54 protein-coding genes and 2 tRNA genes (2 of these 56 running past the window's edge) are annotated in these 57,671 nt (G+C 38.6%); 34 read left to right on the top strand and 22 right to left on the bottom strand.

Features of this window, described 5'->3' with window-relative positions:
- On the bottom strand, nt 1-557 hold the 5' portion of the coding sequence (locus MED134_RS14125) for an ABC transporter ATP-binding protein (RefSeq protein ID WP_038600433.1). The gene continues 337 nt to the left of window position 1, outside the view; the window shows 557 of its 894 coding nt (coding positions 1-557); its start codon is at nt 555-557; its stop codon lies beyond the left edge, outside the window.
- A 95-nt stretch (nt 558-652) separates the two neighbouring features.
- Between MED134_RS14125 and MED134_RS14120 the strand changes: the two genes are divergently transcribed.
- Entirely contained in the window at nt 653-1,723 is a 1,071-nt protein-coding gene (locus MED134_RS14120) for a hypothetical protein (protein ID WP_038600429.1), read from the top strand.
- Nucleotides 1,724-1,779: 56 nt separating this feature from the next.
- Here MED134_RS14120 and MED134_RS14115 read toward each other — a convergent pair whose 3' ends face one another.
- From MED134_RS14115 to MED134_RS14105, 3 genes are all read right to left on the bottom strand, one after another.
- Nucleotides 1,780-2,835, bottom strand: coding sequence for a nucleoid-associated protein (locus MED134_RS14115; RefSeq protein WP_038600427.1), 1,056 nt, complete (start codon nt 2,833-2,835; stop codon nt 1,780-1,782).
- 66 nt (nt 2,836-2,901) lie between these two features.
- On the bottom strand, nt 2,902-3,417 hold the full coding sequence (locus tag MED134_RS14110; RefSeq protein WP_035328315.1) for an IS1096 element passenger TnpR family protein: 516 nt from the start codon (nt 3,415-3,417) through the stop codon (nt 2,902-2,904).
- A 39-nt stretch (nt 3,418-3,456) separates the two neighbouring features.
- A complete protein-coding gene (locus MED134_RS14105) occupies nt 3,457-4,509 on the bottom strand; it encodes a COX15/CtaA family protein (RefSeq protein ID WP_038600424.1) in 1,053 nt (350 codons plus the stop codon).
- Nucleotides 4,510-4,753: 244 nt separating this feature from the next.
- On the opposite strand from MED134_RS14105, the gene MED134_RS14100 reads away from it, so the two are divergent.
- Together MED134_RS14100 and MED134_RS14095 are read left to right on the top strand one after the other, a co-directional pair.
- Entirely contained in the window at nt 4,754-5,341 is a 588-nt protein-coding gene (locus tag MED134_RS14100; protein ID WP_038600421.1) for a TPM domain-containing protein, read from the top strand.
- 39 nt (nt 5,342-5,380) lie between these two features.
- Nucleotides 5,381-5,953: a hypothetical protein gene (locus MED134_RS14095; protein WP_035328308.1), complete on the top strand. Its 573-nt coding sequence runs from the start codon at nt 5,381-5,383 to the stop codon at nt 5,951-5,953.
- 103 nt (nt 5,954-6,056) lie between these two features.
- Here the strand turns inward: MED134_RS14095 and lpdA are convergent, their stop codons facing one another.
- Together lpdA and MED134_RS14085 are read right to left on the bottom strand one after the other, a co-directional pair.
- Nucleotides 6,057-7,457 (bottom strand): dihydrolipoyl dehydrogenase, encoded by a 1,401-nt coding sequence (gene lpdA, locus MED134_RS14090; protein WP_038600419.1) that lies wholly within the window; start codon nt 7,455-7,457, stop codon nt 6,057-6,059.
- A gap of 166 nt (nt 7,458-7,623) precedes the next feature.
- Nucleotides 7,624-8,469, bottom strand: a complete 846-nt coding sequence (locus tag MED134_RS14085) for a DUF2911 domain-containing protein (RefSeq protein WP_038600415.1) — start codon at nt 8,467-8,469, stop codon at nt 7,624-7,626.
- A gap of 112 nt (nt 8,470-8,581) precedes the next feature.
- On the opposite strand from MED134_RS14085, the gene MED134_RS14080 reads away from it, so the two are divergent.
- Nucleotides 8,582-9,265: an MIP/aquaporin family protein gene (locus MED134_RS14080; protein ID WP_410470304.1), complete on the top strand. Its 684-nt coding sequence runs from the start codon at nt 8,582-8,584 to the stop codon at nt 9,263-9,265.
- Here the strand turns inward: MED134_RS14080 and MED134_RS14075 are convergent.
- Entirely contained in the window at nt 9,262-9,702 is a 441-nt protein-coding gene (locus tag MED134_RS14075) for a DUF1801 domain-containing protein (RefSeq protein WP_038600410.1), read from the bottom strand. The genes MED134_RS14080 and MED134_RS14075 overlap by 4 nt on opposite strands.
- A gap of 174 nt (nt 9,703-9,876) precedes the next feature.
- On the opposite strand from MED134_RS14075, the gene MED134_RS14070 reads away from it, so the two are divergent.
- From MED134_RS14070 to MED134_RS14040, 7 genes are all read left to right on the top strand, one after another.
- Nucleotides 9,877-10,386 carry an SRPBCC family protein gene (locus tag MED134_RS14070; RefSeq protein ID WP_038600408.1) on the top strand — a complete coding sequence of 170 codons (510 nt, stop codon included), beginning with the start codon at nt 9,877-9,879 and terminating at the stop codon, nt 10,384-10,386.
- Nucleotides 10,387-10,405: 19 nt separating this feature from the next.
- Nucleotides 10,406-11,104, top strand: a complete 699-nt coding sequence (locus MED134_RS14065) for an SDR family NAD(P)-dependent oxidoreductase (RefSeq protein WP_035328292.1) — start codon at nt 10,406-10,408, stop codon at nt 11,102-11,104.
- Between the two features lie 101 nt (nt 11,105-11,205).
- A complete protein-coding gene (locus tag MED134_RS14060) occupies nt 11,206-12,516 on the top strand; it encodes a cryptochrome/photolyase family protein (RefSeq protein WP_038600405.1) in 1,311 nt (436 codons plus the stop codon).
- Between the two features lie 60 nt (nt 12,517-12,576).
- Complete coding sequence (locus MED134_RS14055; RefSeq protein WP_038600401.1) at nt 12,577-12,933, top strand: hypothetical protein; 357 nt, start codon at nt 12,577-12,579, stop codon at nt 12,931-12,933.
- A 96-nt stretch (nt 12,934-13,029) separates the two neighbouring features.
- Entirely contained in the window at nt 13,030-14,463 is a 1,434-nt protein-coding gene (locus MED134_RS14050; protein WP_038600398.1) for an amidohydrolase, read from the top strand.
- Nucleotide 14,464: 1 nt separating this feature from the next.
- Nucleotides 14,465-14,959, top strand: coding sequence for a VOC family protein (locus MED134_RS14045; RefSeq protein ID WP_052084260.1), 495 nt, complete (start codon nt 14,465-14,467; stop codon nt 14,957-14,959).
- Nucleotides 14,960-14,973: 14 nt separating this feature from the next.
- Nucleotides 14,974-15,354, top strand: coding sequence for an ester cyclase (locus MED134_RS14040; RefSeq protein WP_038600395.1), 381 nt, complete (start codon nt 14,974-14,976; stop codon nt 15,352-15,354).
- On the opposite strand, the gene MED134_RS14035 is transcribed toward MED134_RS14040, so the two are convergent.
- The 3 genes from MED134_RS14035 to zwf all read right to left on the bottom strand — a co-directional run bounded on the left by MED134_RS14035 (nt 15,351) and on the right by zwf (nt 19,355).
- The gene (locus MED134_RS14035) at nt 15,351-16,991 is read right to left on the bottom strand and encodes an ABC-F family ATP-binding cassette domain-containing protein (protein ID WP_038600393.1); all 1,641 of its coding nucleotides are present in this window, start codon (nt 16,989-16,991) and stop codon (nt 15,351-15,353) included. The genes MED134_RS14040 and MED134_RS14035 overlap by 4 nt on opposite strands.
- 128 nt (nt 16,992-17,119) lie before the next feature.
- Nucleotides 17,120-17,827: a 6-phosphogluconolactonase gene (gene pgl, locus MED134_RS14030; protein WP_038600390.1), complete on the bottom strand. Its 708-nt coding sequence runs from the start codon at nt 17,825-17,827 to the stop codon at nt 17,120-17,122.
- 13 nt (nt 17,828-17,840) lie between these two features.
- The gene (zwf, locus tag MED134_RS14025; RefSeq protein WP_038600387.1) at nt 17,841-19,355 is read right to left on the bottom strand and encodes a glucose-6-phosphate dehydrogenase; all 1,515 of its coding nucleotides are present in this window, start codon (nt 19,353-19,355) and stop codon (nt 17,841-17,843) included.
- Between the two features lie 188 nt (nt 19,356-19,543).
- Between zwf and gndA the strand changes: the two genes are divergently transcribed.
- Nucleotides 19,544-20,953: an NADP-dependent phosphogluconate dehydrogenase gene (gene gndA / locus MED134_RS14020; RefSeq protein WP_038600384.1), complete on the top strand. Its 1,410-nt coding sequence runs from the start codon at nt 19,544-19,546 to the stop codon at nt 20,951-20,953.
- Nucleotide 20,954: 1 nt separating this feature from the next.
- Here the strand turns inward: gndA and MED134_RS14015 are convergent, their stop codons facing one another.
- The 4 genes from MED134_RS14015 to MED134_RS14000 form a co-directional block, all read right to left on the bottom strand.
- Nucleotides 20,955-21,992: a glycerophosphodiester phosphodiesterase gene (locus MED134_RS14015; RefSeq protein ID WP_237747133.1), complete on the bottom strand. Its 1,038-nt coding sequence runs from the start codon at nt 21,990-21,992 to the stop codon at nt 20,955-20,957.
- A 105-nt stretch (nt 21,993-22,097) separates the two neighbouring features.
- Nucleotides 22,098-23,411 carry a UDP-N-acetylglucosamine 1-carboxyvinyltransferase gene (murA, locus tag MED134_RS14010; protein ID WP_038600381.1) on the bottom strand — a complete coding sequence of 438 codons (1,314 nt, stop codon included), beginning with the start codon at nt 23,409-23,411 and terminating at the stop codon, nt 22,098-22,100.
- 20 nt (nt 23,412-23,431) lie between these two features.
- Nucleotides 23,432-24,082 carry a DUF4290 domain-containing protein gene (locus tag MED134_RS14005; protein WP_035328269.1) on the bottom strand — a complete coding sequence of 217 codons (651 nt, stop codon included), beginning with the start codon at nt 24,080-24,082 and terminating at the stop codon, nt 23,432-23,434.
- Nucleotides 24,083-24,220: 138 nt separating this feature from the next.
- Entirely contained in the window at nt 24,221-24,511 is a 291-nt protein-coding gene (locus MED134_RS14000; protein ID WP_038600378.1) for a DUF493 family protein, read from the bottom strand.
- Nucleotides 24,512-24,591: 80 nt separating this feature from the next.
- Between MED134_RS14000 and MED134_RS13995 the strand changes: the two genes are divergently transcribed.
- From MED134_RS13995 to MED134_RS13980, 4 genes are all read left to right on the top strand, one after another.
- Nucleotides 24,592-25,128, top strand: a complete 537-nt coding sequence (locus MED134_RS13995) for an AAA family ATPase (protein WP_038601322.1) — start codon at nt 24,592-24,594, stop codon at nt 25,126-25,128.
- On the top strand, nt 25,125-27,014 hold the full coding sequence (locus tag MED134_RS13990; protein WP_084811677.1) for an ATP-dependent DNA helicase RecQ: 1,890 nt from the start codon (nt 25,125-25,127) through the stop codon (nt 27,012-27,014). Before MED134_RS13995 ends, MED134_RS13990 begins: the two co-directional genes overlap by 4 nt.
- The gene (fmt, locus tag MED134_RS13985; protein WP_038600376.1) at nt 27,011-27,961 is read left to right on the top strand and encodes a methionyl-tRNA formyltransferase; all 951 of its coding nucleotides are present in this window, start codon (nt 27,011-27,013) and stop codon (nt 27,959-27,961) included. Before MED134_RS13990 ends, fmt begins: the two co-directional genes overlap by 4 nt.
- A 186-nt stretch (nt 27,962-28,147) precedes the next feature.
- Nucleotides 28,148-28,420: an HU family DNA-binding protein gene (locus MED134_RS13980; RefSeq protein ID WP_038600373.1), complete on the top strand. Its 273-nt coding sequence runs from the start codon at nt 28,148-28,150 to the stop codon at nt 28,418-28,420.
- A 121-nt stretch (nt 28,421-28,541) separates the two neighbouring features.
- Here MED134_RS13980 and menA read toward each other — a convergent pair whose 3' ends face one another.
- Nucleotides 28,542-29,444, bottom strand: a complete 903-nt coding sequence (menA, locus tag MED134_RS13975) for a 1,4-dihydroxy-2-naphthoate octaprenyltransferase (RefSeq protein ID WP_038601319.1) — start codon at nt 29,442-29,444, stop codon at nt 28,542-28,544.
- Between the two features lie 103 nt (nt 29,445-29,547).
- On the opposite strand from menA, the gene MED134_RS13970 reads away from it, so the two are divergent.
- Nucleotides 29,548-31,221: an alpha-amylase family glycosyl hydrolase gene (locus MED134_RS13970; protein ID WP_038600370.1), complete on the top strand. Its 1,674-nt coding sequence runs from the start codon at nt 29,548-29,550 to the stop codon at nt 31,219-31,221.
- Here MED134_RS13970 and MED134_RS13965 read toward each other — a convergent pair.
- The 3 genes from MED134_RS13965 to MED134_RS13955 form a co-directional block, all read right to left on the bottom strand.
- Nucleotides 31,218-31,757: an NADPH-dependent FMN reductase gene (locus tag MED134_RS13965; protein ID WP_038600367.1), complete on the bottom strand. Its 540-nt coding sequence runs from the start codon at nt 31,755-31,757 to the stop codon at nt 31,218-31,220. The two genes, MED134_RS13970 and MED134_RS13965, sit on opposite strands and share 4 nt — an antisense overlap.
- Before the next feature lie 62 nt (nt 31,758-31,819).
- Nucleotides 31,820-33,343 carry an OmpP1/FadL family transporter gene (locus tag MED134_RS13960; RefSeq protein ID WP_038600364.1) on the bottom strand — a complete coding sequence of 508 codons (1,524 nt, stop codon included), beginning with the start codon at nt 33,341-33,343 and terminating at the stop codon, nt 31,820-31,822.
- Nucleotides 33,344-33,377: 34 nt separating this feature from the next.
- Nucleotides 33,378-34,502, bottom strand: coding sequence for a hypothetical protein (locus tag MED134_RS13955; RefSeq protein WP_052084258.1), 1,125 nt, complete (start codon nt 34,500-34,502; stop codon nt 33,378-33,380).
- 101 nt (nt 34,503-34,603) lie between these two features.
- Between MED134_RS13955 and proS the strand changes: the two genes are divergently transcribed.
- The 10 genes from proS (at nt 34,604) to MED134_RS13905 (ending at nt 47,708) form a co-directional block, all read left to right on the top strand.
- Nucleotides 34,604-36,082 carry a proline--tRNA ligase gene (gene proS / locus MED134_RS13950; RefSeq protein WP_038600360.1) on the top strand — a complete coding sequence of 493 codons (1,479 nt, stop codon included), beginning with the start codon at nt 34,604-34,606 and terminating at the stop codon, nt 36,080-36,082.
- Between the two features lie 85 nt (nt 36,083-36,167).
- Nucleotides 36,168-36,239, top strand: a tRNA-Glu gene (locus MED134_RS13945).
- Nucleotides 36,240-36,296: 57 nt separating this feature from the next.
- Nucleotides 36,297-36,368 (top strand) — tRNA-Glu (locus MED134_RS13940).
- Between the two features lie 31 nt (nt 36,369-36,399).
- Nucleotides 36,400-36,651 (top strand): 30S ribosomal protein S20, encoded by a 252-nt coding sequence (gene rpsT, locus MED134_RS13935; RefSeq protein WP_038600357.1) that lies wholly within the window; start codon nt 36,400-36,402, stop codon nt 36,649-36,651.
- Between the two features lie 223 nt (nt 36,652-36,874).
- Complete coding sequence (gene rplS, locus MED134_RS13930) at nt 36,875-37,225, top strand: 50S ribosomal protein L19 (protein ID WP_035328245.1); 351 nt, start codon at nt 36,875-36,877, stop codon at nt 37,223-37,225.
- Between the two features lie 613 nt (nt 37,226-37,838).
- Nucleotides 37,839-40,061: an NADP-dependent isocitrate dehydrogenase gene (locus tag MED134_RS13925; RefSeq protein ID WP_038600354.1), complete on the top strand. Its 2,223-nt coding sequence runs from the start codon at nt 37,839-37,841 to the stop codon at nt 40,059-40,061.
- A 123-nt stretch (nt 40,062-40,184) separates the two neighbouring features.
- Entirely contained in the window at nt 40,185-42,563 is a 2,379-nt protein-coding gene (locus MED134_RS13920; RefSeq protein ID WP_038601315.1) for a TonB-dependent receptor, read from the top strand.
- A 6-nt stretch (nt 42,564-42,569) separates the two neighbouring features.
- Nucleotides 42,570-43,463, top strand: coding sequence for a DUF4249 family protein (locus tag MED134_RS13915; RefSeq protein WP_038600351.1), 894 nt, complete (start codon nt 42,570-42,572; stop codon nt 43,461-43,463).
- A gap of 77 nt (nt 43,464-43,540) precedes the next feature.
- On the top strand, nt 43,541-45,250 hold the full coding sequence (locus MED134_RS13910; RefSeq protein ID WP_038601313.1) for a M23 family metallopeptidase: 1,710 nt from the start codon (nt 43,541-43,543) through the stop codon (nt 45,248-45,250).
- Nucleotides 45,240-47,708 carry a carboxypeptidase-like regulatory domain-containing protein gene (locus MED134_RS13905; RefSeq protein ID WP_038600350.1) on the top strand — a complete coding sequence of 823 codons (2,469 nt, stop codon included), beginning with the start codon at nt 45,240-45,242 and terminating at the stop codon, nt 47,706-47,708. The genes MED134_RS13910 and MED134_RS13905 overlap by 11 nt, the downstream gene beginning before the upstream one ends.
- Nucleotides 47,709-47,710: 2 nt before the next feature.
- Here MED134_RS13905 and MED134_RS13900 read toward each other — a convergent pair whose 3' ends face one another.
- On the bottom strand, nt 47,711-48,868 hold the full coding sequence (locus MED134_RS13900; protein WP_038600347.1) for a cysteine desulfurase family protein: 1,158 nt from the start codon (nt 48,866-48,868) through the stop codon (nt 47,711-47,713).
- A gap of 210 nt (nt 48,869-49,078) precedes the next feature.
- Between MED134_RS13900 and MED134_RS14825 the strand changes: the two genes are divergently transcribed.
- Complete coding sequence (locus MED134_RS14825; protein ID WP_052084257.1) at nt 49,079-50,011, top strand: hypothetical protein; 933 nt, start codon at nt 49,079-49,081, stop codon at nt 50,009-50,011.
- Here MED134_RS14825 and MED134_RS13890 read toward each other — a convergent pair.
- The gene (locus MED134_RS13890) at nt 50,001-50,549 is read right to left on the bottom strand and encodes a Smr/MutS family protein (RefSeq protein ID WP_035328232.1); all 549 of its coding nucleotides are present in this window, start codon (nt 50,547-50,549) and stop codon (nt 50,001-50,003) included. The two genes, MED134_RS14825 and MED134_RS13890, sit on opposite strands and share 11 nt — an antisense overlap.
- A gap of 201 nt (nt 50,550-50,750) precedes the next feature.
- Between MED134_RS13890 and MED134_RS13885 the strand changes: the two genes are divergently transcribed.
- Together MED134_RS13885 and MED134_RS13880 are read left to right on the top strand one after the other, a co-directional pair.
- A complete protein-coding gene (locus tag MED134_RS13885) occupies nt 50,751-51,029 on the top strand; it encodes a DUF2752 domain-containing protein (protein WP_038600344.1) in 279 nt (92 codons plus the stop codon).
- A 15-nt stretch (nt 51,030-51,044) separates the two neighbouring features.
- Nucleotides 51,045-51,380: a CCC motif membrane protein gene (locus tag MED134_RS13880; RefSeq protein WP_035328227.1), complete on the top strand. Its 336-nt coding sequence runs from the start codon at nt 51,045-51,047 to the stop codon at nt 51,378-51,380.
- A gap of 75 nt (nt 51,381-51,455) precedes the next feature.
- Here MED134_RS13880 and rocD read toward each other — a convergent pair whose 3' ends face one another.
- Nucleotides 51,456-52,736: an ornithine--oxo-acid transaminase gene (gene rocD / locus MED134_RS13875; protein ID WP_038600341.1), complete on the bottom strand. Its 1,281-nt coding sequence runs from the start codon at nt 52,734-52,736 to the stop codon at nt 51,456-51,458.
- A gap of 211 nt (nt 52,737-52,947) precedes the next feature.
- On the opposite strand from rocD, the gene MED134_RS13870 reads away from it, so the two are divergent.
- From MED134_RS13870 to MED134_RS13855, 4 genes are all read left to right on the top strand, one after another.
- Entirely contained in the window at nt 52,948-54,114 is a 1,167-nt protein-coding gene (locus tag MED134_RS13870; protein WP_038600338.1) for a mechanosensitive ion channel, read from the top strand.
- A gap of 167 nt (nt 54,115-54,281) precedes the next feature.
- Nucleotides 54,282-55,697 (top strand): 23S rRNA (uracil(1939)-C(5))-methyltransferase RlmD, encoded by a 1,416-nt coding sequence (gene rlmD, locus MED134_RS13865; protein WP_038600337.1) that lies wholly within the window; start codon nt 54,282-54,284, stop codon nt 55,695-55,697.
- Entirely contained in the window at nt 55,697-56,203 is a 507-nt protein-coding gene (locus MED134_RS13860; RefSeq protein ID WP_038600334.1) for a DUF6452 family protein, read from the top strand. The genes rlmD and MED134_RS13860 overlap by 1 nt, the downstream gene beginning before the upstream one ends.
- On the top strand, nt 56,166-56,891 hold the full coding sequence (locus MED134_RS13855) for a DUF6048 family protein (RefSeq protein ID WP_038600331.1): 726 nt from the start codon (nt 56,166-56,168) through the stop codon (nt 56,889-56,891). Before MED134_RS13860 ends, MED134_RS13855 begins: the two co-directional genes overlap by 38 nt.
- Nucleotides 56,892-56,923: 32 nt before the next feature.
- On the opposite strand, the gene MED134_RS13850 is transcribed toward MED134_RS13855, so the two are convergent.
- Nucleotides 56,924-57,671: the 3' portion of a class I SAM-dependent RNA methyltransferase gene (locus MED134_RS13850; protein ID WP_038601310.1), read on the bottom strand. Its footprint extends 401 nt past the window's final position; only the last 748 of its 1,149 coding nucleotides appear in the window; its start codon lies off the right edge, out of view; it ends in the stop codon at nt 56,924-56,926.

Raw genomic sequence — 57,671 nt, 5'->3', positions numbered from 1 at the left:
GAGGCAAGTAGTATGGTAGTACCCCCTGCGGCAATTTTCTTTATAATCTCACGTATCTGGTGTATACCTTGTGGGTCAAGACCATTTGTAGGCTCATCTAGTATAAGTATCTCTGGATCGTTAAGAAGTGCAGAGGCAATGGCTAGACGTTGTTTCATACCTAGTGAGTAGGTACTAAACTTGCTATGCATACGATCTAGAAGTCCTACAATCTCAAGTTTTTCTTGAATCTTATCTGACGGGACATCTTTTATCTTACAGACTAACTGTAAGTTTTGTGCCGCAGTCATATATGGGTAAAAGTTAGGTCGCTCTATAATAGCTCCCACCTTTTTTAAAGCATTATGTGTAGTGTCTGACCCATCAAACCAGTGAAAGTTTCCTGAAGTAGGGTTTACCACATTAAGCACCATACCTAGGGTGGTAGATTTACCACTACCGTTAGGGCCTAGTATGCCATATACGTTTCCTTTTTCTATCGTAAACGAGAGGTCATTTACAGCCTTTACAAGGCCGTAATGTTTCGTTAGATTATTAATCGTTAGGATTGTTTCCAATATGAAGTATGTTTTTTGATTGCTAGTGTTTACAAGACGGCTATGTAGACCTTTTGTTACACGCCTTTAGTATCTTTACATAAAAACACCCCGCAATGGAAAACAAACTGATGTCTAAAAAGAAACCCTCATTCCCCGTAAATGAGAAGCTTCTTTCCTATCTAGACACCTACGCAAGGACATCTGAGGTTACGATCTCTTATGAAGATCTGCTTAGGTTTTCTGGTGGTGTGAGTGTTTTTGATAAAGAAGATAATGACACGCTCTGGATACGTGTTTACTATCCCGAGTTTGAACAAGATGAGATAGAGTATAATCTCAAACGTATTTATACCCAGCTGCACTCAGATGGTAATGAGAATATCTTTGATTACCTACGCATTGCGGGTATAGACTTTTGCACTTTTGGTAACTCTAAGCCCTTTCGTATTAAGGTGCTTAATATTTATAATAATAACTACGTATACTTTTATGTAAAGCAGGCAGATGCTAGTAGAGTTTATGGACTTGAGCTTGAGCACATCTTATCGCCTAACCGTATTAACTTTCTGGTATATGAAGACACGCTTATAGAAGAGCACATCTCCGGTATACCAGGTGATGAGTTTATAAAAAATCACCTCAGCGAGTGTGACGACCTAGGTCTTACACAAATCGCAAAGGAGTTTGTAAAGTTTAACGAGCGCTGTATGATTACCCTACTGGGTGATATGAGAGCTTATAACTACGTTATCATCCCTACCCACGATTTTGACACGGTACGTTATAAAATACGCGCAATAGATTTTGACCAACAGTGTTTTGAAGGTAATTTTAAAGTATATCAGCCTGCTATTTTCAAAGAAAACATAAGACTGGTACAACTAGTTGCAAAGCGACTAGACAACCGTTCTATCGAGCAATACCGTAATGAAGAGAGAGCACTTCTTGCAAGGAGAATTCTCAATGGTAAAAAGAGACTCACGAGATTACTACGTGTAATGGCTACAGATAATATCTCTCCTCGTGAGAATGTGCGCCAGCTACGAGCAGATATTTTTGACTTTACAAGTGATCTCAAATTTAAACGTGCTGCAAATATGGGAGCCGTACTACGTGCAGCGCTAGAGTTTGTAAAACGTAATTATGAAGACATCAGTCTTAAACGTCTCATAAAAGAGATTTAAAGCATAAAAAAAGCGTAGCTATCTAGCTACGCTTTTTTTATGTAATATGGAAAGGCTTAGTTCTGCTCCTTGTTAAAGTACACAAGGTAGTAGTACATCTGCTTTTCTTCATCCCATCCTTTTTCTACAAATTTCTCTGCGCTTTCTGGGTTAATAAAGTCCATTTTAATCTGGATATTGGTATCAAGATTAATCACACTTTTTATTTTCTTACGCTGTGCTGTAACCGCTTTATTGCTTATCGAGAAGTCTGTAAGGTCTTCTATTTTATACTTAGGCGACTGCTCTGTTTTATAATGGCGAAACTCTGGAATAAGATCCGGATTATCTATCACGTCATTCATAAAAGCCGTTTCCTCAAAGGTGTCATTTTTTGCAAAGTGATTTACAGCGCGGTTCATAAACAGCACTTCTTCCTTTTTATCTTCGGCAGGGAGTACTACGTCTTTTGCAAAGTCTTGACAAAACTTAAGATACTTCTTTGTGTAGAAGTTATCATCTTCAAAGGTCTCTACACCCATAAAATTCTCTAGCCAGTACTTTGTGTCATAACGGTTAGAATCTACAGAGAGTACCTTATACCCTTCGTCCTCCTCATGGTTAAAGATAAGACAGCCTTTATCTAGTTTATTAAGATTAATACCTTGCTCAAGTATCATCTCTAGGTTTGTCCCGCTTTCGCGAAACTGCAAGAAATCCTGCTTTAACTCACTCTTAAAAATACCTAAAGCATCTGTCTTGATATTATCTATCTGCACGCCTTCTAGGTGTGCGATATACAACTCACCAGCCTTAATGTGCGGGTGATCACTTTGTTCATATAAGTGTTTTGCAATATCCTCGGAGAGTAAATGCGTCCCGTGCGGATTATCAAAAATCTTCTTTGCTAACGTAAAAAGCGTGTTGAACTCTAAATCTTGATCGTGAAAAAACTTATAGTAGTTCTCTTCCTTTTCTCTAAAAGGCTTAAAGAAAAACTCCTTAATAAGCGGAGTAAGCTCATCACTTAAAGGATACGGGTCTTGAGATACAAAAAGTCCTTCTGCCTTTCCTTTATTACCTATACGGTGTATAGATAGTGACTCTATCTGAGCGCTATATAAATTTATCATAGTCGTATGTATGTGTTGTGATGTATGCGATGCACACAGGTTAGGTTATAAAGAGATACAAGAATACTAATTCCAGTTCTCATCAAAACTTAAATCGTCAAAATCGTCGATGTTGTAATCATCATTAAACTCATCATCATCCTCATCTTCCTCGTCTTGTGGCTCCATCTCAAACTCTGGCGCTTGGTCTGGCACTTGCCCTTGTACAAACATAAGGTTAGGATACGTCACACCATCTTCTGGCTCTGTAATCTCTGCAAGCTCTACAAGAAAACGCCACATATTTAAGAAGTCATATACATATATAAGACGCGTCTGGTGTTCTCCCAGAAGCCCGTCTAGTGACGTCTCATTCATAAGTCGCAACTGGCTCTCACCCTCACCCATTTCAAACTGGGCAAACTCCTCGCCCTGCATCCAGGTATCATCACTTAGGTAAAAAGCAGCAACCTCTGCCCCATCAAACCCAAAAGACTGGTTTATAGCATTATGCAAGTCTTCAAGCGTAGCCGCAGCTTCGATCTCAAGATCGCGAAAAACATCTTCTTCTGTGTCTAGAATTGCTCTAAAACGGTAAATCATTGTACAAATTTTAAGATGGTAAAGATACTTGGTTTATCCCTATATCGTAGGTGTGATAGCCTCCCTTTTTGGGAAACTTTCTAACAAAATATAAAACTGAACCCCAAAAAGTAATGACGCTAAGACTAAATGTAATGGCTGACTCCCAAACGGGAAATCTATATAATACATCGCGATACCTGTCACCACCTCTAAAGCAATGAGTATGAGCGTCCAGTTAAGTAACTTAGAATGCCCTAGCAGTAAGTTTTTATTACGCCAGAATATATATAGGTTTAATAATGTCACGAGTATAGAAAAAGATCTATGTACATAAAACCATACCGTAGCTGGGTTAAGCCATAACTCCTTTGCCTCATAGCCTACTTCTGCCACGCGCTCATCTACATACTGTCGTACTTGTGTGCCTAGTGCAATTTGCACAAGCGTGAGTATACTAGCGATCACAATGAGGTTTTTAAAAACAGGGTCATAAGTACGCTTTCGCGAAAGCGTAATCCCCATCTCTTTATGCTGTGATTTATACCACAAGAACAAGAGTAGCGCTACGATAAAGAGTGCCGCAATCATATGGATGGTGATTTTTACCGGTAGTAAGTTTGAGTCTACTACTTGCTTACCCAGCCACGCCTGAAAAAGCATTAAAGGCAACACCATAAAGGTGGCAAAAATGAGCCCCTTGCGCCCCTTCCAGTACCAGAAAGCGAGTACCACCATAAGTAACATAGGGATACCGGCTAGTGCCGTTACAAGCCTGTTTATATACTCTATCCAGGTGTGCCATACGTTAAAGCTGGCATAGTCGTGCGTGTCATAAGTGTCCCAGTTTTGCTCATTATAGGTGGCTCCAGAAGTAAAATCTGCTGGGGCAACGCGCAGAGACTCATTACGTATAATGACCTGTCCATCTTCATAACTATGGTTAGGCTCCCATTGCAGCTCGCTCTCTTCTGTAGGAGGTACTAAGTACCCAAAACACTGCGGCCAGTCTGGGCAACCCATACCGCTTCCCGTCATACGTACCACCGCCCCTGCGATGATAATGAGGTATAAGAAAATGATTGATATTTTAAGCGCGCGTCTGTACCACATATGTACTCTTTTTAAGAGCTGCAAAAATACAAAACGACCTTATTTTATTTCTCCTTTGGTGTTCAAAATAGTTGAAAATTGGGAGGATATAGTAAGAGAAACTATAATGTTAATAACCCATAAAAACTAAAGTAAAAACATAGTGACTTCAGACTTTTATAGCTTGTATATTTAGACAATCACTTAAAATTGAGCATAATAAGACTTAATGTCTCTTTTAGTTTAAATCATTATAAAATCAAAAATGAGAAAGGTCGTAACTGTAATTGGAATCATTAGTTTCCTATTTTTCTTTGCGTCGTACATTCTTCCTAATCTTATAGGCGTACCACTAGCAGCCTATAATTCATATCGAGTATGGAATGATAGCAATGAGAGTTCAAGCAAGAAAGTAGGTACCCCTAGCAAAGAAAACTTACTTCGTTTTCCGACACCTTTAGGTGTGGTATCAGACTATGAAGGTATCTTCAGTGAAGAGCAAAACTCAAGTTTAACTAAGATTTTAAATGATTACGAAGAAGCTACTTCAAGAGAAATTGTGATTGTTACTATTGATTCAATTACACCTTATCATAACCTAAAAGATTATTCGACAGATCTAGGAAATGAATGGCGAATCGGAAAAGTAAAATCTAACAATGGATTACTCATAGTGATGAGTAAAAACTTAAGAAAAATTAGGATTACAACAGGATATGGAACTGAAAAAATTCTAACAGATAAAATCTGTAAAAAAATTATTGACTCCACAATCATTCCAGAATTTAGACGAGGTGACTATTACGTCGGAGTAGAAAAGGGAGTACAAGCCTTAAAAAGTAAGTGGTTATGAATTATCAGAAAATGAATATTAAGCTTATTACATCTTCATATGAACAGAAATAGTTTTCTTAATCAAGAAAAAGAGACAAAGCTTTTATCACTAATTATTATTACCTTATTAGTTGATATTATTTTATTAAATATTAATTTCTATTATCGAGATCCTGTTTTAAGCATAATATATGACCTTATTTATGCGAGATCCTTGTTATTTATCGCAACACTAATTCTCTTTGTTTACGCCTTAATTTTCTTACTAAAGAAAAGCTTCAAAACTTTCCTATTGTTTCCAGCAGCAGCTTTTCTTGTATTGTCATTATTTTGTAATATTCGACTTGCAAAGACCAATTTTGATCGAGTACAATGCAATAAAAGTATAATTGAGTACTATGAATTTCTTGGGTTTGATTCGTGTGTGAAAATCACAAAGAAATTTAAGCAAGATGTAATAAACAAACAGATAAAGTATTTTCAAGAAGAATACAACCCAGATAAGAAGTTTGAAGAAAGAATCAGAGATCAATATGGCATAGAACTAATAGGAGAAAGCTGCACACAATTTACTTCTATGAGGTGCTACAACGACCTTGTTAGAGATTATATCGCTAAAAAAGAGAAGTAATATAAGCCACTAATAATTTTCGCGAAAGCGTAATAACCCATAAACCCAAAAAAAACCTGCTATCTCTAGCAGGTTTTTTTATGGTATATCATTCTAGTAGTGACTAGATGTGTATAGGTCTATCTTCGGTTGCAGCGAGGGCAGCTTCTTTTACAGCTTCTGCATACGTAGGGTGTGCGTGGCTCATACGTGCAATATCTTCTGCACTTGCTCTAAACTCCATTGCGGTTACTCCTTCGGCTATAAGGTCTGCTACACGAGCTCCTACCATATGTACGCCTAGTACCTCATCTGTTTCCTTATCTGCAAGTATTTTTACAAATCCGTCTGTATCACCACTCGCGCGGCTACGTCCTAATGCACGCATAGGGAACTGTCCAGACTTGTAGGCTACTCCAGTTTCTTTAAGTTGCTCTTCGGTTTTACCTACAGAGGCAACTTCTGGCCAAGTATATACTACACCTGGTATAAGGTTGTAATCTATATGTGGTTTTTGACCTGCAAGAATTTCGGCAACGAGTGTTCCTTCTTCTTCGGCTTTGTGAGCGAGCATTGCTCCTTTTATCACATCACCTATAGCATAAATGTTTGACACATTCGTTTGCAGGTGCTCGTTTACTTCTACTTTACCACGCTCATCTGTCTTGATACCTACGGCATCAAGGTTAAGACCGTCTGTATAGGCACGACGTCCCACAGCTACAAGTACGTAGTCTGCCTTAAACTCTACATCTACACCTTTCTTATTATTTGTCGCTTTTATGGTAATCTCATCTCCGTCACGCTCTACAGCAGTAACTCCGTGAGATAGGGCAAATTTTACTTTTTGCTTCTTAAAGACTTTAAGTAATTCTTTACTCTGAGCGCCATCCATCGTAGGGATGATACGATCCATATACTCTACTACGGTTACCTCTGCACCTAGACGCTTGTATACTTGACCAAGCTCAAGACCTATCACACCACCACCTATCACAACAAGGTGCTTAGGTACTTCTGGAAGTTTTAATGCTTCTGTAGAAGTGATGATACGTTCTTTATCTATGTTTATAAAAGGTAACGTGCTAGGCTTAGATCCTGTTGCTATAATGGTATTTTTTGCCTCTATAGTCAGGTTCTTTTCTCCTGCGATATCTATGTGTGTAGCATCTTTAAAAGATCCCACACCCTGGTAAACGTCTATCTCATTTTTACCCATTAAGAACTCAATACCCTTTGTAGTAACGTCTACTACGCTTTGCTTGCGGGCAATCATTTTCTCTAGGTTAAATTTTACATCACCTACCTCGATACCGTGCTCTTCAAAATGCTTGATGGCATCTTCATAGTGGTGTGATGAATCTAGAAGCGCCTTAGACGGGATACACCCTACGTTAAGACAAGTTCCTCCTAGTGTACTATATTTTTCTATTATTGCTGTTTTCATTCCTAGTTGTGCACAACGTATTGCTGCAACATATCCACCAGGACCAGAGCCTATAACGGCTACATCGTATGAACTCATAATTTGTTTTTAAAAGTTACACAAAGATACAAAGAGCTGCGAAGTTAAAAGCGCAATGAATGGCTCTTTTTTACACGCATCTGCTAGGTAATTTGTGACTACTAGACATAAAAAAAGCCCTCGTGTGAGGGCTCTTACTTTTTCGCGAAAGCGAACTAAACAATGATTACATCGCTCCCCACTCTTTTAGTGAGTCTGTGTTCATCTTTACGTAGTCTTGATTTTTTGCTTCTTTTGCTCCTTTAAGTGACGCCTGTGCCGCTTTTATAGCTCCTTTTTTGTCTCCTACCTTTGCAAGTAATAATGACTGCTGGCGTAGTTGCCAGAACTTAGGATCTTTGTTCATAGACATCGCTTTATCCATATACGTCTTTGCTTTATCTAGTGACTGCCCTGTGCTAGAGAGATATACTGCTGCAGCATAGTAATCACCCATACCTGGTCCTGCCATCATCTTATCTATACTCGCAAGTACTGTCTCGTTTGCCGGCACTGTAAATGGTACAGCTACATAGGTTTTATCCCATTGCATTGTAAGGTGTGCACCATCGTTAGACAGATGGTTGATTCCCATAGTAAAAGACTCTGCTGGCATATTGCTCATTTGTGCCTTTGCCGTTGCCTTTGCAGCAACCTTGCTATCATCCCACTTTTGAGGTGTACCCCAGTTATTTGTATCTGTGTAGAAGTAAACTTCCCAAGTAGATGCTGTAGGCTTTGTGTATACTGCATATTTTCCTGCCTTAAGCTCTGTACCTGCAACTGTTACTGGTGTAGAAAACTCAACGGTAGTATTTGCATTTGCTCCTGTACGCCACATTGCACCGTAAGGTACAAGGTCACCCATAATAGTACGTCCTCTCATTGCAGGTCTAGAGTACTCAAGAGTAACATCTGTAAGACCTACCGTTTGCATCACCTTTGCTGCTGGGCTAGGTGCTGGTGTTTCAATTTGTGCTGTAGCTCCTGCCGTCATAAGACCTAAGAAGGCTACAAAAAGTAATTTTTTCATAATGCTTGACTTTATTGGTTATGGAATTGTTTTACGCTTTCGCGAAAATTTCCTCACACAAAAATAAGATGTTAAAATGCGTCATATGTTAACAAAACCTTAATATAACGCTCTGTATCTTTACCGCAAAACAGCACATATGAAACGCTACATAGCCGAAATAATAGGAACATTTACAATGGTTTTTTGTGGTTGTGGCGCTATGACAGTAAACGAGATTACAGGCGGCGCCGTTACCCACCCCGGTGTTGCAATTACCTGGGGGCTTATTGTGATGGCTATGATCTATGCCTTTGGCGATATATCTGGTGCGCACTTTAACCCTGCGGTGACAGTAGCTTTTGCTTATGCAAAGAAATTTGCGTGGAGAGAGGTGCCTAAGTATATCATTGCACAACTACTAGGAGCTACACTTGCCGGTGCGATGTTGTGGTTCTTGTTTCCCGAGAGTGAATTTTTAGGAAGCACCGTTCCTTCTTTTGAACATTATAAGGCTTTTGTACTAGAGATACTCCTCACCTTTTTCTTAATGCTGGTCATCATAAACGTATCTACAGGTGCAAAAGAAATAGGCATCATCGCTGGAATAGCCATAGGTGGTGTCGTATTGCTAGAAGCAATGTTTGCGGGACCTATGACTAATGCGTCTATGAATCCTGCGCGATCTATAGGTCCTGCTATTTTTTCTGGGCAATGGGAACCTCTGTGGCTCTATGTTACCGCTCCATTTATAGGCGCAATACTAGCCGTAGCAAGTTGCAAGCTCGTAAAAGACGAGCAGTGTTGTGATGCTTAAATACTCTTTATTTTTGAAATAGTTTTACCATTTAATGCGCTACTAGCACCCGCATCTTCTATAGCAAGTTGATAAGCCTCATCTATGAGATGATAAACCGCTTCCTTATGGAAATCATCCAGATTCTTTATAGGTATATGGCGCATAAGCTTGCCAGTACCTTCTAGTAGCTGTAAACTATCATTTAATAGTACTCCCCGCTGAAAACCCAAGTTGAGATGTGCAGTATATATAGGGATAAGACAGAAACCATCACTCATCTTTTCTGACACTGTAAATACACTCGTTAACGCGTGTGTATGATACAATAGCTCATTTACACCCGGATAAGTTTTAAGGATGTACTCACGTATGGTATGATAGCGTGCGATAAGTGCTTCCTCCTTTTGCCATAGGACACGAGTAAATATCTCTGGAAGTGGACGTTCTGATTTCATAACTTAAAAGATAATCATTCTTAATTTTATATTACCTCTCTGCCATAAACAGGAAACTAGCGCTACTTCTTACCACGATTAAAAGGCTATTTCTAATAGATTTAATTTTTGTTTAACTAAATAGCTTGTATTGATAAACATTTTGATTGTATTTTTATAATCAGAAAAGAAACTATGAAAATCTACCAAATACATTCTAAGCAAAATCTACCTATAAGTGTAGATGAGGCTTGGCAGTTTTTATCAAACGCACGTAACCTAGGTACCATCACTCCAGATTATATGAATTTTAATATCATCTCTGGTGCAGATAGACCGGTGTATGCTGGCCAACTTATACAATACACCGTCACCCCTATTGCAAATATCAAGATGCAGTGGGTTACAGAAATCATAAGTGTAAAGGAAGGTGCCTATTTTGTAGATGAGCAAAAGTACGGTCCTTATGCCCTATGGCATCACAAGCACTTTATAAAAGAGATACCAGGTGGCGTGGAGATGGAAGATATTGTAGACTATAAAGTACCTGCAGGCTTTTTAGGAAGACTTGCACACCCTTATCTGGTAAAACCAAAACTAGAAGAGATTTTTGAATACAGAAAGAAAGCCCTCGAAGATAAATTTGGTGTTTATAAAAGCCCAGAACAAACAGCAACTACACTTAAACAAGATATACTAGCCTAACACGCATAAAAATAACACTATGAGCAAAAACATACTATTAATAGGAGGAAGCCACGGAATAGGTTTTGAAATCGCAAGCAAGCTATACCAAGACCACACGGTATATGTCGCTTCTCGTACTAATGAGAATCTAGGTAATCTAGATGTAAACTACATCGAGTATGACACAGAAAAGGATGAGCTAGACCTAAGCCAGTTGCCAGACCACCTAGATGGTTTTGTATTTTGCCCAGGTACTATAAACTTAAAGCCTTTTAAAATGCTCACGGTAGACACCTTCCGTAAAGATATGGAGCTTAATTTTTTGAGTATGGTAAACGTGGTACACCAGGTGATGGAGCACCTTAAGAAATCTGAGCAAGCAAGTCTCGTTTTCTTCAGTACGGTTGCTGTAAAGGTGGGAATGCCTTTTCACACAAGTGTTGCCGCTGCAAAGGGAGCTATAGAAGGATTTGCCAAAGCACTCGCAGCAGAGTATGCACCTAAGCTACGTGTAAATGTAATAGCACCATCACTTACAGACACACCACTTGCAAAGCGTCTCTTAAGCAACGACAAGAAAAAAGAAATGATGAACGAGCGCCACCCGCTTAAACGTGTAGGTACCTCAGAAGATATTGCAAATGCAGCAGCCTTTTTACTTGGTGATGACAGCACTTGGATCACTGGTCAAGTGATAGGTGTAGATGGTGGTATGAGTACACTTAATGTAAACTAAGTATTTAATAAAGAGGTTTAGAACGCTTTCGCGAAAGCGTACAAAAACCCAATCAAGGCTTTAAGAAACCCCCATTTCTTAAAGCCTTAAATTTGTAATCTATGAGCACAAAAAAAGTAACAATATTTTGGTTTCGTCGTGATTTACGACTGGATGATAATGTAGGTTTTCTAGAAGCACTAAAGGGAGACTACCCGGTCTTACCTATTTTTATCTTTGATAAAGAAATTCTTGATAAACTCCCAGAAGACGACGCCCGCGTTACTTTTATTTATAATGAATTACAAAAAATGCGTGACACACTGCAAGCAGAGCACGACAGCTCGCTGGCAATGTTTTACAGCACTCCAGAACAAATTTTTAAAGAGCTCATAGCGGATTATGATGTGCAGGCAGTGATCACAAATAGAGATTATGAGCCGTATGCCTTAGAGCGTGATAAAAAGATTGCATCACTACTAGAAGAAAATGATATCTCATTTACCACCTTTAAAGATCAAGTGATTTTTGAAAAGGATGAGATTGTAAAAGGAGATGGCGATCCTTATGTGGTCTACACACCTTTTAAAAATAAGTGGAAAGCGACTTTTGATGAAGATAAAGACCTCATCATACATTACACCTCGCAGTATCTTGACAATCTTATAGACCATAGTAGACTGCCTAATGTCACGCTGGTAGATATGGGTTTTAAAAAATCTAGCATTGAGGTGCCAGATTATGACGTAACCCCTACCCTTATAGAAAACTATGAGGACACCCGCAATTTTCCCGCACAAGATGGGACATCGCGATTGGGGCCGCACTTACGTTTTGGTACAGTTTCCGTACGTAAAATGGTAAAAAAAGCAATCGCTCAGACTAACGAGGTTTTCTGGAGCGAACTCATATGGCGTGAGTTTTTTATGCAAATTTTATATCACTTCCCGCATACTAAAGACAAAGCCTTTAGATCAAAATATGACCGTATAGACTGGCGTAATAATGAAGAAGAGTTTGAAAAATGGAAAAACGGCCAGACGGGCTATGCCCTAGTAGATGCTGGTATGCGCGAGCTCAATGCAACGGGTTATATGCACAACCGTGTGCGTATGCTCACAGCGAGCTTTTTATGCAAGCACCTACTTATAGACTGGCGCTGGGGAGAAACCTACTTTGCCGAAAAGCTACTCGATTATGATATGAGCTCAAACGTGGGTAACTGGCAGTGGGCAGCAGGCTCTGGAGTAGACGCTGCACCTTACTTTAGAATTTTTAACCCGATGACACAGGTTGATAAATTTGACAAGCAAAAGGAATATATCAATAAATGGGTGCCAGAGCTTCAAGAGCTTTCGTATCCAGATAAAATGGTAGATCACAAAGAGGCAAGAGAGCGCTGTCTTAAGACATACAAAGAAGCGGTTGCTTAGAACGCTTTCGCGAAAGCGTATATTACCTTACTTTTAGCATTCACACATAGACATCAACTTGTGCTCAAATACTGGAAGCCCTTATCATTTACCACGCGTTTTTCTATAATTGCCGCAATAGTCACCTGCGCATTGGGACTCTTAAGTATGGGGGCGCTAGGGGCTGCTCTATATTACACGGTATCTTTTTTATTTACTTCGTACCCAAGTTTTTCTAGCTGGACGGGAGACTGGGTCTGGCCAGCGGTTATAGGTGCTGGTATGTTCTGGTCGCTAGGCTTCATCTGGGCAGGACTGGCAGCTCACTTTATAAAAAAAATCATCGCTTCTACCCTATTACGTACCATTCTATATATCATAATATGCTGGTTATGGGCGGTGACGGTCTGGTACATTATACTCGCTGTACATTTTTAGAGAAGGTATAATAGATGTATATAGTAGCTATAATGGGTAAGAAATTTGTCTTATCCTTTTTTACTATCTTAGAAGCTACTATAAATCAACCATTTTATGAAGAAAAAAGTACTCCTCTACGCATTAGGACTTATGACGTTGAGCCTCTCTGCTCAAAAGATGTCTGTAAACAAGAAGGCCGTAATTGCCTCTGTCGAAAAACACGAAAAAGAACTCATACGCATCTCAGACGAGATTTGGGCACTGGCAGAAACTGCCTTTGAAGAAACACAATCGGCTAAAATTCTAGCAGACTATGCGGAGAAACAAGGGTTTACCGTAGAGCGCGGCGTTGCTGGTATGCCTACTGCCTTTGTTGCTACCTATGGATCTGGTAGCCCAGTGATAAGCGTACTAGGCGAGTTTGACGCATTACCAGGACTCTCTCAAAAAACAGAGCCTACTAAGAATCCGCTTAACGAAGGGCAGGCTGGTCACGGTTGTGGTCACAATATGTTTGGTGCGGCAAGCCTAGGGGCAGCAATTGCTATTAAAGAGCAAATAGAAGCAGGAAAAATAAAAGGAACTGTAAAATTTATGGGTACCCCATCTGAAGAAAAATTCTTTGGAAAAATATGGATGGTACGTGACGGCGTATGGGACGGTGTAGATGTAAATGTATCGTGGCACCCAGCTGCCGAAATTAAGGCAGATGTACAAAGCTCACTTGCCCTTGTAGATTTTAAAATAGAATTTTTTGGTCAAGCAGCACACGCCAGCGCAGACCCTTGGAATGGTCGCTCTGCCTCTGATGCATTAGAACTTTATACAACAGGTATAAACTACTACCGTGAGCACGTAAAACCTACGGTACGTATGCACTACCACATACAAGATGGTGGACAAGTAGTAAACGTGGTTCCAGATTACTCGAGATTATGGATGCGCGTGCGTGACACAGAACGCAAAGGAATGATGCCAGTATACAAGCGCGTACAAGAAATGGCAGAAGGTGCCGCCATACTTGCAAATGTAGATTATAAAGTATCTCTCATTTCTGGTATTTATGAAGTGCTAGTAAACAGAACCGGTGGTGCAGCAATGCAAAAAAACCTAGAGCTGCTAGGCCCTATCACATACACTCCAGAAGAAATCGCCTTTGGTAAAAAAATACAAGAGGTAACAGGAAAACCACAAGTAGGTATGGATAGCGCTATCAAGCCACTTGAAGAAACTAGAGAAAACCCAGGTGGCGGAAGCACAGATGTAGGAGATGTAAGCTGGAATGTAGCAAACATTAATCTAGGTGTAACTACAGCTCCTAAAGATACACCGTGGCACTCGTGGGCAGTTGTAGCCTGTGGCGGTATGTCTATAGGACATAAAGGAATGACCTATGCCAGCAAGGCAATGGGTATGACAATGCTAGACCTTTTTGAAAACCCAAAACTTGTAGAAGAGGTAAAAGCAGAGTATAAAGAGCGTAAAGGCGATGCTGTTTATGAAGCTATTGTACCACCAGGACCACCACCAGTAGATCAAGGTAAATAATATGAAAAATATACATATCAAAGCAGTAGCACTTGTTGCTACTGCTTTTTTCATCCAGAGTTGTAAGGAGCAAGCACAAATAGACACAAGTGAGGCTACAACACAACAAATAGAAGTGGCTATAGATCACTATGCAATAAATGTAAATGACCTAGAGAGAAGTGTTGCCTTCTACCAAAAGATATTTGGCTTACAAGAAATAGAAGATGGCACAGAGCAACCCCACATACGCTGGTTTAGACTAGGCAGCACACAAGAGTTACATATTATCGAGGTAGATAGCCTAGATAAACGTATTCCAAAAGGAGTACACCTGGCGCTTGCTGTGCGGGATTTTGACCGCTTTCGCGAAAGCATTATAAACTACAATCTAGACTATTACGACTGGCCAGGTACTAAAAACGAAATATCAACACGCCCAGATAAGGTGAGACAATTATATATACAAGACCCAGACGGTTACTGGGTAGAAGTAAATGATGGTAACCAATTTTAACTAAAGTAAAAGCTATGGACACACGTGCACAGATGAAAGAAAATGCTATTAACTTTTACAAAATGGCTTACGAAGGTAATCCTAAAAAGGCTGTTGAGCTCTATGTAGGAGATGAGTATATACAGCACAACCCAGATGTGGCAAATGGCACACAAGGGTTTATAGATTACTTTGAAAGAATGCAGGCTGAGTATCCAGAAAAGTCAATCAACTTTGTACGCGCCATTGCTCAAGATGACCTCGTTGCCTTACATACACATCAAGTATGGCCGGGTAATGATCAATACATCACGATGGACTTTTTTAGATTTGATAACAATCTAAAAATTGTAGAACACTGGGACTCTATACAACAGGTGCCAGAAAAAAGTGCAAATCCTAATACGATGTATTAAGACTTCATAAGATCTATCTCTTTTAAGTTTTCTATACGATTACGCTTTAAGAAAGCATCTATTGTTTCAAAATGTTCTATCACACGTTTTTCTTTAAATTCAAACACCTTTTTTGATAAGCCTTGCAAGAAGTCTCTATCGTGAGAAACGAGTATGAGGGTACCATCATAAGTTTGTAACGCCTCCTTAAGCACATCTTTTGACTTTATATCTAAGTGATTTGTAGGCTCATCAAGTATTAAGAGATTTACAGGCTCTAGTAATAGTTTTACCATCGCAAGGCGCGTCTTTTCTCCACCTGAGAGTACATTTACCTTTTTATCTATCGCATCACCAGAAAACATAAAACGCCCAAGGATATTTTTAATCTGTGTGCGCATATCTCCTTTTGCAACCTCATCTACCGTTTGGAAGATGGTGAGCTCTGGGTCTAAAAGTGCTGCTTGATTTTGAGCAAAATACCCCACTTTTACATTATGACCTAGCTCACAGTCGCCTTCTACTTCTATCTCGCCCAGAATGGCTTTAATCATTGTAGATTTTCCCTCGCCATTTCTACCTACAAAACTCACCTTTTCGCCTCGAGCGATATCCATACTTGCGTTGCTAAAAACGGTATGATCATCATATTTTTTTGTGAGCTCTTTTACCTTTACTGGAAAGTCTCCAGAGCGTGGTGCCGGCGGAAACTTAAGTGCCAGCGCAGAGTTATCTACCTCATCTATCTCTATAATCTCAAGCTTCTCAAGCATACGTTCTCTAGATGAGACTTGATTAGTCTTACTGTAAGTTCCTTTAAACCTGTCGATAAAGGCTTGGTTATCTGCAATAAATTTTTGCTGCTCTTGGTACGCTTTTATTTGATGTGAGCGACGGTCTGCACGCAACTCAAGATAGTGAGAGTAGTTTGCTTTATAATCATAAATGCGCCCCATTGTAACCTCTATGGTGCGGTTTGTAATATTATCTATAAACGCCTTATCGTGAGAGATCACAATAACGGCTTTTGCCTTGTTAAGTAAGAAATCTTCTAGCCAAATTACCGACTCAATATCTACGTGATTAGTAGGCTCATCTAGTAGTATAAGATCAGGCTTTTTGAGTAAAATTTTGGCAAGCTCAATACGCATACGCCACCCTCCAGAAAACTCACTGGTAGGCCTATTAAAATCTGATCTTTTGAAGCCCAAACCTCTTAGCGCCTTCTCTACCTCTTCTTCTATATTTACCTCCTCAATGGCATAAAATTTCTCACCGATATCTGTCACCTTAGTAATGATATCCATATACTCTTGAGACTCATAATCTGTGCGTGTCTCGAGCTCTTTATTGAGACGATCCATCTCTGCCTTCATATCTAGCACGGTAGAAAACGCCTTTGAAGCCTCCTCCATAACTGTACAATCATCATCTGTAAGGAGGTGTTGCGGTAGGTATGCAATGACAGCATCCTTAGGCGTACGCACGTTACCACGTGTCGCTTTCTGTACACCAGCAATAATCTTCACCATAGTAGACTTACCCGCACCATTTTTACCCATAAGGGCAATTTTGTCATTTTCATTTATGGTGAAAGAAACGTTACTAAAAAGCGTATCTCCGCTAAACTCTACTGCAAGATTATCTACTGCTATCATTGTATTAATTTAAGTGTGCAAAAGTAATTAAATCAAGAGGTATGATGTAGATTTTTATTACGCTTTCGCGAAAGCGTAATTATCCCAAGAAGACTTCTAAAATAAATAAGATAAATAAGGCCGACAATTTACAACTGCAAGGTCGCCTCTTCATCCATAAACCAGTGCAGCTCGCCAGATTGAGGTGAGACTAGGCTTGCAGGGTAATCAAGAAAGTTATCTTCTTTATTAATAATTACCTTAACCTTTTCTTGTTTTGAAGCTCCCGTAACAAGAAATGCTACAGTCTTTGCATTGTTTATAACATCGCCTGTAATACTTACACGCTGCTGCCCAGATTCTGGGTGTGTGGCTACCTCACACCAGTTTTCTGAATCCCAAAGACCTATCTCGTGCGGAAATATAGATGCCGTATGCCCATCGTCTCCCATTCCTAAAATCACGAGGTCAAATTGTGGCACCTCATTTTCAGAAGCTAGAGTTTCTTCTAGCTCTTTTGAGTAACGCACCGCCTCTGCCTCTGGAATATTCTCTCCTAGTATGCGGTGTATGTTTGCCTCTGGTAGTTCAATTTTAGAAAACAAGTGGTCTACCGTCATCTTATAATTACTCTGCTCATCTGTAGGAAGCACGCAACGCTCATCACCCCAGTAAAAGTGGAATTTTGACCAGTCTGCTTCCTTATAGTTAGCCGCGAGGTAATCAAAAACTATTTTTGGGGTACTTCCTCCAGAAAGGGCTACTGTAATAGACTTTTTATCACTTGCAAGGTCCATTAGAAATTTTGCAAAATCTTGAGCAACGTCGCTTTTAGTTTTTGATATATGTAGTTTCATCTTGTTTCTTTAGTTATTCTATAACGCAATATCCAGCATCGTCTGCGAGGTTCTCACAAGGGTTACGCCACATACTCTTTCCTTCTATAAGCTCATCTGCGTGTTGTGGTCCCCACACACCAGCAGAGTATCCATAAATCTTTGCATCACCTTTTTTCCAGTGATCTAAGATAGGGTCTGTAAATCTCCAGGCTGCCTCTACCTCATCTGCACGAGCATACAAGGTAGCGTCACCTTGCATTGCGTCTAGTAATAAACGCTCATAAGCCTCCATAATATGTGACTCGTCACCTAGGCTTTCATAATAAAAGTCTAGATTACCACGCTCTACTGCAAATCCTTGACCTGGTACTTTTACACCAAATTTTACTAAGATTCCCTCATCTGGCTGTATGCGTATAATGAGTTTATTATCCTTATTCATATCAGAATTTTTAAAAATCTGATGGTGTGGAGACTTAAAGTGTATCACCACTTCTGTAACCTTAGTAGGCATACGCTTTGCCGTACGCACATAAAATGGCACATCTGCCCATCTCCAGTTATCTACATAAAACTTGACGGCGGCATAGGTCTCTGTAGTACTATCTGGATCTACATCTACCTCTTCTCTGTATCCTTTTACTTTCTCTCCTTCTATCTCTGAGGCTAGATATTGACCGCGTATGGTATTTTCTTCCAGCACCTTTGGGTCAGTCATTAATCGTAAAGACTTAAGGGCTTTCATCTTTTCATTACGTATCTCCTCAGGGTTTGCACTGAGTGGTGGCTCCATAACTATAAGGGCCACAAGCTGCAGTAAGTGACTCTGAAACATATCTCTAAGTGCTCCAGACTTGTCATAATAACCACCTCTAGACTCTACGCCTCCACTCTCTGCATTTGTAATCTCTACGTGGTGTATGTAATCACGGTTCCATAAAGGTTCAAAAATACTGTTTGCAAATCGTGTGACGAGTATATTTTGAACGGTCTCTTTACCTAGGTAATGATCTATTCTATAAATCTGTGATTCTTTAAAATATCTGTGTAATCCCTCGTTAAGTGACTTTGCAGTCTCAAGACTGTAACCAAAGGGCTTCTCTACAATAAGGCGTTTCCACCCTAGGCGTTCATCATTAAGTCCCTTTGCTGTTAGATTTTTTGCAATGGCCTCAAATAAACTAGGCGGTGTAGATAGATAAAATATGATGTTATTATCACATTGATACGTCGTATTAAGATCTTGAATACGCTCGTTAAGCTCCCTATAATCTACATCGTACTTTTTATGTAGGTCCTCATAAAACAGCTTTTCTGAAAATGCAGCTATAAACTCCTCACTATCATCAAGATACTTACTCTCTAATGCTACACGTTTTCTAAACTCCTCATCTGTCATAAAGCTGCGTGCCACCCCTAGCACAGCAAAGTGCTCTGGTAAATGCTTGTCTTTATAAAGCTTATATAATGCAGGAACTAATTTACGGGCAGTGAGGTCTCCCGATGCGCCAAAAATGACTAATAATTGATTCTCTGTCTTGCGCATAATGAGCTAGTTTTATTTAAGGTCAAAAGTATTGAAACTTTACACCATTCCCAACGGACTTTGACACCACTTACCCACAAAAAACCAATATTTTTCCACTATTTTTGATGTGCGATGCGTGGTGTATTGTAACAGACAAAATTTCGACTACAAGGCGGTGTTGTTTTGTAGTAAAAGAAAGATCAATTATGAAAAATACTTATGATTTTGGCTTAGTAGGACTAGGCGTTATGGGACGTAACTTTATACTTAACGTTGCAGATAATGGTTTTACAGCAATGGGTAATGATCTTGATACAGAAAAGGTACAAGCACTCATAGATGAAGGCGGCAATGTAGATAAAGTAAATGCGACTATAGAGGTTTCCGCTTTCGCGAAAGCGCTCTCATCACCACGTAAAATTATGCTATTAGTACCTGCCGGAAAAGTAGTAGACATCGTGATAGAAAGCCTCTTACCGCACTTAGATAAAGGTGATATCATTATAGATGGAGGAAACTCCTTCTTTACAGACACAGACCGAAGAGAAGCATACCTTGCCGAAAAGGGAATACACTTTTTTGGCGCTGGCGTTTCTGGTGGTGCAAAAGGAGCTCGCAAAGGCCCAAGCATAATGCCTGGAGGATCAAAACCTGGCTATGCTGCCGTACAACCTATTTTTGAAGCAGTTTCTGCCAAATATAATGGTGAACCTTGTGTGGCATACCTAGGACCAAAATCTGCCGGAAACTATGTAAAAATGGTACATAACGGTATTGAGTACGGACTTATGCAACTCACGTCAGAAATGTATGACGTGCTTAAAAAGGCTGGAAAACTAAGTAATCAAGAACTACACGAGACATATAAGTCTTGGAATGAGGGAAGACTACAATCTTTTCTGGTTGAAATAACCTCAGAAATTTTTGCCGAAAAAGACACTCTCACAGATGGTGACCTAGTAGATCAAATACTAGATAAAGCAAAGCAAAAAGGAACTGGAAAATGGACATCGCAAAACGCAATGGATCTAGGTATACCAGTACCCTCTATAGATATTGCCGTAAGTATGCGTGAGATTTCTGCACTTAAGGATGAACGCACGGTTGCAGACTCGCTTTATGACCGCCCAGAGGTTGCTACGATGGCAAAAGAAAAACTTACTGACCTTACAGAAAAAGCACTTTACTTCTCTTACATAATCACCTACGCACAAGGATTACATCAACTCGCAGATGCATCTAAGGAGTATGGTTATGACCTAGATATCGCGGTTATTGCAAAGATATGGCGTGCAGGATGTATCATAAGAGCAAAGCTACTGGCAGATATTACTGACGCCTTTACAGAAGATAGTGAGCTACCTAACCTATTACTGTCACCTTCATTTATTCCAAAAATTCAAGATACAGTAGATGCGGCAAGGGAGCTTGTAGCCTTTGGTGCTGTAAATGGAATACCCCTACCAGGATTATCTAACTCACTCACGTATTTTGACGCATATACCTCAACACGACTACCACTTAATGTGATACAGGCGCAGCGAGATTATTTTGGATCACACACGTATGAGCGACTAGATCGTGAGGGTATTTTTCACACAGAGTGGGAGAAATAAACTAGTGACTTTTTAAAAATTTACTTTTAGCAGCGACTGCCTCATTTGTGTAGTCGCTAAAGACACCATCTACACCTGCTTCAAAAAAGCGTAGATACTCATCTATATGATTAGTATCTGTCACCCACTTGGTATCTTCATTTCTAAAGGTGTAAGGATGCACTTCAAGATTGTGGCTATGAGCAAGCGCAACAAAGTTAGTTACTGGGGTTAATACACCATTTGAGTTTACAGAGATAATAAAAGGCTTCCAAGGGCCCACTGCATCTGCATAGGTTGCCATAAACTCCATACCTTCTTTTGTTGTAAAAAACTGGTATGAGCGCTTATCTTTATTTTTTATAAAATCATATGGTTGACCTTCTGGGTCATAACTTCCATTTTCTTTTGTAAATAGTAGATTACCATCATTTGTAATACCAGCTGCGCCTAGTAGTTGTATGAGTTTTACATCACTTTTTGAACGCAAGTATTGCAAGGTTGCAACCTCAAAACATTGTACATAGATAGAGGACTCTTTGCTGTTATAACCTGCCGCATTAATCATTTTTAAAAAATGATCTTCCATAGGTAAACCAAGCGCTTTATGATAGGTAGGATGTTTCAGTTCTGGGTAAACTCCTACGGGGTTTCCTGCTGTGGTTTTGTGCGCTTTCGCGAAAGCGAGAATCTCCTCAAAGGTAGGTATCTCAAAAAGGTCATCGTACTCGTGTGTCCTGTTTGCCCACGACTGTCTAGCTCGTAATGTTTTTAACTCTCCAATGGTAAAATCAGACACAAACCAGTCTGTAACAGCAACCCCATCAAGCAGCTTTGTGGTCTTACGATTTGCATACTGTGGTAGTGTTGAGACATTTGTTGTAGTAGATATAAATGGCTCGTGACGGGCTATGAGCACACCATCTTTAGTCATCACAAGGTCTGGCTCAATATAATCTGCACCTAGTTGTACTGCCTTTTTATATCCTTGCATTGTATGCTCTGGATAGATAGACTGTGCTCCTCTATGCGCTATGATTATGGGTTTATTTTTTGTCACGGGGTTTTCAACTTTTACTGTAATATACAGATCGTTTTAGAAATGACATTAACAAAAAAAGGCGCAAATTAAATTTGCGCCTTTGTTATATCTATAATAATCAGATTAATCTATCCTTGTAATCTTAGCTCCTATGGCTCTAAGACGCTCATCTATATTTTCATACCCACGATCTATTTGCTCGATATTATGAATGGTAGATGTTCCTTTTGCACTTAAGGCTGCTATAAGTAATGAGATACCAGCGCGTATATCTGGCGATGTCATTGTTGTTGCTTTAAGTGTAGACTGGAAATTGTGTCCTATTACGGTTGCACGGTGTGGATCACAAAGTATCACTTTTGCTCCCATATCTATAAGCTTGTCTGTAAAGAAAAGACGGCTTTCAAACATCTTTTGGTGCACCATAAGTTCACCTTTTGCCTGTGTAGCCACAACGAGTATGATACTTAGTAAGTCTGGTGTAAAACCTGGCCAAGGCGCATCTGCAATGGTCATAAATGATCCATCTATATATGATTCAACCTCATACCCATCTGTATGAGCAGGGATATAAATATCATCTCCTTTGCGCTCTAATGTGATACCTAGTTTTCTAAAGGTGTTAGGAATCACACCTAGATCATCCCAGCTCACGTTTTTGATTGTTATCTCACTTTTAGTCATCGCAGCAAGACCTATCCACGAGCCTATCTCAATCATATCTGGTAAAACGCGGTGATCGCAACCACCTAGTTTTTCTACTCCTTCTATAATTAACATATTAGAACCTATACCCTTTATATCTGCTCCCATACGTACCATCATCTTACAGAGTTGCTGTAAATACGGTTCACAAGCGGCATTATAAATTGTAGTTGTTCCTTTTGCAAGTACAGCAGCCATTACAATGTTTGCAGTACCAGTTACCGAAGCTTCATCTAGTAACATATAGGCACCTGTGAGTCCTTCTGGAGCTTCTACTCCATAAAAACGCTCCTCACGGTTGTAGCGAAATTTTGCTCCTAATTTTATAAACCCTTCAAAGTGCGTATCAAGACGACGGCGACCTATTTTATCTCCACCTGGACGAGGAATATATCCTTTGCCAAAACGTGCTAGTAAAGGCCCTACAATCATTATAGAACCACGTAAACCGCTTCCTTCTTTCTTAAATTTCTCGCTTTCCAGATAATCAAGATCTAGCTCATCTGCCTGAAAGGTAAAAACACCTTTTTCTAACTTCTCAACCTTTACACCTAGATTTTGCAAGATCATAATGAGCTTGTTTACATCTATAATGTCTGGTACGTTACTGATGGTTACTTTTTCAGGAGTAAGCAGTACGCCACATAGTATTTGTAATGCTTCGTTTTTTGCTCCTTGTGGTTGAATATCACCTTTAAGCTGGTGACCGCCTTCTATCTGAAATGTTGCCATAGGTAGATTGAGGTATATTTTTAATAACGCTTCTTACGGTTATTGTTTTTTGAATAATTTCTTTTCTTTACTGGGTTGTCTGCAGCTTTAGCCTTTTTATTAGCACGTATTAATCTATCAGAATCACGTAACTGCTCGTCACGCTCTTTAAGATTAATCTCACCGTTACTAAGTTCAAAAAGGTGATCAAAGATTACATCATCCTCTACGGTGTCTTTGTTCCAGTTTAAGAAACACTTTTTCATATGGTTTGCAATAGTCATTGCAAGCCCTTCACGCATCTCTCCTTTTTCCCAAGAGACCGCTACATCTATCATACGCTTTATGTTATTACCATAAAAACGATATTTGGGATGATTTTGTGGGTACTCTAGAGGTTCTGGACGCTCTGCAAGCTCTTCTCTAGATGGTTTTCCGTATGGAGACTCTACATCTAGTTTAAAATCAGACATTATAAATAACTGATCCCATAATTTATGTTGAAAATCTGGTACATCACGCAAGTGCGGTTGTAAATTACCCATCACCGCAATAATTGCTTTTGCAGTTTTGTTACGCTCTTCGGCGTCTTCCATTGCCGTCGCATCATTTACCATTTTTTGAATATGGCGCCCGTACTCGGGTATGATGAGATGGACTCTCTCCGTGTTGTACTCTAATTGATCTATCAATTGTAAAAAATTAAGTGAAGTTATCTTTTATGTAAAGACACCTGCAAAATACTAAAATTTGTATAAATGCTTACAAGTTTAATAAATTGATAACAGTTATTTGTTATAAGTACGCTTTCGCGAAAGCGTAATCACACCCTATAAAGAGATGACACCCTCTACCTCTGCCACTTCTTTATACTTTGCTATAACCGCGTCTGGGTTTTTCATACGCACGTTTATAGAAACGCTAGTGTACTTACCTGTGCGTGATGCATTTTTCTTTATGACGGCACCTAGATGATCAAAAATCTTAACGATTTGTGCTTCCTTTTCGGCGCTTGCTGGTACTATAAATTTATACAAATATGGTGCTGGCCACATTGAAGTGTCTGCTAGCTGTGCTTTTAATTTTGTGTAAAATTCTTCTGTTTTCTTTCCTGAATCCATCTTCTTATTTTCTATTGCAAAGATACTGAAATCACATTCCCTGTAGTTTGCTTAATTTTGCTTTAAAGATTACCATTTTTATGCCAAAAAGAATACTCCTCATAGGTGGCCCTTCTACAGGAAAAACAACATTACTTAATCACTTAGAAAATCTAGGCTATGCCTGCCTAGAAGAAATATCACGACAAGTGATAAGCAATGCCCAAAAAGAGGGCATTGACCAGCTTTTTTTAGAGAAGCCATTACTCTTTTCTACCCTGTTAAGAGATGCACGTATCAAGCAATTTAAGGATGTAGAGGGTTTTAAAAATGATTTTGTTTTTATAGATCGCGGCATACCTGACACGGTGGCATATATGGACTTTGTAAATCAAGAATATCCAGAAGATTTTATTGAGGCTTGTAAGGCACACACTTATGACCTTGTTTTTATATTACCTACTTGGGAAAAAATACACGTGATTGACCAAGAACGTTATGAAACCTTTGACCAAGCAAAGGAAATAGAAGAACATCTTGTACAGACATATAAACAGTATGGCTACTCACCTATACCTGTACCTACTGGCCCTGTAGAAGAGAGAGCGCAATTTATACTTAACACACTTACTTCTTGATAGATAAAGCAAAAGATATACTCACCACATACTGGGGTCATAGTAATTTTAGACCGCAACAAGCAGAGATTATAAAAAACGTTCTTGCTGGTGAGGATAGCATTGCTTTATTACCTACTGGCGGTGGTAAATCATTATGTTACCAGCTGCCTTCACTTCTATTAGATGGAATTACTATTGTAGTATCGCCACTCATAGCCCTGATGAAAGATCAAGTGATGGGGCTTCAAGAGAAAGGGATAAAAGCACTGTCTATTACAAGCGGCATAAGCTATGGAGAACTAGACACCTTACTTGATAATTGTATTTATGGCAATTACAAGCTTCTTTATCTATCACCAGAACGATTACAGCAAGAACTAGTACAAGAACGCATAAAGCTTATGAATGTAAGCCTTATTGCGGTAGATGAGGCTCACTGTATCTCGCAATGGGGTCACGATTTTAGACCGGCATATAGAGATATTTCAAAACTTAGAGCTTTAAAACCTAACTGCCCCATTATTGCTCTCACCGCCACTGCTACAACTAAGGTACTTGAGGATATAACTACTTTACTAGATCTCAAACAACCACAATTATTTAAAACTTCATATCATAGAAAAAACCTCACATACAAAATACGACTTGCTACAGATAAGTTTTATGAGCTAGAAACCGTACTCGCAAATACACCGCAAAGCGCTATTGTATATGTACGTAATAGAAAGGCAACACTTAATACAGCTCATTTTTTAAAGGGACGAGGCATCACAGCCACCTCATATCACGGGGGTATGTCTAGGGAGGAGCGTCATAAACAATACTTAGCCTGGCGTACAAATAAAGTACAGGTAATGGTGGGTACAAGTGCCTTTGGTATGGGAATAGATAAAGCAGATGTAGATACCGTAGTGCACTTAGAAATTCCTGATAGTATAGAAAACTACTTTCAAGAAGCAGGAAGAGCAGGAAGGGCAGGTCAAGAATCTCAAGCCGTACTATTATATAATGAGAACGACGAGGTACGTCTAGAAAACCAGTTTCTTAAAGTAATACCAGACACTCATACGGTAAAAAAAACCTATAAACATCTAGTAAACTATTTTCAAATCTCATACGGAGAAGGACAAGATAGCTTACACCGCTTTAACTTTAGTGAGTTTTGTGGCGCTTATAAATTGCACACAATTCTCACCTATAATGCGTTACAGGTATTAGATCGCAATAGCGTCATAAGTTTATCTCAAGAGTTCACAAAGAGAGCAACTATTAACTTTAAAGTAAATGACTTTGCACTCACCTATTACTTACTACGAAACAATCAACTAGACGATGTTGTAAAGGCTGTATTACGTACGTATGGAGCAGTCTTTGAACAGGTGACTAATATCAACTATAATATCATTGCAAATAAAGCTGGCAAAACTCTAGAGCAAGTACATCAAGTACTCCTCACGCTTGACCAAGATGATATAATAGACTACGAGCATCAAAACTTTGACACGGCAATCACCTTTTTAGTCCCTAGAGAAGATGACCGTACTATTAATGTGATTGCTCCGTTTATAAAAACCCAAGAAAACTACAAGAAAAACCAAGTGCAAGCCGTTAAAGATTATATAGCAAATGATACTACGTGTAGAGCTATACAGCTTATGCATTACTTTGACGAAGTGCTCGATGAGCCTTGTGGTAATTGTGATGTATGTAGAAACCGTACAGTTACAAAAACCAGAACATCTATAGATAATGCCATTATAGATTTACTTAAAGGCGGTGCAAAAAGTTCACGAGAAATTGCACAACTAGCATACCCACAACAGACAATAATCAATTCTATTCGACTACTTTTGGAACAGAAAAAAATAGCCATTTTACCTAATAACACATACACCCTATTATGAGAGATTTACGCATAGTTTTTATGGGCACGCCAGAATTTGCAGTGACCATCTTACACGGTTTACTAGACGAAGGATATAACGTAGTAGGTGTAATTACGGCACCAGATAGACCAGCAGGTAGAGGACAAAAAATACGAGAGAGCGATGTCAAGGCATTTGCAAAAGCGAGAAACCTCAACATCTTACAACCTACTAATCTTAAGAGCGAATCTTTTCTAGAAGAACTTGAAGCACTTAAGGCAAACCTTCAAATTGTGGTTGCCTTTAGAATGTTACCAGAAGCGGTATGGAAGATGCCTGCTTATGGCACATTTAACCTACACGCATCATTACTTCCTCAATATCGTGGTGCAGCGCCTATAAACTGGGCAATTATAAACGGTGAGACAGAAACAGGTGTAACTACATTTTTTATAGATGAAAAAATAGACACTGGAGAAATTATCTTACAAGAATCACTAGCTATAGATGATAAGGAAAATGCCGGTCACCTGCACGACCGTCTTATGATAGCGGGTAAAGAGCTCGTGATTAAAACAGTTAAGGCAATTGAGCGAGATGAGGTAAAAACTCATATACAAGACTCATCAAAAGAATTAAAGACTGCTTACAAGTTACATAGTGAGAATACGAGAATAAACTGGGACGCCCCACTTCAAGAAATCTACAATCATATAAGAGGGCTCAGCCCTTACCCTGCTGCTTATACCATACTAGAAAATGGTGGCAAGGAGCAACGCGTAAAAATTTATAGCGCTTTCGCGAAAGCAGATAAAGAGATGCTCATTCCCTCAGGAGCCGTAACGCAGGTAGATGACCATCTCGCTATTGCAACTCCAGAAGGTTACATATGTATTACAGAAATGCAACTTTCTGGCAAGAAAAAGATGGCCGTAAAGGACCTTCTCAACGGCTATAAGTTTGATAAAAATGCCAAAATGCGCTAAACCCCTGTAACCATAGGCGTTAAGAGAATTAAAAAATAGCCCCATCTTTATCAACAAATGGGCATACTTATTAACAAAAACCCCGATTTCCCTTGCTATTGCTTGCGTAGGCGAATAATCCGTATAAATTTGTTAGGGAATTAAACATACAGTTTAACCACAATTAATTAATTAACAAATTATATTATGAACAAATCAGAATTAATCGACGGAATGGCAGAGCACGCTGGTATCACTAAAGCTGCAGCAAAAAAAGCATTAGAATCTTTCTTAGGAGACGTTGAAGGTACTCTTAAAAAAGGAGGACGTGTTTCTCTAGTAGGTTTTGGATCTTGGTCTGTATCTAAGCGTAATGCTCGTGAAGGAAGAAATCCTCAAACTGGAAAAACTATCAAGATCGCTGCAAAAAATGTAGTAAAGTTTAAAGCTGGATCTGAGCTTGCATCTTCTGTAAACTAGTCGATTTTAAGTGTTATATAAAGAAAGGAAGCAGTAATGCTTCCTTTTTTTTATGCCCTACTTATAAATAATAGAACTATTATGGTTTATGTTACGCTTTCGCGAAAGCGTAAAACTACATTTAAAAGTAACTCCCCACAAAGAATAGCACGGCAAGTAAAAATGTAGACAACGCCACTTTCTTTAACTCTGGATCAAGCAAGGCGTGCTCCTTTGTATTTCTTACCGTAAGCATATGCTTAACCAGCGGTAAGAATGCTATGATAGATACATAGCCTAAAAGATCTGTTGCTCTCAAGGCTATAAAACTCACCCAGCAACAAATCGCGACTAGAAACAAGATGTTATGGTAACGCACAGCTCCCTTCTGCCCTAAAATAACGGCTAGGGTATTTTTACCCACACGAGTATCAGACACACGATCACGCATATTATTGAGATGTAATACCATTACAGAAAGTGCACCTATTGTAATAGCGGGTAATATATGTATGAAATGTATGTATTGTGTAAATAAAAAGAAAGAGCCCAGCACCCCTACAAGACCAAAAAATAAAAAGACAAACACATCTCCTAATCCTTTATAACCATAAGCACTTCTACCTACAGTATACTTTATTGCAGCTATAATCGCGGCTATACCTAATAATAAGAATATGAGAGATAGTATAAATTGATCCTTCCCAAAAGCTGTATAGATAAGGCTTAGTACTATTACAATAGTGATAATCGAGGTGATAATAATAGCTTTTTTGAGGTGCGTTGCTGTGAGCAAACCGCTTTGCATTGCCCTTGCCGGCCCCACACGCTCATCATTATCTGTACCTTTTACACCATCTCCATAATCATTTGCATAATTTGATAAGATTTGAAACCCCAGTGTAGCTAGTATAGCAAGGCCAAAGATGAGACCATTATAAGCATTTTCTTGTAACGCTAGGCCACCACCTACTAGTATACCAGCTATAGAGAGTGGTAAGGTACGAGGGCGAGCGGCACTAAGCCAGACTTTAAATGAAGGCATAAAATATTTTAAGTGCGTAAATGTACTATTTTCTTTAGGCATCTACTCGTCTCAACTTTCAAAAGGATTTACTAGATTAGCTACTATTAAAACACCCATCATTATGAAACTAAAATATGCACTACTAAGCGCCTCTGTAATTCTTTTACTAATAGCTTGTAAAAAGGAAGAGGCTACTGTTGCTACAGCCCCAGCAAAGGAGAAAGCACCTTTCTTTTGGGAGGCTTCAAATATGTACTTCCTCCTTACAGATCGTTTCTATAACGGAGATACATCAAATGATGTAAATTTTAATAGATTAGAAGAAACTGCCACTTTGAGAGGTTTTGAAGGAGGAGACATAAAAGGAATCACAAAAAAAATTAAAGAGGGTTACTTTACAGATTTAGGAATTAATGCCATCTGGTTTACTCCTGTGGTTGAGCAAGTACACGGCCCGGTAGATGAAGGTACAGGTGTTACTTATGGCTATCACGGGTACTGGACAAAAGACTGGACAGCTCTCGACCCTAACTTTGGGACAAAAGAAGACCTCAAAGAGCTTATAGAGACCGCCCATATTAATGACATACGCATCGTTATGGATGTGGTTCTTAATCATACAGGACCGGTAACAGAGCAAGATCCTTTCTGGGGTACAGACTGGGCTAGAGAAAATCCTAACTGTGCTTTTAGCACCTATGAGAACACAACAGCTTGCAGCCTTGTAGAAAATTTACCAGACATACTCACAGAGAGCTCAAAAGAGGTACCACTACCTCCCACGCTTATAGAAAAGTGGAAAAAAGAAGGACGCTATGAAGTAGAAATTGCAGAGCTAGATGCCTACTTTGTTTCAAATAATCTTAAAAAGACACCACGTAACTATATCATAAAATGGCTTACAGATTATATACGAGAGTATGGTGTAGATGCTTTTAGAGTAGACACAACAAAACACGTAGATGAAGAGTCTTGGGTAGTATTGCGTGCTCAAGCAGATAAAGCATTTGCAGATTTTAAGACCAACAACCCAGATCTAGTACTAGATGACACAGACTTCTTTATGTTTGGAGAAGTGTATAACTACTCTGTAGACGGCGGACTTGCTTATGATTTTGGTGATAAAAAGGTAAACTATTTCGAAAATGGATTTGATAACCTCATCAACTTTCAATTTAAGTATGATGCGCAGGGTAACTATGAATCCTTATTTAATAAATATGCTAACATAAAAGACTCCCTGTTTAAAGACAAGAGTTTTGTAAATTATGCAACCTCTCACGATGATGGGCAGCCATTTGACAAAGACCGCACTAAAACTATAGAAACTGGTACAAAACTCCTCCTCACGACAGGTATCTCACAAGTATATTATGGTGATGAGACGGTACGTGATCTTACTAAAGAAGGTACTCAAGGTGATGCAACTCTAAGAAGCTTTATGAACTGGGACACAATAGACACAGAGACTACAGGCGATGTACTCTCTCACTGGCAAAAACTAGGTGTTTTTAGAAGGAATCATCCATCGGTGGGTGCTGGTACTCACGAGATGCTTAGCGAGGCTCCTTATGTCTTTAAAAGAGCATTTACAAAAGACAACTTTACAGATACAGTAGTCGTAGGTTTAGACCTAGCTGTGGGTAAAAAGGAAATTGTGGTGGGTAACGCTTTCGCGAAAGCGGAAAAACTTAGAGACGCATACTCAGGAAAAGAGGTTACCGCAATAAATGGAAAGGTATCGCTAGACACGCCTTATAGTATAGTACTACTTGAAGTTGCTAGAGATTACTAATCTAGTGCTTGTAAAAAAGAAGCCACAACTTGGCTAATACCCATCTCAAGATCAGGATTAGTTATGCGTGATTCTGTACTATCAAAATTATCTTGAAATGATGGGAAGCTAAAACTCTCAACTACCTCACCTCCAAAACGTGGTGCCGTCTCTTTTATATAATTTAAAGCAGAGGCTGCACCGCGAGCTCCTGGAGAGGTACTTACCACAAGAAGTTTTTTACCGGCTAGAAAATTACGGTCTGCACGTGAAAGCCAGTCAAATATGTTTTTAAAAAAGGCAGATATCATTCCGTTGTGCTCATTTACGGCAATTATGACACCATCTGCTTCGGCAATTTTATTTTTAATAATCTGTATATCTACGGGAATACCGCGCTCTTGCTCTAGGTCAAGATTATACATAGGTATATCGTAAGATAAGAGTGATAAGCTTGCAGCCTTATGATTGTGTATACTAGATACTACATAATCTAGTAGTTTAGTATTTATAGATTTTGTGCTGTTACTTCCTGATAATGCTATTATTGATCCCATACAGTTATAAAAAAAAGACTACCCGAAGATAGTCTTTTTTATGATTGATGAATTGATGACTTTTATAAGCTTAGTGTAAGTGTTGCTATAATAGATGTATTATCACTTGCCACTGTCGTGCTATTGGTCAAGCCCGTACTGTATAAAGAAGTAGTGCGATCTTGTGTAAAATTGTCATAAGCAACATCTACTTTTACATTTCCAAAATTATAACCTACACCTGCCGAATAACCTGTTAACTCACTTACGGTTGTTTCATCTTTAAAAGGGCTATCTTCATATCTGTAACCTGCTCTAAAGCTCCACTCTTGTGCTCTTATCTCTCCTCCTAGCCTGAGTGCATTTACTGGCTGGAGTAAATTATCTATTGCAGCATTTTGAGCATTAAAGAAGGCATCACTCTCTGGTCTAAAACTTAAGGCAGTGTAATCTTTATATGAATAATCTAAACTTATAAGTCCTTTTTTACCAAAAAGATATGCGGCACTACCTGTATATTTACCCGGTGACTTGATCTCATAGCTCTCATACACATTAGTTACTCTAGGGTTAACTACAGTAGTAAATACGCCAGCATCATCTACCGCGGTGGTTGTGATTCTTTGTGTGGTTTCTTCATCTATTGTTGTCCAAGTAGGAGAGTCATATGTAAATCCTAATCTTAAATTATCAGTTACTTTTGAAATTGCTCCTAGTTGAAAAGAGAAGCCGCTTCCTATAGTTCTTAAATTATTTTCAAAACGAATATCGGTAACGTTTGTAAATCCCTCATCTGGGCCAGCATCGTTAGACTCAAACAGCACCGTAGATTGATTATAATCTAAAAAATGAGAGTTTAAGTTGAGGCCTAAGTAAAGATTATCATTATACTGCGCTCCAATGTTAAAAGAAGCTTTGCCGCTATACCCTTCTGAAGCAAATAGATACTCTTGCTCATAGGCTTCGCCTACCGTATTTACAAAATACTCTGTATTGCCTGGATCATTTGTTAAGGGATCAAGAATAAATGATTGATATCCTAATAATGCTTGCTGTGCTCCAAAACCTTCAGTCTCTCCTAGAAATTGATATAAATCAGTCACAGACTCACCGTCAAGAGTTTCTAGTAAATCAAGAGGTACTCCTTGCGCAAAATCTGAAAAATATGAAGATATCGAGTTTGTATTAGTGCCTATAGCTCTATATTGATTGTCAAGGTTGCCTATGCGGTCATAGTTAAATCCTAAAGAAAATTTATTCCATCCCGAGTTTCCAGCTCCATCTATGATAAAAACTCCTCCTGCTTGGTTAAGGGAAAGATCTGTGTCTGAAGAGCTCGTACTATTTCCTAAAAATGTGGTTGTGTTATCTAAATTGTCATTAGACAAAGAGAAAGAAACCGTTCCTTTTGTAAATACAGCACTTGAGGCTGGATTATCACCTATAGCACTAAGGTCACCACCTAGTGCTCCAAAGGCACCACCCATCGCTCTATACCTGGCTGTACCTGTTGTGTTTGAAGTACTATAATTAAGTGCTTCTGCTATACTTTGGGCAAAAGTTGTTCCTGAGGCCGAAATGGCCAGTATTAAAAATAATTTTTTCATATGTAGTTTTTATTGCTAAATGAACTGTGTAGGATTATCCTCTACGACCTCCGCTTCTGCTTGAACTTGAAGTAGATCTTGATCCGCTACTTCGAGATGAAGAAGAAGACGGTCTGCTATAAGAACTCCTTCTAGATGAAGAGCTTGGTCTAGACGTTGGTCTTGATGGTCTAGAAGATGGCCTTGCTTTACTTCCGCTAGGTCTTGAAGAAGGTCTTGATTGAGTTCCACTAGGTCTAGTAGGACGGCTATTAGGCCTTGTTGTAGGTCTTGTTCTTGAAGACGGTCTTGAGTACGTATTAGGTCTAGAACCTGTAGAGGGTCTTTGTGCACTATTAGGCGTGCCTCTAGACACTCCATTTCTATATGTACCATTACGGCTCGAAGTAGGTCTTGCTGTGCCTTTGTTACGGCTGTAAGTTGCTCTACTTCTAGATGAAGTTCTTAGTCTCGACCTTGAGGCAGCAATAGCATCTGTAGCGCCCATTCTTCTTCCAGAACTATTTATAGATCTTCTACCAGCACTATAAGCTACTCGATTACCATTATACCTATGATTTGCATACCCGTAGTTAAAATTATTAAAACGATTAAAGTTACCATAGTAGTAGAATGGACTATAGTAAGCAAATCCACCTCCCCAAAAAGGATTGTAATAAGCACCACCATACCAAGGCGACCAGAAGTTTCCTCCCCATCCAAAGCCTCTACCCCAGCCTAAACCACCGTTCCAACCTAAACCACCCCAGCGATTCCATCCCCAAATAGGACTATTGTTATAGATTGTAACCTGCACATCTTGAACCTCATCACCCCAAGCACCATAGCCAGTAGCAGATTCAAAATCTGTTCCGTCTACGTAGATAGCATTGCTATCTTCAGAAGAATATTCTTCTATATCTGTGAATATAGCTCCCTCTCCTTCTAACTCACCGAGCTCTTGTGCACCTTTTTCAAAATAGTTCTTATAAACTTGAGTATTTGATCCGTTAGAAGAAGTTTCTTCTTGCGAAGTGGCATTAGCAGATTCATTACTGCTGTATATACCATCGTCATCATAAACTTGCTGTGAGGCACTACAAGCAACAAGTAATGTAGCTGCAAGTGCAGATAAAGATAAACTCTTAATTGAAGTTCTGAGTGATGTAGAAAAATTCATATCGGTGCTGTTTTAATTGTTGCTTGGTGTAAAAATACCTAATTTCGCTTGGTAATTTTACGTTAAGAGAAGACACAATATTTGTGCCAAAATAGATTTTTATGGGCAAGAAACTCACAAAAAGAAGTGAAGATTATTCAAAATGGTATAATGAACTAGTAGTTCAAGCAGACCTTGCAGAAAACTCTGCTGTACGTGGTTGTATGGTTATAAAACCATATGGTTACGCAATCTGGGAAAAAATGCAAGCAGAGCTCGACCGTATGTTTAAAGAGACTGGGCACGAGAATGCTTACTTCCCATTATTTGTACCAAAAAGTTTATTTGAGGCAGAAGAGAAAAATGCAGAAGGTTTTGCAAAAGAATGTGCCGTAGTAACACACTACAGGTTAAAGACAGATCCAGAAGATTCAAGCAAACTTATAGTAGATCCTAATGCAAAACTAGAAGAAGAATTAATAGTAAGACCTACAAGTGAAGCTATTATATGGAATACTTACAAAGGCTGGATACAGTCATATAGAGATTTACCATTACTTATTAATCAATGGGCAAATGTTGTAAGGTGGGAAATGCGTACACGCCTTTTCTTAAGAACTGCAGAGTTTTTATGGCAAGAAGGACATACTGCACACGCAACAAAAGAAGAAGCACTAGAAGAGGCTGAGCTTATGAATAATGTGTATGCAGAGTTTGCAGAAAACTTTCTTGCAGTCCCAGTTATAAAAGGAGTTAAAACAGAAAGTGAACGCTTTGCAGGTGCAGATGAGACCTATTGTATAGAGGCGCTTATGCAAGACGGTAAAGCATTACAAGCAGGAACATCTCACTTCTTAGGTCAGAATTTTGCAAAAGCATTTGATGTAAAATTTACTTCAAACCAAGGAAAACAAGAGCACGTTTGGGCAACCTCTTGGGGGGTGTCAACACGACTTATGGGAGCACTAATTATGACTCATAGTGATGATCAAGGCTTAGTACTACCTCCTAACCTAGCACCTTTTCAGGTAGTAATTGTTCCTATTTATAAAAATCAAGAGCAGCTAGATGCTATATCTCAAGTGGCAAATGAACTTGTACAAGATTTAAAGCTACACGGTGTATCGGTAAAATTTGACAATAGAGATACCCACAAACCAGGATGGAAGTTTAATGAGTATGAACTCAAAGGAGTTCCTTTAAGAATAGGCATAGGCCCAAAAGATCTAGAAAAGCGCACAGTAGAATTAGCACGAAGAGATACCTTAACAAAAGAATTTGTAGCAAAAGAAACTGTTGTAGATACCGTAATAACGCTACTTAAAGAAATTCAAGAAAACTTATATAATAAAGCCAGAGATTACAGAGATAGTCATATAACAACTGTGGATAACTTTGAAGACTTTAAGGAAACCCTTGACACCAAAGGTGGTTTTATAAGTGCTCATTGGGACGGCACTACCGAGACTGAAGACAAAATTAAAGAAATAACAAAAGCAACGATAAGATGTATTCCGCTTAACGCGAAAAATGAAGAAGGTATATGTGTATATTCTGGTAAAAAATCATTGCGTAGAGTACTGTTTGCCAAGGCCTACTAAAAAAGTTTTAAAAAAACTTTCAAATTGGTTTGCATCATCTAGAAATATGTTTATTTTTGCATCCGCAATTTAAGCGATTGTTCTAGGCCCGTTCGTCTATCGGCTAGGACGCATGGTTTTCATCCATGTAAGAGGGGTTCGATTCCCCTACGGGCTACAATTTTTGATTTACAATTCTAGAGGCTATATTGAGAAGTATGATACTAGAATTAATGGCCCGTTCGTCTATCGGCTAGGACGCATGGTTTTCATCCATGTAAGAGGGGTTCGATTCCCCTACGGGCTACAATTTTTATAATTATTTAGAAAAAACAATAATGGCAAATCACAAGTCAGCTTTAAAGAGAATTAGAAGCAACGAAGCAAAGCGTCTTAGAAATCGTTACCAGCACAGAACGACTCGTAACGCAATCAAAAGATTACGCGATATGACTGAACAAAAAGATGCTCAGGCTTTATATCCGGCTGTAGCTTCTATGATTGACAAGTTAGCTAAGCGCAATATTATACACAATAATAAAGCTGCTAACCTTAAATCTAAGCTTGCAAAGCACGTAGCAGCTCTTTAAGAGATCTACGCTTTAGACATACTAAGAACTTCTATAGGACTATGGAGGTTCTTTTTGTTATTTAAAATGTTGCTTAATATTGCTTTCGCGAAAGCGTAAAGAATAAAATTAAGACGCACTTTGAACAACTTAAAACCGCAAGTAAAATTGCACCCGCTTAGGTTAACCTCTGACGATGATCGTGAATGTTGCCCTAACGTAAAACCAATTTAACATCCATAAAATGGAAGATTTAGTAAAATTCGTACAAGACGAATTCATCCCAAAAAATGATTTCCCAACCTTTGCAGCAGGTGATACTATCACTGTGTACTATGAAATTAAGGAAGGTGAAAAAAGTAGAACACAGTTCTTTAGAGGAGTTGTGTTACAATTAAGAGGTACTGGAAGAACTCAGACTTTTACAATTCGTAAGATGTCTGGTACTGTAGGTGTAGAGCGTGTATTCCCGCTTAACCTTCCAGCTATCCAGAAGATTGAAGTAAACAAAAGAGGTATTGTACGTCGTGCACGTATCTTCTACTTTAGAGGTCTTACAGGTAAGAAAGCTCGTATCAAAGAGAGACGCGGATAGTCTTACTGGACAATTTTATTCTAAAAGCTTCACTTTTATAGTGAGGCTTTTTTTTTATGAACAAAAGTTAAGAACTCAAGTTAATAACTGGTTGAAAATTAAATAAATACATTTTAAACTAACGAGTCAAAACTATTACTACATTTATGTAGTTCTAATCCACTAGACGATTTTAACCATCCAGAAAACTACAATAGTATTACCATATTATTTTAGTTAAGTTGTGGTTACTAATAAGACCCGCTGCACAAGCTAGATGAGTAGATATTGTAAATCATCTACTTATTAAATAATCTTAAGTAACGCGACACCCCTGAGATAGTTTGTTTTATATTGACAAACAACACTATTTCAGCAGAAATTGAACGGTTACAGTCATTAAAACACTGTTATAAAACTTCAAGGGTTTACCGGTAAAGCAATTTCTAAAAAGCCATATCAACGTACTTTGTACAGGGATATGGCTTTTGTCTTAAAAAAATGTTTATTTCTTCACAATTATAGGGGTTTTCTACCATCTTAGCATTGCAAGTATTCTAAGCTATTGGCTATATTTGCTAGGCTTGCTCAGCAAGTAAATTTCAATTGATTTATTAAATAAAAAAACTCCTGAATGGCGACAGATAAAACCACCATTAAATATACACTTACGGATGAAGCTCCTATGCTTGCAACACATTCATTCCTCCCTATCGTAAAGCGCTTTACAAAATCTTCTGATATTGAGATGGAGCTAGTGGATATCTCTCTAGCTGGTCGTATCATAGCAAACTTTTCTGAATATCTTACAGAAGATCAAAGACAGGAAGATGCGCTTGCAGCACTAGGAGAACTTGCAAAAAAACCAGAAGCAAATATTATAAAGCTTCCTAATATATCTGCTTCTATACCACAGCTCACAGCGGCTATAAAAGAATTACAGAGTGATGGATATGCAATTCCAGATTTTCCGGAAGAGCCTACAACAGATGAAGAAAAATCAATACGTGCAAGATTTGCAAAAGTACTAGGTAGTGCTGTTAACCCAGTACTACGTGAGGGTAACTCAGACAGACGTGCACCTAAGCCAGTTAAGCAATATGCTCGCAATAACCCGCACAGTATGGGTGCTTGGAGTGCGGACTCTCAGTCTCACGTGGCAACGATGTCTCACGGAGACTTTAGAAACAACGAAAAGTCTGTTACAATTAAAGAGGCAGGCAACATACGTATAGAACACGTAGATGCTGCTGGTAAAGTAACAGTACTCAAAGCCGAGACTCCGGTTCTTGCAGATGAGATTATAGATGCTTCTCTTATGGAGAAACAAGCGCTTATAAACTTTTTAGAAACACAAGTTGCAGATGCAAAGGAGAAAGATCTTTTATTCTCTCTGCATATGAAGGCAACAATGATGAAGGTTTCTGATCCAAAAATATTTGGTCACGCAGTAAAAGTATTTTTTGCCCCAGTATTTGAAAAGTATGGTGCTACTCTTGATAAAATAGGGGTAGATGTAAATAATGGTTTTGGAGATTTACTTGCCAAAATAGAGGAATTACCAGCATCTGAAAGAGAAGAAATCAAGGCGGCTATACAGGCTTGTTATGATGCTCGTCCAGACCTAGCTATGGTAAACTCAGATAAAGGTATCACAAACCTACACGTACCAAGTGATGTAATTATAGATGCATCTATGCCAGCTATGATACGCGCTTCTGGACAAATGTGGAATGCACAAGGAAAGCAACAAGATACTAAGGCAGTTATACCAGATAGTAGCTATGCAGGTGTTTTTCAAGAAACTATAGAGTTTTGTAAAAAGCACGGTGCCTTTGACCCTACTACTATGGGTACAGTACCTAATGTAGGTCTTATGGCTCAAAAAGCCGAAGAATATGGGTCTCACGATAAGACTTTTGAAATACCTGCTGCAGGAACAGTACGTACGGTAGACAATGCAGGTAACGTTCTTACAGAACACGCGGTAAACGAAGGTGATATCTGGAGAATGTGTCAAGTAAAGGATGCACCTATACGTGACTGGGTAAAACTTGCTGTAAGTCGTGCGAGAGCAACTGGATCTCCAGCTGTATTCTGGCTAGACAGTGAGCGTGCACACGATGCAGAGCTTATTAAAAAAGTAAATCTTTATCTTAAAGATCACGATACAGAGGGACTAGATATACAGATTATGTCTCCTGTACTAGCGACACGTTTCTCACTTGAGCGTATTAAAAATGGTCAAGACACTATCTCAGTAACTGGAAACGTACTGCGTGATTACAATACAGACCTTTTCCCAATACTTGAAGTAGGGACCAGTGCAAAAATGTTATCTATTGTGCCACTTATGAATGGCGGTGGACTTTTTGAAACAGGTGCTGGAGGATCTGCGCCTAAGCACATACAGCAGTTTCTAGAAGAAGGTCACCTGCGTTGGGATTCTCTTGGAGAATTTCTTGCACTAGCGGTGTCACTAGAGCACGTGGCTACTACTAAGGGTAATGAGAGAGCACAAATACTTGCAGATACACTAGACGAGGCGACTATCAAGTTTTTAGAAAACAGAAAATCACCTTCTCGTAAAGTAAACGAGTTAGATAACCGTGGTAGTCACTTCTACCTTGCATTATACTGGGCACAAGGACTAGCTAGCCAAACTAAAAATGCAGATCTAGCTGCAGAGTTTGCTCCTATTGCAAAAGCAATGGAAGAAAATGAGCATACTATCATAAATGAGCTTAACGCAGCACAAGGAAGTCCTCAAGATATAGAGGGTTACTACAGTGTGAGTAGCGATAAAACATTTGCAGCAATGCGACCAAGCGCTACTTTTAACGCGATTATAGATTAAGGTTTTTACGCTTTCGCGAAAGCGTAATCATCACCGACAAAAGCCTCTTCAAAAATGAAGAGGCTTTTTATTTTTAACAAGTTTATCGGTATTTTGTCACTAGCTTTACTTCAAATCTTTACAATGAAAAATATTTTATACGTACTGATATTTTTAGGGTCGTTACACCCCCTACTCTCTCAAGAAAAATACACCTTGAGCGGTACCATTACAGATGTATCTAGTAATGAAACCTTGATAGGAGTAAGCATCTTGTTTCCTGAGCTTAATGATGGTGTTGTGACTAACTCATATGGCTTCTACTCTATCACCTTGCCCGAGGGTACTTATAAGGTACAGGTGAGCTACTTAGGCTATAAAGATGTAATAGAAACTATAGAGCTCAACAAAGATATACGTAAAAATATAGCTCTCTCTACATCACTAGAGCAACTCGATGAGATTGTCATAGAAGAGAAAGTAGAACGTGTGAGAATACGTAAACCACAAATGAGTGTAAATGCACTCACCTCTGAGACTATAAAAAGTATTCCCGTTGTATTAGGAGAGGCAGACGTTATAAAGGCTATATTGCTGCTACCAGGCGTAACGAGTGCTGGTGAGGGAGCTTCTGGCTTTAACGTCAGAGGTGGCGCTGCAGATCAAAACTTAATTCTTCTAGACGAGGCTACTATTTTTAACTCCTCACACCTCTTTGGTTTCTTTTCGGTTTTTAACCCAGATGCTATTAAGGATTTGAAACTATATAAAGGAGGGATACCAGCTAGATATGGTGGACGGGTGTCTTCTGTACTAGATATTTATCAAAAGGAAGGTAACAGCAAGAAAACAAAAGTTACAGGAGGTATAGGAGCTGTGGCAAGTAGACTGCTGGTAGAAGGACCTATTGTAGAGGATAAAGCGGCTTTCCTTTTTGGCGGTAGAGCCTCTTATGCACATTTATTTTTACCACTATTTGATATAGATAATAAAGCATATTTCTACGACCTTAATACAAAGATTAATTATAAGATCAATGATAATAATAGCTTGTATCTATCTGGTTATTTTGGCCGAGATCTTTTTAGCGTAAGCGATAGTTTTAAAAATGTATATGGTAATGCGGTAGGTAATTTGAGATGGAACCATATTTTTAGCGACAAGCTATTTTCAAACGCCTCTCTTATTTATAGCGATTACTACTACGGGCTTGATCTAGACTTTGTAGGCTTTGAGTGGAACTCTGGTATTAACAATATAAATATCAAATATGATCTCACTCACTATCTTAATGACAAGATGAAGATCTACTCAGGTATTAATAACTTATACTATACTTTTAATCCTGGTAAAATTCAACCTAATGGTCCAGACTCTGGAATTATAGAAGAGCAACTGGTTAAGAAATATGCAAATGAGTTTGCTGCATATGTAGACGTAGAACATAAATTATCGCAAAACCTGACAGTGGAGTATGGTTTACGTTTTAGTAATTTTACGAGATTAGGACAAGACGAGGTTAATATTTACAGTAATGACCAGCCAGTATCTTTTGATCCTTTCTTGCTTATATATCAAAGCGAAGACCCTATAGGAGTAGATACCTCTTTTTCACGAGGAGATAAACTCGCTACTTATAATGCGCTTGAACCTCGAATTGCAGCTTCTTATGCTTTTAATGACGATACATCAATTAAAGCGAGTTACACGAGGCTAGTACAATACTTACATTTATTATCTAACACAAGCTCCCCTACTCCGCTTGACATCTGGACACCCAGTGGCCAGTATGCAGCACCACAACAACTAGATCAATATGCCATAGGTTATTTTAAAAATCTTGAGATAGGAAACAGCGAGTACACTATAGAAACCGAGGCTTTTTATAAAGACATAGATGGCCGTATAGACTACATAGATGGAGCCCAGCTTATTGCAAATGAAGCCATAGAGCAAGTTATTTTACAAGGTGAGGCTAGAGCCTATGGTCTTGAGTTTTTACTACGTAAAAATGATGGAAAATTTAAAGGTTTTCTAGCTTATACCTTATCAAAATCTGAACAACGCACACCAGGAAGAACACCAGAAGAGCTAGGCATAAACCGCGGGCAGTGGTATAACACACCTTACGATAAAACTCACGACATCTCTATGAATCTCAATTATGAGCTTAATGACAAGTGGAAATTTGGTAGTAACTTTTTATTCCAAACTGGACAGCCGACTAACTTCCCTGTGGGTCAATTTGAGTTTCAAGGTATAGTTATCCCTACTTACGGTCCTCGTAACGAGCAACGATTACCTAATTACCATAGACTAGACTTAAGCGCGACACTTACCCCAGAAAAAAATAAGAACAGATCGTGGCAGTCAGAGTGGGTTTTTAGTATTTACAATGCCTATAACCGTCGAAATGCCGCTTCTATAAACTTTAGACAAAACGCAGACACTGGTAATAACGAGGCAGTAAGAACAGCCATTTTTGGAATCATTCCTGCGGTTACCTATAATTTTAAATTTTAGTAAGAGATGAGATATATAACACTCCTTATAGCATTACTACTAGTATTTACATCGTGTGAAGATGTAATAGATGTAGATCTTAATGATGAAGACCCTCGCCTTATAGTAGATGCCTTAATACGCATAGATACTACGCAGCAATTAACAGCGGCAAACATTAAAGTCTCCCTATCTTCATCGTTTTTTGGTGAGATACAACCAGCAGAAGTAGAAAGTATGTTTATTCAAAAAGCAGATGAGTCTGGTTTTGTACCCTATGAGGCTGTACCAGGTGAGCCTGGTGTTTACAGACCCTTTGCTACCACAGTCTCTCCCGTAGCAGATAACAAAATAGTAACAAGCTGGCTCACTAGCGATTCTGAGTACTTAATATTTGTAACGCATCAAGATCAAGACTATTTTGCTAGAACAAACTTCGCTCCCTCTGTACCCATAGATACGGTAGAGCAAGGCGATGGTGGGCTTTTTGACCCAGATGATAAGGAGGTGACTATCGCCTTTACAGATATTCCAGATGATGATAACTATTATGTGATAGATCTAGACTTTAATGAATATCTCCCTACAGAAGACCGCTTTTACCAAGGGCAACAATTTGAGTTCTCCTATTTTTATGACTCAGATGATACTCCTCTCAACCCTGGAGACACTATAGACATAAGCATTCTAGGCGCAGATGAGCAGTTTTATGACTATATGAATGGACTTCTAGAACAAAGTCAGCAAGGAGAAAACGGTCCTTTCCAGACACCTACTGCCACGGTAAGGGGTAATTTTCTTAATATTACTGATATAGATAATATAGATCAGTTTGATAATTTAAACAGACCAGATGCGTTTATTCTAGGGTATTTCTCATTATCGCAAGAGTTTTCGGCGAGCTTAGTTATTGAGGAATAGTGTTGCGCTTTCGCGAAAGCGGACTTATCACCACCGTCATTTTTAATTATACAAAGCTATTACTTACTTTAGTACCTATGTCTAAAAGATTGCTATTATCATTTGCGCTAGTCCTGATAACTGGATTAATATATTCTCAAAATGAAATTCCTGAAAATTACTTTGTAAATCCGCTAGATGGCGAGCTTGTACTTGCTGGAAGTTTTGGAGAGCTACGTAGCAACCATTTTCATAGTGGGCTTGATTTAAAAACACAGCGCAGGACTGGCTTACCCGTTTATGCAGCAGCCGAAGGTAGTATCACACGCATAAAAATATCTCACTACGGTTATGGGAAAGCTATTTATGTGGCTCACCCTAATGGTTATACCACCGTGTATGGGCACTTACAGAAATTTTGTCCAGAGGTAGAAGCTTACATCAAGAGCGCACAATACAAAAAACAGTCTTATGAGATTGAGCTATTTCCTAAAAAAGGAGAGCTCACCATAGGCAAGGGAGAAATACTTGCATATAGTGGAAACACAGGAAGTAGTGGCGGCCCTCACCTACATTTTGAAATACGTGATGGTAACTCGAGACCTATGAATCCATTCTTATTTGGACTCAACGCAAAAGACACTAGAAAGCCTACCATAAATCATCTTAGGGCTTACCCTATAGGTGATCAATCAACCATCAATAAAGGAACCGAAGCTATAGATGTGCGCCTCACTCAAAAGGCAGACGGGAGTTACCAAGCCGAAAATATAAAGGCAAAAGGCTCGATAGGATTTGCAATAGGTACCATAGACCAGCAAGATCTAGCAAATAATAAGAATGGGATTTATGCCATTACAACGTCATTAAACGGTGAGACCAATTTTGAGGTAAAAATGGATAAATTCTCCTTTGCAGAAACCAGATACCTCAACCGAATGATAGATTATGGGTTATATAAAGATAAAAGAAAGCGCGTACAGAAATTGTTTATAGAGAGAAACAATCCGCTTAGTATATACACTCAGCAGGTTGATAACGGTATACTTACAATAGAAGATAGTCTTGCTTACCAATACCAAATTAAAGTAAAAGATTATGCTCACAACGAAGTGATCATAAACATACCCATAAGCGGGACTAGTGATACTATCTCCCCAAGAAACACAGCTACCAACTTCAAAGACTTTGTATACAGTGACCAAGGGTACAATTTTAACGAAGGAAAATTTGAAGTTTATATACCCAAAGGAGCATTTTATGATGACTACTTTTTAAATCTTAAAGCAGAAGGTGACAAACTCACTTTACACAAAGATGTACTACCAGTGCATAAAAATATAAGTATCTCATATGACCTATCTGGTTATAATGAGGTAGATCGCGATAAGTTATATCTAGGTAGAATAAATTACAAAGGTGATGTGTATTACAGCAACACTCGTATTAAGGATAATAAACTACAAATTAACACACGTACCCTGGGAGAATATACAATTGCAAAAGACACAGACCCGCCAGTGGTAAAGGCTAGTAACTTCACAAAAGGTAAATGGATGTCAAAATATCGCTACCTTAAATTTGAGATAAAAGACCTGGCGAGTGGTATAAAGGGATACCGTGCTACAGTAAATGGTAAGTTTATCTTACTTGAGTATGAGCCAAAAACCAAAACACTTACACACGATTTTAACGATAATGCCGTTACAGATACTAAGAACGAACTCAAACTTATCGTGACTGATAATGTGGGAAATAGTACTACATTTGAAACTACATTCTTTAGAAAACCATCCATTGAAAAATAACTACCTCCTACTCATCCTACTTTTATGTTTTACAACTCTAGGTCTTGCCCAAACGGCAACTATAAGAGGCATCATACTAGATGATAAAAACACACCTGTACCAGGAGCTTCTGTTGCATTTATGGGAGATGGTACTGTTACAAATGACAATGGTTTTTATGTAATTGTGATTCCTGCAAATGAGGACATCGCAATATCTTATACCTATGTAGGTTTTAAAAAGATAACACAAACCTTCAACCTTAAAGCAAATGCCGATATTGAGTTTAACCCAGTATTAAAAACCGATATTGAACAACTAGGTACAGTTATTATTACCACTACTACCAGGCAGCGTGTAGAAGGCGTGACTACCATAGCTCCAGAGACTATACGCAAGACACCAGGTGCAAATGCGGGAGTAGAAAATCTTCTCAAGTCATTACCAGGAGTGAGTAATAATAATGAGCTAAGTACACAATATGCTGTGCGCGGTGGTAACTTTGACGAGAACCTAGTATACATTAATGAAATAGAAGTTTACCGTCCATTTTTAGTACGCTCTGGACAGCAAGAAGGATTGAGTTTTGTAAACAGTGATCTAGTTCAAAATGTAGCTTTTAGTGCTGGAGGATTTCAGGCAAAATATGGAGACAAGCTATCTTCTGTACTTGACATTACCTATAGAAGGCCTGTAGATTTTGCGGCCAGTGCAGATGCCAGCCTTCTAGGCGGTAGTATCTCTGGTGAAGGAATTTCTAAAGACGGGAGATTTACAGCACTTGCAGGTGTACGTTATCGCGATAATAGCCTTCTTGTAAATGCAAAGCAAACAGAAACTAACTTTAAACCACGTTTTTTTGACGCTCAGTCATTGCTTACGTATAAGTTTACAAATAAATTTCAACTAGACTTTTTAGGGAACATTGCGATAAATAAATATGACTATGAGCCACTTACACGACAAACCAATTTTGGTAGCCTTACAGATCCTCTAGCCCTTATTGTCTTTTATGAAGGTCAAGAAGAAGATAAGTATGAGACTTACTTTGGAGCCTTAAAAGGTACTTACCAACTTAATGAGCATACCACACTCAAAGTTTTAGGATCTGCATATCACACACAAGAGCAAGAGTATTTTGATATTTTTGCAGACTATCGTTTAGGAAGACCTAATACTAATATAGGTGATGAAGACCTAGGTGATGTAGAGTTTACACAAGGTATAGGCTCACAACTTACACACGCTCGTAATGATCTAGATGCACTTTTTATAAATGTAGAGCATAAAGGAACGTATCTAAAAGATACAAACCAGATAGATTGGGGCATTAAATATACTCGTGAAGATATACGTGATAGACTAGAAGAATATGAGGTTATAGACTCTGCTGGATTTTCTATAAGACCACCTATAGGAGATTTTACAAATGAGCAACCTTATGCGGCATTTGATGCGCCTCTTGAGCCCTTTACAAACATACGTGCCCGTAATAATGTGCAGATTAATAGACTCTCTGCTTATGGACAATACAGTAAACGTACCGAGATAGGAAATAACGAGCTCTGGATAAATGCTGGAGTACGAGCACAACAGTGGACGGTAAGCGGAGATAATATTGAGAGTACAACACAAACCGTGGTAAGCCCGAGAGCACAACTTAGTTTAAAACCTGGTGGCAACTCAGATATGATTTTTAGACTATCTGGAGGTCTCTATGCACAACCTCCTTTATATAGGGAGTTGAGAGACTCACTGGGACAGGTACGACCAGATGTAAAAGCACAAAAATCTTTTCATCTTGTAGCTGGCCACGACTGGAGTTTTAATCTTTGGGAACGCCCTTTTAAACTAGTGACAGAAGCATATTATAAAGGTCTTACAGATGTAAATCCATATACCTTAGAAAATGTACGCATACGTTACAGAGCTACAAATAATGCCACGGCAAGAGCTTATGGTATAGATACCAGACTTAATGGTGAGTTTGTACCAGGTACACAAAGCTGGATAAGTCTAGGTGTACTGCGCACAGAAGAAAATATAGACAATCAAGGATATATACCAAGACCTACAGATCAACGATTAAAGGTTGCTTTTCTATTTCAAGACTACGCGCCTAATATTCCTAGTTTGAAACTTTACATTAATATGGTATACCAGACAGGCCTACCAGGAGGATCACCTAGTTATGCAGATCCTTATGTGTTTTCAGAATTACCTAGGTTGAGAGATTATTTTAGAGCAGATGCAGGTATAAATTATGTCTTTACAGATGCATCAAAACCGTTCCCAAAAGGTCACTGGCTACACGTCTTTAAGGATCTTACGGCTGGTTTTGAAATCTATAATATATTTGATAGACAGAACTCAATTACAAACACCTTTGTAAGAGACGCAAGTACACAACAGCAGTTTGCAATTCCTAACTTTTTATCTCCTAGAGTTTTTAATGTACGAGTATCTGCTAAGTTCTAGACCTACGCAGGTACACCTTCTAGGAACTCTTTAAGAACGCTTATCACGTAGTCTACCTCCTCTTGTGTATTATACTTTGAGAAAGAAAAACGCACGCTAGGCTTTTTAAGATCATCTTCAGATAAGATTTCTTGAAGTACGTGTGATCCTTTATCACTCCCACTCTGGCAAGCGCTTCCTTTAGAGCAAGAAATACCCTTCATATCTAATTGAAAAAGCAGCAATAATGCCTTTTCTGAAGCAATAGGTAAGCATACGTTAAGTAAGGTATATGTACTCTTTTCTGGATTGCTACAATTCCCATTAAGTTTTACACTAGGGATTTCTTTTTTAAGCCTTTCGGCGAAATAGGTTTTTATCCCTTTCACATAATTGCTCTCTTCTTCAAGATGAGTATATGCACATTGCATTGCCGTCTCAAGTCCTGCAATATTATGTACACCCTCTGTACCAGCTCGTAAACCACGCTCTTGTGAACCTCCAAAGATAAGTGGCTTAAGACCACTATTTTTTCTTATAAATGCAAATCCTACACCTTTTGGCCCGTGAAATTTATGACCAGCAGCCGCTACAAAATCTACAGGAACCTCCTGAAGGTCTATAGCATAATGGCCAATGCTTTGCACCATATCTGAGTGTACTAGTGCTCCATATGATTTACACATAGTCGCGATTGCTTTTATGTCTATCATATTACCCACCTCATTATTAACGTGCATAAGGCTCACGAGCGTTTTTGTATCATTTGATGCGAGCATTTCTTCTAGCTTTTTTTCGTCTGGAGTGCCACATTCTTTTAAGGGAACGTACTCTAGTAAAATGTTATAGGTTTTTGCTGCTTCTTCTGCTGCGTGTAGCACTGCGTGATGCTCTATACGTGAGGTAATAATACGTTGTACTCCTAGATCTCGAGCGGCGCTATTTATGACAAGATTATCTGCCTCTGTACCTCCAGATGTAAAAATAATCTCTCCCGCAGTAACATTAAGAATCTTTGCTATGGTTTTACGCGCACTTTCTACGTGACTTTTTGCGGTGCGACCTACGGCGTGTGTAGAAGATGGATTACCAGGCACCTCTCTCATAACCTCCATCATACGTTCTAATACTTCTTGACGTATTTGAGTGGTTGCAGCATTATCAAAATAAACCTGAGACATAAACGTTATTCCTTAGGGGATTAGTCTACAAAAATAACTAAAATATCCCGACAGCTCTTACACTTTAGCGTTTCTATATGATGAGCAAGGTTGTACCAAATGGGCACATTGTAACAAGTAAATGCAGGGTGTTAATGCTGTTTAAATAAGTTTTTTCGCGAAAGCGTAATTACATCTCTTTACCCTATTTTTGTCATAAACATAATTTATATGAAAAAGCTTCTAGCCTTAGTTATCCTTTCTTTTATCGCTACCTCGTGTGACGATGGTGATCTTATAGTCACAGAGATAGATTTTGATGATCTTGAGCTAGAACTTTGTACAGATAGCGAGTATGTATTTTATAAAATTAACACGAGTACTAACGAGACGCTAGCACTACAGTTTTCAACCACTCAAGATATTTTTGGAGGAGTAGATGAACTTGATGACATTACACTCTCTGGTGATGACCAAGTTTCATACAGACGTTTTAATGACGCGGTATCTAGTGATTACTTTTGTAGCCTTATACCACCTGCAACACCGGTGGTGGCAGAAGAGTTTATAAGTACAGAGGGAGAAGTGCTCATTACAAGATCAGGGACCGAAACTGATGAGGATGGCATACCTTCTGAGATAGAAGACCCAGAAGGTGTCGCGGGTACTGCAGATCTTAAGGATACTGATGAGGATGGCATTCCAGACATATTAGACTCTGATGATGATGGTGATAACGTACCTACAGAGCTAGAAGGTGTGGTTCTCAATGAAGACGGGACTGCTATAGATACAATGCTCTCTAGAGATACAGATGGCGATGAGATACCAGATTACCTTGACCCAGATGATGATGGTGATGGCGTGCTCACACGCAACGAAGATGCAAATATGGATCTCAACCCAGCAAATGACAACTCAAATCCAGATAATCCTACCGAAGATGATTACTTAAATCCAGCTATTGCGGTAGAAACTACTGTAAATGAGTATCGTGATAACGAGTATGTTATTACAGACTTCCAGATATCTATATTTACAAGGTTACTTGTGTATATAAATCCTGCAAACCAAGATGAGCAGCGTGATGAGTCTACTCAAAATTTTGGGGTATATACATCACCAGACGTTGTTATAACAGAAAAGCCAGATTTTAACGAGTAGTGGCGTTTTGGTACAGGTAGACCTCGGTTGCTCCTGCTCCATATTTTTGAAAATCTGCATCATAAAATTTAATACCGTCATACCTACGTAGTAAAGTATAGAGCTCCTCTCGCAGTACGCCCTCACCTACTCCGTGTATAAAAACCATTTTTGGGATGCGCTTTCGTATGGCAAAATCTAGTTGACCTCTTGCCGTATCAAGCTGTAGGGTGAGTATCTCATAATTGCTCATACCACGCTTAGATTTTACAAGTTTATTAATATGTAGATCTACCTCAAACATAGGAGCATTGCGCTCTTTTGCAGAGACTTTTGGCGCTTGTCGTCTTTTAGGCTGCTCTTTTTCAGAGATTACACTATCTGGTACATAAGCAAGATCGCTGTTAAGTCTATCATCTATAATGGGTATGAGTTCGCTTTCTCGAAAGCGTAAAATAAACCCATCACTATCTTCTACAAGTATCTCTCCATCTACCGTCTCTACTACCAGACCTTCAAAATCGTCATCTAGTGCTTGTACGCGTGTTCCTTTTACCATAACATAGAAGTATTAAACCTTATAGGTAAAAATAAGCATTGTGTATAAAATGAATCTAGATACTGACTTTATACTGCTTTCTTATATTGCATAAAATATTGCATTTTTTATCGCATAAGAAGGGCTATCTCCTCTAATAGTTATTAAATTTGAGAGCGCTTGTATAATAACTGAAGCGTTTACACACTTAGAGTGACCTGAATGGAAGAATATATGCTACCCTGTATGAATAAGAAATACCTCGGTTTTGAGTGTATGGGGTGCGGCATACAGCGTTCTATTGCTTTGATACTAAGAGGTGAGTTTGTAGAAGCATTTTTTATGTATCCTGCTATTTATCCGCTTGTGTTATTATTTTCACTTCTCATTCTTAATCAATTTATTAGTATTAAATATGCTAATAAGGGTATCATAATTTTAGCTATATTGACAGTCGCTACAATTATTGTGAGCTACATTATAAAAATGACAACTAACTAATTAACCACTCAAAAAATGGAAAAACAAAAATTACCTAATGTAACGATATCTCTTGTACTAGGGATTATATCATTTATTGCTTGTTGTTTTACATCAGGTTTTGGAGGAGTAGTGCTTTCGGGTATTGCATTATTTCTAGCAAACAAAGACAAGAAAACAGCTGCCGAAGATCCAGAACTTTATGAAAACTATGGACAGTTAAAAACAGCAAGAATCATTGCTATCATAGGTCTTGTACTAGGTGCTTTAATGGTATTAGCTTTTATAGGTATGCTAATCGCTTTTGGAGGATATGCTGGTATGGAAGAATGGCAACAACAGCAACTAGAGCAAATGGGAGGTTCTTACTAATAAGGAATCCTAATTATATATAAAAAGCCGCTTCATAACTGAAGCGGCTTTTTTGCTTTATATCATTAAGAGTTATTACTTCTCAAATTGCTTAAGCGTTTTTGTAATAATCGCAACACATTCTAGTAATTGCTCTTTAGTCATTACAAGCGGTGGTGCAAAACGTATGATATTACCGTGTGTAGGTTTTGCTAGTAATCCATTATCACGTAAAGCGATACAAATATCCCAAGCGGTAGAGCTATCTTCTGTATCGTTAATGAGGATGGCGTTAAGTAGTCCTTTACCACGTACACCATTTACAATAGAGCTTGTCTCAATAAACTTTGCAAGCTCTGCTCTAAAGAGTTCACCTAGCTCTTGTGCATTATCTGCAAGCTCTTCATCTTTAATAACCTCAAGTGCTGCAATACCAATAGCCGCTGCAACCGGATTTCCTCCAAAGGTACTACCGTGGTTACCAGGCTTTATTACACTCATAATATCATCATTTGCTAGTACTGCAGATACTGGATATGCACCTCCAGATAAGGCTTTACCTAGTATTAAGATATCTGCTTTTACCTCTGGTGTACCAGAACAGTGCTTATCTACACAATCGCAGTTACCACAGGTAGCTAGTAAACGTCCTGTTCTTGCTATACCTGTCTGCACCTCGTCTGCTATAAAGAGTACATTATGTTTTTTACACAGTTCTTTTGCCGCTGCTAGGTAACCCTCACTAGGTACATATACACCTGCTTCTCCTTGTATAGGCTCTACTAGAAAACCTGCTATATTAGAACTGCTGTTAAGTGCTTCTTCTAAGGCTTTAAGATTATCATACTCTATTTTAATAAATCCTTTTGTGTAAGGACCAAAGTTTTTACGAGCCACAGGGTCGTTAGAAAATGAGATGATGGTTGTGGTTCTCCCGTGAAAGTTGTTCTCACATACTATAATCTCTGCCTCGTTCTCGTCTATTCCTTTTACCTCATAAGCCCACTTTCTACAAAGTTTAAGAGCTGTCTCTACTGCCTCTGCACCTGTATTCATAGGTAAGAGCTTGTCATAGTTAAAAGTCTCTGTAGCATACTTCTCAAACTTACCTAGCATATCGTTATAGAATGCTCTTGATGTAAGTGTAAGTGTTTGTGCTTGACTTGTCATTGCTCCTACAATTTTAGGATGACAATGACCTTGATTTACTGCCGAGTATGCAGATAAAAAATCAAAGTATTTTTTTCCTTCTACGTCCCAGACGTAAACGCCTTCTCCCTTTGAAAGTACAACTGGAAGCGGGTGGTAGTTGTGTGCTCCGTACTTGTCTTCGAGAGCGATTGCCTGTTGTGATGTAAGTTGATCAACAGTGGCCATAATGTGTAAGTTTTTTTATTCTATAATTTACAATTCCTAATTCTTAACAATTATGTCAGAGGAGAGAAATCAACCTCATAAAACATAGTACAACTGTGTATTATGTCGTGTTTTATATGCATTTCATCTTTAATGCCTTGATGCTTCTAGAAATAAAATAGCACCCTAAGTAATCGAAGTACATTTGACTAAACTAAAATAATTAATCAAAATGGACTATCTCAACGATTTACTTAAAAACTTAAGTAGTGGTGATTACTTAATCAACGCACTTGTAGCTATACTACTTCTTATAGTAGGTATATTTATAGCAAAGCTACTCAAAAAATTAACTGCAAAGATCATTAAAAAGAGTGGTCTTGATGAGAAATTAAAAAGTGACACCATCACTTTATCAAAATTTATATCAAAACTAGTTTACTTACTAGTAATGATATTTGTTTTTACACTTGTGCTAGGTCGTTTAGGTCTTACCTCTGCCCTAGACCCACTTAAAAATATGCTAGATGATTTTCTAGGCTTCATACCTCGCATAGTAGGTGCCGGTCTTGTAACATACATAGGGTATATGCTGGCAACAATCGTTGCAGAGTTTGTAGGAATGTCTGGAGATACCATACGTAAAGCACTGCCTAAATTAAAAATCTCTACTAAAATTGATGTTGTAAACATCCTTAAGAAGATAGTTTTCATTTTTGTATTTATACCATTACTTATTGTAGCACTTAATATACTAGAGATGGACTCTATCTCTATACCGGCAACTACAATGCTATCTAGCTTTATGGCTGCTATACCAAAAATAGCTGTTGCAGCAATAATCCTTCTTGCCTTTACAATAGGTGCTCGTTTCTTAAGTGGTCTTGTAAAAGATCTTCTTAACGGGATGAATATGAATGCTACACTTCAAAAAATGCAACTTGATAAAATGACGGGCAACACAAATGTGGTAAACCTTATAGGTAACATTGTTTACTTTTTTATCCTCCTTTTTGGTATCACTACCGCTATAGAAAAGTTAGAGTTTAAACAACTTTCAGAAATCTTTGCAACTATAAATGTATATGGTGGTAAAATATTATTTGGACTTGTTATTCTAGTAATAGGTAACTGGATTGCAAGCATCGTTTATAAAAATATGGCAGCCAAAGAAAATGCTTTCTTAGCATCTATCGTACGTATGGCTATCATCGCTATCTTCCTTGCAATAGGGTTAAGCACGATGGGCATTGCAGATGAGATTATTAACCTTGCCTTTGGTCTTACACTTGGTACTATAGCACTTACAGTGGTTCTGAGCTTTGGTCTAGGAGGTAGAGAAGCTGCAGGAGAGCAAATGAAAAAAATCTTACATAAGTTCAACAATAAAGTTGACTAACACCTCATAAATAATTCCCTCAATAATTAGGCTACTATATTTTCATAGTAGCCTTTTTTTATGCTCTAGTGATTACAAAACACAAGGAGCGTCATACTTTACAAACTATTGATAATCTCTTATAATTTTCGGAAAATAGCTTTATTATAAATCCTACTTTTGCCACTATGGGTAGACGTAAAACTAATCGTAAGATTTTTGAAAATATAGCCGTAACAGATGCCGGCGCAAAAGGTAAAGCCATAGGTCACGCACCAGATGGTAAGGTGTTATTTATAAACAACGCTGTACCAGGAGATGTAGTACACGTACAGACTACAAAAAAACGTAAAGCCTACTATGAGGGTACTGCAACAGAGGTGGTTACGCTTTCGCGAAAGCGTACAGAACCACAATGCCAGCACTTTGAGTTTTGTGGTGGTTGCAAGTGGCAGCATATGGATTATAAATACCAGCTTGAGTACAAACAGCAAGAGGTAGTAAATAATCTAACCCGCCTAGGAAAAATTGAATTACCAGAAGTGACTCCTATTGCCGGAAGCAAAGAGCAGTACTTCTATAGAAATAAAATGGAGTTTGGATTTTCTGACTCAAAATGGCTCACACTAGAGCAAATAAAAAGTGGCGAGATGATAGAAGATCGCAACGCCCTTGGTTTTCATATTGCAGGTATGTGGGATAAGATTCTTGATATTGAAAAATGTCACCTACAGCGCGACCCTAGTAATGCTATACGTAATGGTATAAAAGAATTTGCTACCGCAAATGATATGGCTTTTTACAATGCCAGAAATCAAGAAGGTCTTTTACGCACGCTTATGATACGCACCTCTACTACTGGGGAGCTTATGGTACTCGTACAGTTTTATAAGGAAGATGTACAAAAAAGAGAACTACTTCTTAACTACATAAAAGACACCTTTACAGAGGTTACATCTTTACTATATGTAATTAATGGTAAGGGCAATGACACCATTTATGATCAGGAGGTAATTTGTTATGCAGGGCGTGATCACATCTTTGAAGAGATGGAAGGCCTTAAGTTTAAGATCAATGCTAAGTCCTTTTACCAGACTAACTCAGAACAAGCATACGAGTTATATAAAATTACAAGAGACTTTGCTGGCCTTACAGGTAATGAGCTTGTATATGACTTATATACAGGTACAGGAACTATCGCACAGTTTGTTGCAAAAAAAGCTAAAAAAGTGATAGGTGTAGAGGCTGTACCAGATGCTATCACTGCTGCAAAGGAAAATGCAAAACTTAATGGTATAGAAAATGCTGAGTTCTTTGTAGGGGATATGAAGAAGGTTTTTAACTCAGAGTTTATTGCCACACACGGTGAGCCAGATATTATAATAACAGACCCACCTAGGGATGGTATGCACAAAGACGTTGTAGACCAGATATTAAATATCTCACCTCAAAAAATTGTATATGTAAGCTGTAATAGTGCAACACAAGCAAGAGATCTTGCGTTACTAGATGACGTGTATAAGGTAACTAAGGTACAACCTGTAGATATGTTTCCTCAAACTCATCACGTAGAGAATGTTGTACTTTTAGAGAAAAGATCATAATGAAAAAACTCTTTTATATACTGTTACTCATTATATGCTTTGGGCAAAGCGCCTGCGAGCGTGATGACATTTGTGCAGAGACTACACCCACTACTCCACTGCTTATTATAAAGTTTTATGATGCAGACAGCCCTTCAGATCCCAAAGCTCCTAACAATCTTGCTATCGTAGCAGAAGGATCTATACCAGAAGATACAGGCTTTACAGTGAGTGCAGGCATAGACAGTATTGCTATCCCTCTACGTACTATAGAAGATGTTACAACCTACTCATTTATAATAAACTCTCAAGAAGAAGATGACGAGCCTATAAATGTAGATGACCTAGTGTTTACCTACATACGCGATGAGGAGTATGTAAGCAAGGCTTGCGGCTTTAGAGTGATATATGATGAGTTACTGGCAGAACTAGTTCCTCAAGATGATGGCTCTTGGATACAGAATATTATAATAGAAAACCCAACGGTAAATGATCAAGTTGAAGCACACATTAGTATTTTTCACTAGCCTACTTTTTACCGTTATATCTGCTGGTGTTAGTGCTCAAGATATAGGAGAAGAAGCTATAGCAATTGACACAGTAGTAAAAGTCCCTACAGATTACTACGGCCTCAGAGTAGGTATAGATTTATCAAAACCTGTACGATCTTTTCTTGATGACAACTACACAGGATTTGAAGTAGTAGGCGATTTTAGAATAAAGAAAAACTACTATCTAGCCGCAGAGTTAGGTAACGAAACCAAAGTAACAGATCTACCCAATATTGAGAATACTACAAAAGGTAGTTACGTAAAAGCCGGTTTTAATTACAATGCTTATGAGAACTGGTTTGGGATGAATAACCTAATCTATGCAGGTGTACGTGCTGGTTTTTCTAGTTTTAGTCAAGAGCTAGACAGCTATACCATATACACTACAAATCCTCTTTTTGGTGATGACACAAGACTAGACTCCCAAGATTTTTCTGGACTCAATGCTACTTGGCTAGAGCTTAAATTAGGTCTAGAAGTAGAACTTTTTAGTAATATCTATCTAGGTGTTAATGTTCAGATTAAGAGATCTATCACAACAAAAGATCCAGATGGATATGCAAATCTTTATATTCCGGGCTTCGGTAAAGTTACAGAAGACTCTACGGTAGGTGTGGGTTATGGATATACGCTATCATATCTTATCCCTATTTTTAAAAAGTAGGGGATTAATTACGCTTTCGCGAAAGCGTACAACTATTCATTATCATCTTGATACTTAGCCTTCTTGCTTCCCTCGTACATCTCATATTTAACCAGACGACTTTCTAAACTACCGTTAAAACACTTAATTTTTCTACTAGGTCTAAGCCCCACGTGCTTAAGCGACTCCATATTAGAAGTAATCATCCAGGCGTGAGATCCAGGATAACCACCTTTAAGTGTATCACCTATCTCTTTGTAAAACGCTTCCATCTCTATAGGTAAACGCTCACCATAAGGTGGGTTAAACACCATTTGTAAGAAGTCATTACCTTGTTTTTTAGTTTCAAAAAAGTTCTTCTCACTTATAGTGATAAAATCTGAAAGCTGTGCGTTTTTTACATTTTCGCGAGCCTTCTCTACGGCAGATGGTGCTTTATCATAACCCGTAATCGTGTATCTAAAATCTTTAACACGTTTAAGAGCAGATGCCTCTATGAGTTCATACAGATCTACATCCCAATCTCCCCATTTTTCGAAAGCAAATTCTTTTCTATTTAAGTTTGCAGGCACATTACAGGCTATCATTGCAGCCTCTATACACATTGTACCAGACCCACACATAGGATCAAGAAAATCTGACTGACCGTGCCAGCCACTCATTATAATTAATCCCGCAGCGAGTGCTTCGTTAATAGGTGCAATATTTGTCGCAGTTCTGTAACCACGATGGTGTAATGATGCCCCACTACTATCTAGTGACAATGTACACCAGTTGTCTTGTATATGGACGTTGAGCCTA

Source organism: Dokdonia sp. MED134 (assembly GCF_000152925.2).
Lineage (GTDB): Bacteria > Bacteroidota > Bacteroidia > Flavobacteriales > Flavobacteriaceae > Dokdonia.
Note: the sequence above shows the minus strand (reverse complement) of the source record. Positions and strands in the feature narration are given on the sequence as shown.

Bases quoted from the DNA above. Each gene is read 5' to 3' on its own strand.
- MED134_RS13995 (WP_038601322.1), top strand. From the start codon at position 24,592: ATGCCAAAAAGAATACTCCTCATAGGTGGCCCTTCTACAGGAAAAACA.
- MED134_RS13960 (WP_038600364.1), bottom strand. From the start codon at position 33,343: ATGAAAAAATTATTTTTAATACTGGCCATTTCGGCCTCAGGAACAACT.
- MED134_RS14105 (WP_038600424.1), bottom strand. From the start codon at position 4,509: ATGTGGTACAGACGCGCGCTTAAAATATCAATCATTTTCTTATACCTC.
- rpsT (WP_038600357.1), top strand. From the start codon at position 36,400: ATGGCAAATCACAAGTCAGCTTTAAAGAGAATTAGAAGCAACGAAGCA.
- MED134_RS13980 (WP_038600373.1), top strand. From the start codon at position 28,148: ATGAACAAATCAGAATTAATCGACGGAATGGCAGAGCACGCTGGTATC.
- lpdA (WP_038600419.1), bottom strand. From the start codon at position 7,457: ATGAGTTCATACGATGTAGCCGTTATAGGCTCTGGTCCTGGTGGATAT.
- pgl (WP_038600390.1), bottom strand. From the start codon at position 17,827: ATGAAACTACATATATCAAAAACTAAAAGCGACGTTGCTCAAGATTTT.
- MED134_RS13920 (WP_038601315.1), top strand. From the start codon at position 40,185: ATGAAAAATATTTTATACGTACTGATATTTTTAGGGTCGTTACACCCC.
- MED134_RS13955 (WP_052084258.1), bottom strand. From the start codon at position 34,502: ATGAATTTTTCTACATCACTCAGAACTTCAATTAAGAGTTTATCTTTA.
- MED134_RS14040 (WP_038600395.1), top strand. From the start codon at position 14,974: ATGGACACACGTGCACAGATGAAAGAAAATGCTATTAACTTTTACAAA.
- fmt (WP_038600376.1), top strand. From the start codon at position 27,011: ATGAGAGATTTACGCATAGTTTTTATGGGCACGCCAGAATTTGCAGTG.
- MED134_RS13870 (WP_038600338.1), top strand. From the start codon at position 52,948: ATGGACTATCTCAACGATTTACTTAAAAACTTAAGTAGTGGTGATTAC.
- MED134_RS14070 (WP_038600408.1), top strand. From the start codon at position 9,877: ATGAAAATCTACCAAATACATTCTAAGCAAAATCTACCTATAAGTGTA.
- gndA (WP_038600384.1), top strand. From the start codon at position 19,544: ATGAAAAATACTTATGATTTTGGCTTAGTAGGACTAGGCGTTATGGGA.
- MED134_RS14115 (WP_038600427.1), bottom strand. From the start codon at position 2,835: ATGATAAATTTATATAGCGCTCAGATAGAGTCACTATCTATACACCGT.
- MED134_RS14100 (WP_038600421.1), top strand. From the start codon at position 4,754: ATGAGAAAGGTCGTAACTGTAATTGGAATCATTAGTTTCCTATTTTTC.
- MED134_RS13860 (WP_038600334.1), top strand. From the start codon at position 55,697: ATGAAAAAACTCTTTTATATACTGTTACTCATTATATGCTTTGGGCAA.
- rplS (WP_035328245.1), top strand. From the start codon at position 36,875: ATGGAAGATTTAGTAAAATTCGTACAAGACGAATTCATCCCAAAAAAT.
- MED134_RS14035 (WP_038600393.1), bottom strand. From the start codon at position 16,991: ATGATAGCAGTAGATAATCTTGCAGTAGAGTTTAGCGGAGATACGCTT.
- MED134_RS14050 (WP_038600398.1), top strand. From the start codon at position 13,030: ATGAAGAAAAAAGTACTCCTCTACGCATTAGGACTTATGACGTTGAGC.
- MED134_RS13890 (WP_035328232.1), bottom strand. From the start codon at position 50,549: ATGGTAAAAGGAACACGCGTACAAGCACTAGATGACGATTTTGAAGGT.
- MED134_RS13880 (WP_035328227.1), top strand. From the start codon at position 51,045: ATGGAAAAACAAAAATTACCTAATGTAACGATATCTCTTGTACTAGGG.
- MED134_RS13900 (WP_038600347.1), bottom strand. From the start codon at position 48,868: ATGTCTCAGGTTTATTTTGATAATGCTGCAACCACTCAAATACGTCAA.
- rlmD (WP_038600337.1), top strand. From the start codon at position 54,282: ATGGGTAGACGTAAAACTAATCGTAAGATTTTTGAAAATATAGCCGTA.
- MED134_RS14060 (WP_038600405.1), top strand. From the start codon at position 11,206: ATGAGCACAAAAAAAGTAACAATATTTTGGTTTCGTCGTGATTTACGA.
- murA (WP_038600381.1), bottom strand. From the start codon at position 23,411: ATGGCAACATTTCAGATAGAAGGCGGTCACCAGCTTAAAGGTGATATT.
- MED134_RS13925 (WP_038600354.1), top strand. From the start codon at position 37,839: ATGGCGACAGATAAAACCACCATTAAATATACACTTACGGATGAAGCT.
- MED134_RS14085 (WP_038600415.1), bottom strand. From the start codon at position 8,469: ATGAAAAAATTACTTTTTGTAGCCTTCTTAGGTCTTATGACGGCAGGA.
- MED134_RS13915 (WP_038600351.1), top strand. From the start codon at position 42,570: ATGAGATATATAACACTCCTTATAGCATTACTACTAGTATTTACATCG.
- MED134_RS14095 (WP_035328308.1), top strand. From the start codon at position 5,381: ATGAACAGAAATAGTTTTCTTAATCAAGAAAAAGAGACAAAGCTTTTA.
- MED134_RS14120 (WP_038600429.1), top strand. From the start codon at position 653: ATGGAAAACAAACTGATGTCTAAAAAGAAACCCTCATTCCCCGTAAAT.
- MED134_RS13965 (WP_038600367.1), bottom strand. From the start codon at position 31,757: ATGGGATCAATAATAGCATTATCAGGAAGTAACAGCACAAAATCTATA.
- MED134_RS13970 (WP_038600370.1), top strand. From the start codon at position 29,548: ATGAAACTAAAATATGCACTACTAAGCGCCTCTGTAATTCTTTTACTA.
- MED134_RS14825 (WP_052084257.1), top strand. From the start codon at position 49,079: ATGAAAAAGCTTCTAGCCTTAGTTATCCTTTCTTTTATCGCTACCTCG.
- MED134_RS14065 (WP_035328292.1), top strand. From the start codon at position 10,406: ATGAGCAAAAACATACTATTAATAGGAGGAAGCCACGGAATAGGTTTT.
- zwf (WP_038600387.1), bottom strand. From the start codon at position 19,355: ATGCGCAAGACAGAGAATCAATTATTAGTCATTTTTGGCGCATCGGGA.
- MED134_RS14110 (WP_035328315.1), bottom strand. From the start codon at position 3,417: ATGATTTACCGTTTTAGAGCAATTCTAGACACAGAAGAAGATGTTTTT.
- MED134_RS14045 (WP_052084260.1), top strand. From the start codon at position 14,465: ATGAAAAATATACATATCAAAGCAGTAGCACTTGTTGCTACTGCTTTT.
- menA (WP_038601319.1), bottom strand. From the start codon at position 29,444: ATGCCTTCATTTAAAGTCTGGCTTAGTGCCGCTCGCCCTCGTACCTTA.
- MED134_RS14000 (WP_038600378.1), bottom strand. From the start codon at position 24,511: ATGGATTCAGGAAAGAAAACAGAAGAATTTTACACAAAATTAAAAGCA.
- MED134_RS13885 (WP_038600344.1), top strand. From the start codon at position 50,751: ATGGAAGAATATATGCTACCCTGTATGAATAAGAAATACCTCGGTTTT.
- MED134_RS13910 (WP_038601313.1), top strand. From the start codon at position 43,541: ATGTCTAAAAGATTGCTATTATCATTTGCGCTAGTCCTGATAACTGGA.
- proS (WP_038600360.1), top strand. From the start codon at position 34,604: ATGGGCAAGAAACTCACAAAAAGAAGTGAAGATTATTCAAAATGGTAT.
- MED134_RS14075 (WP_038600410.1), bottom strand. From the start codon at position 9,702: ATGAAATCAGAACGTCCACTTCCAGAGATATTTACTCGTGTCCTATGG.
- rocD (WP_038600341.1), bottom strand. From the start codon at position 52,736: ATGGCCACTGTTGATCAACTTACATCACAACAGGCAATCGCTCTCGAA.
- MED134_RS13855 (WP_038600331.1), top strand. From the start codon at position 56,166: ATGATCAAGTTGAAGCACACATTAGTATTTTTCACTAGCCTACTTTTT.